The 57671-nt window shown below is 72.0% G+C and carries 53 protein-coding genes and 1 tRNA gene (2 of these 54 running past the window's edge); 41 read left to right on the forward strand and 13 right to left on the reverse strand.

Annotation, left to right across the window (positions count from 1 at the left end):
- From lspA to G514_RS28930, 7 genes are all read left to right on the forward strand, one after another.
- Positions 1–327: the 3' portion of a signal peptidase II gene (gene lspA / locus G514_RS0103465; protein ID WP_028650628.1), read on the forward strand. It extends 255 nt beyond the left edge of the window; only the last 327 of its 582 coding nucleotides appear in the window; its start codon lies off the left edge, out of view; its stop codon occupies positions 325–327.
- A complete protein-coding gene (locus G514_RS0103470) occupies positions 324–1271 on the forward strand; it encodes an RluA family pseudouridine synthase (protein ID WP_028650629.1) in 948 nt (315 codons plus the stop codon). The genes lspA and G514_RS0103470 overlap by 4 nt, the downstream gene beginning before the upstream one ends.
- A complete protein-coding gene (locus G514_RS28925) occupies positions 1261–1962 on the forward strand; it encodes a GNAT family N-acetyltransferase (protein ID WP_051246634.1) in 702 nt (233 codons plus the stop codon). Before G514_RS0103470 ends, G514_RS28925 begins: the two co-directional genes overlap by 11 nt.
- A gap of 249 nt (positions 1963–2211) precedes the next feature.
- Positions 2212–5757, forward strand: a complete 3546-nt coding sequence (gene dnaE, locus G514_RS0103480) for a DNA polymerase III subunit alpha (RefSeq protein ID WP_028650630.1) — start codon at positions 2212–2214, stop codon at positions 5755–5757.
- Complete coding sequence (locus tag G514_RS0103485; RefSeq protein WP_157544575.1) at positions 5742–6386, forward strand: hypothetical protein; 645 nt, start codon at positions 5742–5744, stop codon at positions 6384–6386. Before dnaE ends, G514_RS0103485 begins: the two co-directional genes overlap by 16 nt.
- Positions 6387–6674: 288 nt before the next feature.
- On the forward strand, positions 6675–8267 hold the full coding sequence (locus G514_RS0103490; protein ID WP_028650632.1) for a DUF3352 domain-containing protein: 1593 nt from the start codon (positions 6675–6677) through the stop codon (positions 8265–8267).
- 43 nt (positions 8268–8310) lie between these two features.
- Entirely contained in the window at positions 8311–10071 is a 1761-nt protein-coding gene (locus G514_RS28930; protein WP_051246636.1) for a sensor histidine kinase, read from the forward strand.
- A 79-nt stretch (positions 10072–10150) separates the two neighbouring features.
- Here G514_RS28930 and ybaK read toward each other — a convergent pair whose 3' ends face one another.
- Genes ybaK through G514_RS28935 form a run of 4 tightly spaced genes read right to left on the reverse strand, consistent with a single transcriptional unit; the run spans position 10151 to position 13375 of the window.
- Entirely contained in the window at positions 10151–10606 is a 456-nt protein-coding gene (ybaK, locus tag G514_RS0103500) for a Cys-tRNA(Pro) deacylase (RefSeq protein ID WP_245582090.1), read from the reverse strand.
- A gap of 8 nt (positions 10607–10614) precedes the next feature.
- Complete coding sequence (locus G514_RS0103505) at positions 10615–11280, reverse strand: LON peptidase substrate-binding domain-containing protein (RefSeq protein ID WP_028650634.1); 666 nt, start codon at positions 11278–11280, stop codon at positions 10615–10617.
- Entirely contained in the window at positions 11277–11933 is a 657-nt protein-coding gene (locus G514_RS24645) for a LuxR C-terminal-related transcriptional regulator (protein WP_342662554.1), read from the reverse strand. The genes G514_RS0103505 and G514_RS24645 overlap by 4 nt, the downstream gene beginning before the upstream one ends.
- Positions 11921–13375, reverse strand: a complete 1455-nt coding sequence (locus G514_RS28935; RefSeq protein ID WP_051246644.1) for a sensor histidine kinase — start codon at positions 13373–13375, stop codon at positions 11921–11923. The genes G514_RS24645 and G514_RS28935 overlap by 13 nt, the downstream gene beginning before the upstream one ends.
- A 662-nt stretch (positions 13376–14037) precedes the next feature.
- On the opposite strand from G514_RS28935, the gene G514_RS30100 reads away from it, so the two are divergent.
- The 9 genes from G514_RS30100 (at position 14038) to G514_RS0103565 (ending at position 21318) form a co-directional block, all read left to right on the forward strand.
- Complete coding sequence (locus tag G514_RS30100) at positions 14038–14715, forward strand: hypothetical protein (RefSeq protein WP_157544576.1); 678 nt, start codon at positions 14038–14040, stop codon at positions 14713–14715.
- 160 nt (positions 14716–14875) lie between these two features.
- Positions 14876–16168, forward strand: a complete 1293-nt coding sequence (gene hisD / locus G514_RS0103530) for a histidinol dehydrogenase (RefSeq protein WP_028650636.1) — start codon at positions 14876–14878, stop codon at positions 16166–16168.
- A 3-nt stretch (positions 16169–16171) separates the two neighbouring features.
- Positions 16172–17275 carry a histidinol-phosphate transaminase gene (locus G514_RS24655; RefSeq protein ID WP_036563458.1) on the forward strand — a complete coding sequence of 368 codons (1104 nt, stop codon included), beginning with the start codon at positions 16172–16174 and terminating at the stop codon, positions 17273–17275.
- Positions 17272–17886, forward strand: coding sequence for an imidazoleglycerol-phosphate dehydratase HisB (gene hisB / locus G514_RS0103540; RefSeq protein ID WP_028650637.1), 615 nt, complete (start codon positions 17272–17274; stop codon positions 17884–17886). The genes G514_RS24655 and hisB overlap by 4 nt, the downstream gene beginning before the upstream one ends.
- Complete coding sequence (gene hisH / locus G514_RS0103545) at positions 17879–18526, forward strand: imidazole glycerol phosphate synthase subunit HisH (protein WP_028650638.1); 648 nt, start codon at positions 17879–17881, stop codon at positions 18524–18526. The genes hisB and hisH overlap by 8 nt, the downstream gene beginning before the upstream one ends.
- A gap of 112 nt (positions 18527–18638) precedes the next feature.
- Positions 18639–18968: a hypothetical protein gene (locus tag G514_RS24660; RefSeq protein ID WP_036563460.1), complete on the forward strand. Its 330-nt coding sequence runs from the start codon at positions 18639–18641 to the stop codon at positions 18966–18968.
- 1 nt (position 18969) lies between these two features.
- Positions 18970–19719, forward strand: coding sequence for a bifunctional 1-(5-phosphoribosyl)-5-((5-phosphoribosylamino)methylideneamino)imidazole-4-carboxamide isomerase/phosphoribosylanthranilate isomerase PriA (gene priA / locus G514_RS0103555; protein WP_028650639.1), 750 nt, complete (start codon positions 18970–18972; stop codon positions 19717–19719).
- Positions 19716–20477 (forward strand): imidazole glycerol phosphate synthase subunit HisF, encoded by a 762-nt coding sequence (gene hisF, locus G514_RS0103560; protein ID WP_028650640.1) that lies wholly within the window; start codon positions 19716–19718, stop codon positions 20475–20477. The genes priA and hisF overlap by 4 nt, the downstream gene beginning before the upstream one ends.
- Positions 20478–20484: 7 nt before the next feature.
- Positions 20485–21318 carry a class I SAM-dependent methyltransferase gene (locus tag G514_RS0103565; protein ID WP_028650641.1) on the forward strand — a complete coding sequence of 278 codons (834 nt, stop codon included), beginning with the start codon at positions 20485–20487 and terminating at the stop codon, positions 21316–21318.
- Between the two features lie 18 nt (positions 21319–21336).
- Here the strand turns inward: G514_RS0103565 and G514_RS24665 are convergent, their stop codons facing one another.
- Positions 21337–21906 carry a LysE family translocator gene (locus G514_RS24665; protein ID WP_211222034.1) on the reverse strand — a complete coding sequence of 190 codons (570 nt, stop codon included), beginning with the start codon at positions 21904–21906 and terminating at the stop codon, positions 21337–21339.
- Between the two features lie 80 nt (positions 21907–21986).
- Positions 21987–22622, reverse strand: a complete 636-nt coding sequence (locus G514_RS0103575; RefSeq protein WP_028650642.1) for a TIGR03085 family metal-binding protein — start codon at positions 22620–22622, stop codon at positions 21987–21989.
- A gap of 134 nt (positions 22623–22756) precedes the next feature.
- Here G514_RS0103575 and G514_RS24670 point away from each other — a divergent pair, with 134 nt between their 5' ends.
- From G514_RS24670 to G514_RS0103610, 7 genes are all read left to right on the forward strand, one after another.
- Entirely contained in the window at positions 22757–24613 is a 1857-nt protein-coding gene (locus G514_RS24670; RefSeq protein ID WP_051246648.1) for an ABC transporter ATP-binding protein, read from the forward strand.
- Entirely contained in the window at positions 24610–26427 is a 1818-nt protein-coding gene (locus tag G514_RS0103585) for an ABC transporter ATP-binding protein (RefSeq protein ID WP_028650643.1), read from the forward strand. Before G514_RS24670 ends, G514_RS0103585 begins: the two co-directional genes overlap by 4 nt.
- 187 nt (positions 26428–26614) lie before the next feature.
- Positions 26615–27010: a response regulator gene (locus G514_RS24675; RefSeq protein WP_157544579.1), complete on the forward strand. Its 396-nt coding sequence runs from the start codon at positions 26615–26617 to the stop codon at positions 27008–27010.
- 88 nt (positions 27011–27098) lie between these two features.
- The gene (gene hisI / locus G514_RS0103595) at positions 27099–27470 is read left to right on the forward strand and encodes a phosphoribosyl-AMP cyclohydrolase (RefSeq protein WP_028650644.1); all 372 of its coding nucleotides are present in this window, start codon (positions 27099–27101) and stop codon (positions 27468–27470) included.
- Positions 27463–28026, forward strand: coding sequence for a Trp biosynthesis-associated membrane protein (locus G514_RS0103600; RefSeq protein WP_028650645.1), 564 nt, complete (start codon positions 27463–27465; stop codon positions 28024–28026). Before hisI ends, G514_RS0103600 begins: the two co-directional genes overlap by 8 nt.
- A gap of 131 nt (positions 28027–28157) precedes the next feature.
- Positions 28158–28352, forward strand: a complete 195-nt coding sequence (locus G514_RS0103605; RefSeq protein WP_028650646.1) for an HGxxPAAW family protein — start codon at positions 28158–28160, stop codon at positions 28350–28352.
- Between the two features lie 12 nt (positions 28353–28364).
- Positions 28365–28799 carry a DUF2752 domain-containing protein gene (locus G514_RS0103610; RefSeq protein WP_028650647.1) on the forward strand — a complete coding sequence of 145 codons (435 nt, stop codon included), beginning with the start codon at positions 28365–28367 and terminating at the stop codon, positions 28797–28799.
- 23 nt (positions 28800–28822) lie between these two features.
- Here the strand turns inward: G514_RS0103610 and G514_RS24680 are convergent, their stop codons facing one another.
- Positions 28823–29131 carry a DUF4190 domain-containing protein gene (locus tag G514_RS24680; RefSeq protein ID WP_036563462.1) on the reverse strand — a complete coding sequence of 103 codons (309 nt, stop codon included), beginning with the start codon at positions 29129–29131 and terminating at the stop codon, positions 28823–28825.
- 125 nt (positions 29132–29256) lie between these two features.
- Here G514_RS24680 and trpC point away from each other — a divergent pair, with 125 nt between their 5' ends.
- The 8 genes from trpC (at position 29257) to pyk (ending at position 41467) form a co-directional block, all read left to right on the forward strand.
- Positions 29257–30051 (forward strand): indole-3-glycerol phosphate synthase TrpC, encoded by a 795-nt coding sequence (gene trpC, locus G514_RS0103620; RefSeq protein WP_169576292.1) that lies wholly within the window; start codon positions 29257–29259, stop codon positions 30049–30051.
- Positions 30048–31268 carry a tryptophan synthase subunit beta gene (gene trpB, locus G514_RS0103625; RefSeq protein ID WP_028650649.1) on the forward strand — a complete coding sequence of 407 codons (1221 nt, stop codon included), beginning with the start codon at positions 30048–30050 and terminating at the stop codon, positions 31266–31268. Before trpC ends, trpB begins: the two co-directional genes overlap by 4 nt.
- On the forward strand, positions 31265–32083 hold the full coding sequence (gene trpA / locus G514_RS0103630) for a tryptophan synthase subunit alpha (RefSeq protein ID WP_028650650.1): 819 nt from the start codon (positions 31265–31267) through the stop codon (positions 32081–32083). The genes trpB and trpA overlap by 4 nt, the downstream gene beginning before the upstream one ends.
- Entirely contained in the window at positions 32076–32702 is a 627-nt protein-coding gene (locus G514_RS0103635; RefSeq protein ID WP_036563463.1) for an SCO family protein, read from the forward strand. Before trpA ends, G514_RS0103635 begins: the two co-directional genes overlap by 8 nt.
- On the forward strand, positions 32699–33676 hold the full coding sequence (lgt, locus tag G514_RS24685) for a prolipoprotein diacylglyceryl transferase (RefSeq protein ID WP_084151753.1): 978 nt from the start codon (positions 32699–32701) through the stop codon (positions 33674–33676). The genes G514_RS0103635 and lgt overlap by 4 nt, the downstream gene beginning before the upstream one ends.
- A 104-nt stretch (positions 33677–33780) precedes the next feature.
- Entirely contained in the window at positions 33781–38355 is a 4575-nt protein-coding gene (gene gltB / locus G514_RS0103645; protein ID WP_028650652.1) for a glutamate synthase large subunit, read from the forward strand.
- A 77-nt stretch (positions 38356–38432) separates the two neighbouring features.
- Positions 38433–39911 (forward strand): glutamate synthase subunit beta, encoded by a 1479-nt coding sequence (locus tag G514_RS0103650; RefSeq protein ID WP_028650653.1) that lies wholly within the window; start codon positions 38433–38435, stop codon positions 39909–39911.
- 86 nt (positions 39912–39997) lie between these two features.
- Positions 39998–41467, forward strand: coding sequence for a pyruvate kinase (pyk, locus tag G514_RS0103655; protein ID WP_028650654.1), 1470 nt, complete (start codon positions 39998–40000; stop codon positions 41465–41467).
- Here pyk and G514_RS0103660 read toward each other — a convergent pair.
- Both G514_RS0103660 and G514_RS0103665 read right to left on the reverse strand, forming a co-directional pair.
- On the reverse strand, positions 41464–42243 hold the full coding sequence (locus G514_RS0103660; protein ID WP_028650655.1) for a hypothetical protein: 780 nt from the start codon (positions 42241–42243) through the stop codon (positions 41464–41466). The two genes, pyk and G514_RS0103660, sit on opposite strands and share 4 nt — an antisense overlap.
- Before the next feature lie 33 nt (positions 42244–42276).
- Positions 42277–42359, reverse strand: a tRNA-Leu gene (locus G514_RS0103665).
- Between the two features lie 78 nt (positions 42360–42437).
- On the opposite strand from G514_RS0103665, the gene G514_RS0103670 reads away from it, so the two are divergent.
- The 6 genes from G514_RS0103670 (at position 42438) to G514_RS0103695 (ending at position 47695) form a co-directional block, all read left to right on the forward strand.
- Positions 42438–42626: a hypothetical protein gene (locus G514_RS0103670; protein ID WP_028650656.1), complete on the forward strand. Its 189-nt coding sequence runs from the start codon at positions 42438–42440 to the stop codon at positions 42624–42626.
- A gap of 10 nt (positions 42627–42636) precedes the next feature.
- The gene (locus G514_RS0103675) at positions 42637–43242 is read left to right on the forward strand and encodes an ANTAR domain-containing response regulator (protein ID WP_036563464.1); all 606 of its coding nucleotides are present in this window, start codon (positions 42637–42639) and stop codon (positions 43240–43242) included.
- Positions 43243–43385: 143 nt separating this feature from the next.
- Positions 43386–44735, forward strand: coding sequence for an ABC transporter permease subunit (locus G514_RS0103680; RefSeq protein ID WP_157544580.1), 1350 nt, complete (start codon positions 43386–43388; stop codon positions 44733–44735).
- A 14-nt stretch (positions 44736–44749) separates the two neighbouring features.
- Positions 44750–45946 (forward strand): branched-chain amino acid ABC transporter permease, encoded by a 1197-nt coding sequence (locus G514_RS0103685; RefSeq protein WP_028650659.1) that lies wholly within the window; start codon positions 44750–44752, stop codon positions 45944–45946.
- Positions 45939–46910, forward strand: a complete 972-nt coding sequence (locus tag G514_RS0103690) for an ABC transporter ATP-binding protein (protein WP_028650660.1) — start codon at positions 45939–45941, stop codon at positions 46908–46910. The genes G514_RS0103685 and G514_RS0103690 overlap by 8 nt, the downstream gene beginning before the upstream one ends.
- The gene (locus G514_RS0103695) at positions 46907–47695 is read left to right on the forward strand and encodes an ABC transporter ATP-binding protein (protein ID WP_028650661.1); all 789 of its coding nucleotides are present in this window, start codon (positions 46907–46909) and stop codon (positions 47693–47695) included. Before G514_RS0103690 ends, G514_RS0103695 begins: the two co-directional genes overlap by 4 nt.
- On the opposite strand, the gene G514_RS0103700 is transcribed toward G514_RS0103695, so the two are convergent.
- Positions 47685–48938: an MFS transporter gene (locus tag G514_RS0103700; protein WP_028650662.1), complete on the reverse strand. Its 1254-nt coding sequence runs from the start codon at positions 48936–48938 to the stop codon at positions 47685–47687. The two genes, G514_RS0103695 and G514_RS0103700, sit on opposite strands and share 11 nt — an antisense overlap.
- 59 nt (positions 48939–48997) lie before the next feature.
- Between G514_RS0103700 and G514_RS24690 the strand changes: the two genes are divergently transcribed.
- Complete coding sequence (locus G514_RS24690) at positions 48998–49516, forward strand: MarR family winged helix-turn-helix transcriptional regulator (RefSeq protein ID WP_245582091.1); 519 nt, start codon at positions 48998–49000, stop codon at positions 49514–49516.
- Between the two features lie 69 nt (positions 49517–49585).
- Here G514_RS24690 and G514_RS24695 read toward each other — a convergent pair whose 3' ends face one another.
- Both G514_RS24695 and G514_RS0103715 read right to left on the reverse strand, forming a co-directional pair.
- Positions 49586–50974, reverse strand: coding sequence for an ABC transporter substrate-binding protein (locus G514_RS24695; protein WP_211222024.1), 1389 nt, complete (start codon positions 50972–50974; stop codon positions 49586–49588).
- 199 nt (positions 50975–51173) lie between these two features.
- A complete protein-coding gene (locus tag G514_RS0103715; protein WP_028650663.1) occupies positions 51174–51947 on the reverse strand; it encodes a DUF554 domain-containing protein in 774 nt (257 codons plus the stop codon).
- A 79-nt stretch (positions 51948–52026) separates the two neighbouring features.
- Here G514_RS0103715 and G514_RS0103720 point away from each other — a divergent pair, with 79 nt between their 5' ends.
- The gene (locus G514_RS0103720; protein ID WP_036563469.1) at positions 52027–52623 is read left to right on the forward strand and encodes a GNAT family N-acetyltransferase; all 597 of its coding nucleotides are present in this window, start codon (positions 52027–52029) and stop codon (positions 52621–52623) included.
- A gap of 52 nt (positions 52624–52675) precedes the next feature.
- Complete coding sequence (polA, locus tag G514_RS24700) at positions 52676–55372, forward strand: DNA polymerase I (RefSeq protein ID WP_036563470.1); 2697 nt, start codon at positions 52676–52678, stop codon at positions 55370–55372.
- Positions 55373–55582: 210 nt separating this feature from the next.
- Here the strand turns inward: polA and G514_RS24705 are convergent, their stop codons facing one another.
- Complete coding sequence (locus tag G514_RS24705; protein WP_051246654.1) at positions 55583–56833, reverse strand: lipopolysaccharide biosynthesis protein; 1251 nt, start codon at positions 56831–56833, stop codon at positions 55583–55585.
- Positions 56834–56895: 62 nt separating this feature from the next.
- Here G514_RS24705 and G514_RS24710 point away from each other — a divergent pair, with 62 nt between their 5' ends.
- Positions 56896–57671: the 5' end (the start) of an MmpA family trehalose lipid delivery protein gene (locus tag G514_RS24710; RefSeq protein WP_157544581.1), read on the forward strand. 964 nt of this gene lie beyond the right edge of the window; the window shows 776 of its 1740 coding nt (coding positions 1–776); it begins with the start codon at positions 56896–56898; the stop codon falls past the right edge of the window.

The following is a 57671-nucleotide window of genomic DNA, read 5'->3' on the forward strand; positions in this document are numbered from 1 at the left end:
ACCAGCCTGTTCAGCTGCCTGGCGATCGCGGCGGTGCTGGTCGTGCTGTGGCTGAGCCGGCGGGTCGCCAGCCCCGGGTGGGCGGTCGCACTGGGCCTGCTGCTGGCCGGGATCACCGGCAACCTGACCGACCGCGTGTTCCGGTCGCCCGGGGTGCTGCGTGGCCACGTGGTCGACTTCCTCATGCTGCCGCACTGGCCGATCTTCAACGTCGCCGACATCTGCATCAACGTCGCCGCGGCGCTGATCCTGGTGCAGGCCTTCCGCGGGATCCGCCTCGACGGGTCGCGGGTCGAGCGCGAGGCCGAGGAGCCCGCCGACTCGTGAGCGTCGAGGGCTCCGCCGCCGACCACCGCACGCTCCCGGTCCCTGACGGGCTGGCCGGGGAGCGGGTCGACGCCGCGCTGGCGCAGATGTTCGGGCTGTCGCGCACCCGCGCCGCCGACCTGATCTCGCGCGGCCTCGTGCAGGTCGACGGCGCCGGCGCCGTCAAGAGCGACCGCGTCCTGGCGGGGGCCACTCTCGACGTGACGATCCCGGTCGAGGCGGACCCCCTCGCCGTCGTACCCGAAGAGGTCGAGGGCATCCAGATCATCCACGACGACCCCTCGATCGTCGTGATCGGCAAGCCGGTCGGCGTCGCCGTGCACCCCTCTCCCGGCTGGACCGGCCCGACGGTGGTCGGACACCTGGCGGCGGCGGGGTTCAAGATCGCGACCAGCGGCGCCTCGGAGCGGCAGGGCATCGTCCAGCGGCTCGACGTCGGCACCTCGGGCGTGATGGTGATCTGCAAGTCCGAGCACGCTTACTCGGTGCTCAAGAACGCCTTCCGTCGGCGCGACGTCGACAAGACCTACCACGCGCTCGTGCAGGGCCATCCCGACCCGCTCGAGGGCACCGTCGACGCCCCGATCGGGCGGCACCCGAGGGCCGACTACAAGTTCGCGGTGATGGCGGAGGGGCGGCCGAGCGTCACTCACTACTCCACGCTCGAGGCCCACCGGTTCGCCTCGCTGCTGGAGGTGCACCTCGAGACCGGCCGCACCCACCAGATCCGGGTGCACATGGCCGCGCTCAAGCACCCGTGCGTGGGCGACCTGACCTACGGCGCCGACCCCACGCTCGCCACGAGGTTCGGGCTCGAGCGCCAGTGGCTGCACGCCGTCAAGCTCGGGTTCGAGCACCCCGACAGCGGCGAGTACGTCGAGTACGAGTCGGGCTACCCCGACGACCTCGCGAAGGCGCTCGAGGCGGTCCGCGGTGCCGACTGACGACCTCGTGCTGCGGCCGGCGACGCCGGACGACCTCGGCGCGGTGGCCGAGCTGCTCATCGAGGTCCGCGAGGCGGCGTACCCCTCGATGCCGCGGGGGATCCACCCGCCCCACGAGGTCCGCGCCTACGTCGACGGCTGGGACCTGTCGACCTACGACGTCTGGCTGGCCGAGGCCGAGGGGAGCCCCGTCGGCTACGCGCGGCTGAGCGCCGACTGGCTCGAGGACCTCTACGTCGACCCGTCGGCCCAGGGCACGGGCGTCGGCGGCGCGCTCCTCGACGTGGTCAAGGCGCAGCGGCCGGACGGCTTCTGCCTGTGGGTCTTCGAGTCCAACGAGCCGGCCCGGGCGTTCTACCGGTCCCGGGGGCTGGTCGAGCTCGAGCACACCGACGGCTCCGTCAACGAGGAGAAGGCCCCCGACCTCCGGATGGCCTGGCCCGGCCGCGACCCGCTCGCGTTCTTCCGCTCGCTGATCGACGAGGTCGACCGCGAGCTCGGCGAGCTCCTCAACCGCCGGGCCGCCGTCACCGCCGCCGTGCAGCCCCACAAGGTCGACCCCGCGCGCGACCTCGACCGCGAGCGCGAGATCGCGCGCGCGATGGCCGCGCGCGCCCCGGGCCTGGGCGAGGAGCGCCTCTACCGCATCGTGCACCAGATCATCAGCGAGAGCCTCGACGCCGCCGACTGACGCGCCCGCCGGCCGGGCTGTCGGCGGTCGCCCCTACGGTCGTCGGCATGACCACCAGCCGAGCTGGCCCGCCGCCGTGAGACGCCACGCCGGCGGTCACGAGCAACTCGCCGCCGCGGGGTTCCCGTGGGGCCGACCCGACGCCGTAGGCTGAGGCTCTTCCCCCGGGATCGCGCCCGACAGCGTCGAGCGGCCCCCGACCAGCTCGCTTCGCCATGCCCAGACTTCCCGGAGGAGGCAGCCACCCCCATGCCCGGTCAGGACTCGTTCGTCCACCTGCACGTGCACACCGAGTACTCCATGCTCGACGGCGCGGCCCGGTTGACCGACCTGACCCAGCGGGCGGCCGAGCTCGGCATGCCGGCCGTGGCGATGACCGACCACGGCAACGTGTTCGGCGCCTACGAGTTCTACAAGAAGGCCAAGGACGCCGGGGTCAACCCCATCATCGGCATCGAGGCCTACGCGACGCCCAACATCAGCCGGTTCGAGCGCAAGGGCGTCAACTTCTACGGCGGCGGCCCCGACGACGTCAGCGCGCGGGGCGCCTACACCCACATGACGTTGCTGAGCGAGTCGACCGAGGGGATGCACAACCTCTTCCGCCTCAGCACCGGCGCGTGGCGCGACGGCTTCTTCAAGCAGCCACGCATCGACCGCGAGCTGTTGACCACCCACGGCCGCGGCCTGATCGGCACCACCGGGTGCCCGTCGGGCGAGGTGCAGGTCCACCTCCGCAACGGCAACTACGACGCCGCTCGGCAGGCGGCGGCCGACTTCCGCGACATCCTCGGCCCCGACAGCTACTTCATCGAGCTGATGGACCACGGGATCGACATCGAGAGGCGCGTCCGCGAGGGGCTGCTGCGCCTCTCCAAGGACCTCCAGCTCCCGCTGCTGGCGACCAACGACTCCCACTACGTCATGCGCGAGGACGCCCCGAGCCAGGAGCACCTGCTCTGCATCAACTCCGGCTCGACGATGGACATCCCCGCCGGCGACGGCCCCGGCCAGCGGTTCGCCTTCACCGGCGACGGCTACTACCTCAAGTCCGCCGCCGAGATGCGTGAGGTCTGGCGCGAGCTCCCCGAGGCCTGCGACAACACCCTGCTCGTCGCGGAGCGCTGCCACGTGGAGTTCAGCGAGAGCGTCGGCAAGTACATGCCTCGCTTCCCCTGCCCGGCCGGCGAGAATGAGGACTCCTGGCTGGTCAAGGAGGTCGAGACCGGGCTGCGCCACCGCTACCCCGGAGGCATCTCCGACGCCGTGCGCAGCCGCGCCGACTTCGAGCTCGGCGTCATCAACAGCATGGGCTTCGCCGGCTACTTCCTGGTCGTCGCCGACTTCATCAACTGGGCGAAGAGCCAGGGCATCCGCGTCGGCCCGGGCCGCGGCTCCGGGGCCGGCTCGATGGTCGCCTACGCGCTCCGCATCACCGACCTCGACCCCCTCGTGCACGGGCTGCTGTTCGAGCGCTTCCTCAACCCCGACCGCGTCTCGATGCCCGACTTCGACATCGACTTCGACGAGCGTCGGCGGGGGGAGGTCATCAAGTACGTCACCGAGAAGTACGGCGACGACCGCGTCGCGATGATCGTCACCTACGGCACCATCAAGGCCAAGCAGGCCGTCAAGGACTCCAGCCGCATCCTCGGCTACCCGTTCGCGATGGGTGACCGGATCACCAAGGCCATGCCCGCCGCCGTGATGGGCAAGGACGTCCCGCTCAAGGACGTCTTCGACCCCGAGCACAAGCGCTACGGCGAGGGCGGCGAGTTCCGCTCGCTCTACGAGTCCGACGCCGAGGTCAAGCGGGTCGTCGACACCGCGATGGGCATCGAGGGGCTCAAGCGGCAGTGGGGCGTGCACGCCGCCGGCGTCATCATGTCGAGCGAGCCCCTGGCCGACGTGATCCCGCTGCTCAAGCGGCCCGCCGACGGGGCGATGATCACGCAGTTCGACTACCCGACCTGCGAGAACCTCGGCCTCATCAAGATGGACTTCCTGGGGCTGCGCAATCTCACTGTCCTCGACGATGCCCTCGCCAACATCGAGGCCAACCGCGGCGAGACGGTGGTCCTCGAGGAGCTCGAGCTCACCGACGAGGCGACGTACGCCCTGCTCCAGCGCGGTGACACGCTCGGCGTGTTCCAGCTCGACGGCGGGCCGATGCGCGCGCTGCTGCGCTCCATGCGGCCTGACGTCTTCGCCGACATCTCGGCGGTCGGCGCGCTCTACCGTCCGGGCCCGATGGGCATGGACTCCCACAACAAGTACGCCCGCCGCAAGACCGGGCGCGAGCCGGTCGAGCCGATCCACCCGGAGCTGGCCGAGCCGCTGGCCGAGATCCTGGACGAGACCTACGGCCTCCTGGTCTACCAGGAGCAGGTGATGGCGATCGTCCAGAAGGTCGCCGGCTACACGCTCGGTCAGGCCGACCTGCTCCGCAAGGCGATGGGCAAGAAGAAGAAGGAGATCCTCGACGCCGAGAAGGTCCCCTTCTCCGACGGCATGAGGGTCAACGGCTACTCCGACCGGGCGATCGAGACCCTGTGGGAGACGCTGCTGCCGTTCGCCGACTACGCCTTCAACAAGGCCCACTCGGCGTCCTACGGGCTGGTGTCCTACTGGACGGCCTACCTCAAGGCCAACTACCCCGCGGAATACATGGCGGCCCTGCTCACCAGCGTCCGCGACGACAAGGACAAGTCCGCGATCTACCTCAACGAGTGCCGCCGGATGAAGATCCAGGTGCTCCCCCCGGACGTCAACGAGTCGGCGGCCAACTTCACCCCGGTCGGCAACGACATCCGCTTCGGCCTCACCGCGATCCGCAACGTCGGCGGCAACGTCGTCGACGGCATCGTGGCCGCGCGCGCCGAGAAGGGCCGCTACGCCGACTTCAACGACTTCCTCGAGAAGGTCCCCGCGCTGGTCTGCAACAAGCGCGTGGTCGAGTCGCTGATCAAGGCCGGTGCCTTCGACGACCTCAAGCACCGGCGCCGGGCGCTGGTCGCCATCCACGAGCAGGCCGTCGACCAGTACGTCGACGTCAAGCGCAACGAGGCGATCGGCCAGGACTCGCTCTTCGGCGGCGTCGACGACAGCGAGAGCGGGTTCGGGGTCTCGGTCAAGATCCCCGACGACATCGACGAGTGGGACAAGACCACGCTGCTCAGCCACGAGCGCGACATGCTCGGGCTCTACGTCTCCGATCACCCGCTGCTCGGGCTCGAGCACGTGCTCTCCCGCGGCACCGACTGCACCATCGGCGCGCTGATGCTCGACGAGGAGCGCCCGCACGGGTCGATGGTCACGGTCAGCGGCCTGGTGACCTCGGTGCAGCGCAAGATCACCAAGCGCGGCGACTCGTGGGCGACGATCACGCTCGAGGACCTCGACGGCGCGATCGAGGTGCTGCTGTTCCCCAGCACCTACCAGCTGGCCAGCACGCTGCTCGTCGAGGACTCCGTGCTCCGCATCAAGGGCGCGCTGTCCCGTGACAAGGACCAGCCCGAGCTGCGCGCGCAGGAGGTCGTGCTCCCCGACCTGTCCGACGGGCCCAGCGGTCCGGTGGTCATCAGCCTGCCCTCGACCCGGTGCACGCCGCCGACGGTGGCCCAGCTGCGCGACGTGCTCGGCACCCACCCCGGCGTGACCGAGGTCCGGCTGCGACTCTTGTCTCGTGAGAAGACCACGGTCATGCGTCTCGACGACCGGCTCAGGGTCACGCCTAGCCCGGCGCTGTTCGCCGACCTCAAGCAGCTCCTGGGCCCGGGATGTCTGACGGGCTGACCGCGCCCGCTCCCGAGATCCTCGACGCGCGACCCGACCGAGCACGGCGCTCACCCTGGGTGGTCGTGCCCGCCCAGGCGCTCGCGACGCTCGCCGTCTTCGCTGTGGTCGGCGCCGGCGCGGGCTGGGCCTGGTTCCGGCTGTGGGACGTCCCGAGCGGGGTCGTGGCCGGGGGCCGGTGGTACACCGACGAGGCCGGGCTCCGCGACGACTTCCAGGGCGTCGCCCTCTACGTCGTGATCGCCACCGTGTCGGGCCTGGTCCTCGGGGTCCTGGCCGCCTGGGCCTTCGACCGCGCCGAGCTGGTCACCCTCGCCGCGGTGATCGCGGGGTCGGTGGTCGCGGCCTACCTCATGCTCCGCGTCGGCACCCACCTCAGCCCCGGCGACCCCCACGAGCTCGCCAGGACGGCGCAGGACGGCGACAAGCTGTCCGGCGCGCTGCGGGTCCGGTCGTGGGCGCCGAGGGGCTCGTTCACGTTCGGTGCCCTGGTCGGACTGGGCCTCGTCTACGCCGTCTCGATCGGCCGGCCGCCCACGGAGGTCCGCGGCCTGCCGTCGCTGCCGCCGCGCTCCACCTCACCCTCAGCCGCGACCGCGAGCCCGACCTCGACCGTGCCTCCCGCCTGAGGCGAAATCCGGTTGCCACCCGGAACCCGCGGGTAGGCTCCGCCCGTCTCACCAGCGCACCCGCCTCCTGGCGCCGACGTCCCGGGCCCGCCCGGCTACCCCTCGGAGAGTCCCTTGTCCAGCACGCTCCCTCCTCCGCCCCCTCCGCCGACCGGCCCGCCGGCCGGTGGCCCGCCCAGTGGCCCGCCCACTGGTCCCCCGAGCGGCCCGCCCAGCGGTCCGCCGGAGTACCTCGAGAGCGGCGGCGGCGGACCACTCCCGCCGGAGCCCCGGCAGGGTGGCCGCGGCGTGCGCCGTGGCCTGCTGGTCGGCGGTGGCGTGATCGGCCTGGTCGCGGCGGGCGTGGGGGCCTGGGCGGCGTACAACTTCCTGACGACCGGCCCGCAGCCGGCCGAGGCGCTGCCCGCCGGCACCCTCGGCTACGTCAGCGTCGACCTCGACCCGAGCGGCGGGCAGAAGATCGAGGCGCTGCGGACCCTCAACAAGTTCCCCGCGTTCGAGGACTACGTCGGCATCAGCTCCGACGACGACCTGCGCAAGGAGATCTTCAAGCGCATCCAGGACGAGGCGCAGTGCGACGACATCGACTACGCGGACGACATCGAGCCCTGGCTCGGTGACCGGGCCGCGGTGGCGGCGGTCGACCTGGGCGGTGACACGCCCGACGCGGTGTTCGTGGTGCAGGTCAAGGACGCCGACAAGGCCGAGGCCGGCCTCGACAAGATCAAGGACTGCAGCGGCGTTGGCGAGGAGCAGAGCGGCGGCTGGGCCATCGAGGGCGACTGGGCCGTCGTGGCCGAGTCGGACGACGTGGCCGACGACGTCGTCGCCGCGACCAAGAAGGGCTCGCTCGCCGACGACGACGACTTCCAGAAGTGGACCGACGAGGCCGGCGACCCCGGCGTGCTCACGGTCTACGCCGGCCCGCGGGCCGGCGACTACCTCGCCGACCACGCCGACGACCTGTTCGGGTTCCCCCTCGGGCTGATGACGCCCGGCGCGACCTACGAGTGCAACGCAGACGACCCCGACCCCGACCTCGGGGGCGACCTCGCGGACGAGTCCTGCGCGATCGACTCGTCGCTCCCCGACGACTTCAAGCAGAAGCTGAGGGACTTCGACGGCATGGCCGCGACGCTCCGGTTCGACGACGGCGCCATCGAGCTCGAGGCCGCCGGCGACACCGCCCTGGGCGGGACGTTCTTCCTCTCCGGCGGGGCGACCGCCGACATCGTGAAGACGCTGCCCAGCGACACCGGCGCCGCGCTGGGTCTCGGCTTCGCCGACGGCTGGTTCGGCGACCTGGTCGACTACGTGGCTCCTTACATGGGTGAGGACGCCGACGAGGTGATGAGCGAGCTGTCCGAGATGACCGGGCTCGACCTGCCCGACGACGCCGAGACGCTGGCCGGTGACTCGGCGGCGCTGGCGCTGGGCTCCGACTTCGACCCGGACGACTTCTTCGGCTCCGATGACGGCTCCGACATCCCGGTCGCGATCAAGATCCAGGGTGATCCCGACGAGATCGAGAAGGTGCTCGACAAGCTCCGTGACATGGCGGGCCCCCAGGCCACCATCCTCGAGACGGACGCCGATGGCGACGTCATCGTGATCGGCCCCAACCCCGACTACCGCTCCGAGGTCCTCGAGGACGGCAAGCTCGGCGACAACGACGTGTTCAAGGACGTCATCCGCGAGGCCGACGACGCGCAGACGATCCTCTTCGTCGACGTCGACGAGCTCGAGGACGCCATCGCCGACGCCGTCGGGGACGGTGACCGGGAGTTCCTCGACAACCTCGAGCCGGTCTCGGGCTTCGGTGCCTCCGCGTGGGTCGACGGCGACGTGAGCCACTCGGTGATCCGGCTGGCCACCAACTAGCGAAATCCGGACGCGCGGCCTGCTCGCCGCATAGGTTCGGCGGGTGGAGGGCGGCGACGCGGCGTGGGGACGACCCGACCAGACGACCTGGTCGGAGTCGTCCGCCCGCGCCGTCCTCCAGCTGATGGTCGAGTCGGTGGCGGAGCTCGTGGGGTTCGAGGTGGCCGCGCTGTCGGTCGTGCTGGGTGACGAGCTGGTGACGCTGGCCTACACCGGGCCGGAGGAGCACCGCGAGTACATGGAGCAGCCGGACCCGGTGTCGGTGATCGAGCCGTTGCTCGCCAAGGCCGTGCCCTGGGGGCCACGGCTGCGGTTCCTCGAGGCGACACCCGTCGAGGAGCTCGACGGTCACTGGGTCCACTTCGACCAGGTGCCCACCGACCACCCCGACGCCTGGCGCGCCGACGAGGAGCTGTTCGCGGTGCTCAGGAACGACGACGGGGTCGTCGTCGGGATCCTGTCCGTCGACCGGGCCACCTCGGGACGGCGCCCGGACGCCCGCGAGCTCGGCCTGCTGGAGAAGTACGCCGCGCAGGCCGAGCGCGCGGTGCTGACCCTGTTCGAGCGCCAGGCCCTGCTCGAGCAGGTCGCCCACGCGGAGTCCGCGCGCCAGCTGATCCGCTCGGCCTCCCGCCCCACCCACGGCTCGCTCGAGGACGTCCTGCGGCTCACGCACGACCAGCTGGTCGAGAGCTTCGACGCGCGCGGCTCGTGGCTGCACGTGTTCCGGTCCGACGGACCGGGGGTCGACATCGTGCGCACCCACAAGGGCGAACGCATCGAGCTCGAGCCCGATGTCGTCGAGCGCGTCGCCGAGATGGCCTCCGAGCTCTGGGTGGAGCAGCGCGCGCTCGCCCTGACGCGCGACGAGCTCCCCGACCGGCTGGGGCCCGCGATCCGCGAGCACCTCGCGAACCCGGACGTCTCCTGGATGCTCGGCGTCGCCCTGGGCGTCGGCGAGGAGTGCGTGGGGTTCATGGCGCTGTGGCGGCACTCGGACCAGCCGGAGTGGTCACCGGTCGAGATCGCCTCCGCCCTGCAGATCGGCCACGACCTCGGGGCGGCGCTGATGACGGCGCGCGCACTCGAGTCGGAGCGCCGGCTGGTGACGAGGCTCCAGCAGGTCGACGACTACCGGAGCCACCTGGTCGCCATGCTCTCCCACGAGCTGCGGACCCCGCTGACCGTGATCTCGGGCAACCTCGAGCTGCTCGGCGAGACCGACCTGGACGCCGAGGCGCAGCGCTACCACGAGGCGATGGGACGCGGCACCGAGCGGATGCAGGCCGTGGTCGACGACCTGCTCCTGCTGGCCCGGGTGAGCAACCCCGACCACCCCCTCGTGCGGGTGCCCGTCGACCTCCGCCCGGTCGTGGGCGAGGTGATCTCCCTGGTCGAGTCGACAGCGCGGTCGAAGGGCGTCGCGCTCACCGTGGACCTCGACCCGCCCCCGCTCGTGGTGCCCGGCGACGCGGTCGAGCTCGACCGGCTCATCGGCAACCTGGTCAGCAACGCCGTGAAGTACACCGGGCCGGGCGGCGCGGTCGCGGTCGATGTCCAGCGCGTCGGCGAGGCGGTGGTGCTGGCGGTGGCCGACACCGGCATCGGCATCTCTGAGGACGACCAGGAGGGCCTGTTCCGCGCGTTCTTCCGCACCAGCAACCCCGAGGCGCTGCGTGAGCCCGGCACCGGCCTGGGACTGGCAGCGGTGTCCACCATCGTGGAGCGGCACCAGGGTCGCGTCGAGGTGAGGTCGCGGCTCGGCGAGGGCAGCACCTTCACCGTGACGCTGCCGTCGTCGTAGCCAAGAGCTGGGGCATGTCTCTCGATCCATGGCGGCACCTGGACGACGCCGGCATCCACCAGCAATGGAGAGACACGCCCTACGCGCGCGCCACGTCGGCGACGACCGCCCCCGTCACCGCGATGAGGTCGGCCGGGGCGAGCTCGACGTCGAGGCCGCGCCGGCCGCCGGAGACGTAGACGGAGTCCCACAGCTCGACGGTCTCGTCGACGACGGTCGGGTGCCGGCGCTTCTGGCCGAACGGCGAGATGCCGCCCGCGACGTACCCCGTCGCCCGCTCGGCGGCGCGCACGTCGGCCATCGCGGCCTTCGAGGCGCCGACGGCCCGGGCCAGTGACTTCAGGTCGAGGCGACCGCTCACCGGCACGACGGCGACCACGAGCGCCCCGTCGGCGCTGGCCATCAGCGTCTTGTAGACCCGGTCGGGGTCGAGCCCGAGCTCGGTCGCGGCCTCCAGGCCGAACGACTCGCTGCGGGGGTCGTGGGCGTACTCGTGGACGGTGAAGACCACGCCCGCCGCCCGCAGCGCGACCACCGCTGGCGTCAGTTCGGGCTCCAGCGCGTCCGGGCCACGTCGGTGGCGGGGAGCGACGGCAGCACGTTCATCGCCCGCAGCTCGCTGCGCAGCAGGTCGGTGACCATCCGCAGCCGGTGCTCGGCGTCCTCCGCCTCGAGCAGCGCCTGCCGGTCGTGGAGGGGGAGCGGCGCGCAGGCGGCCAGCGTCCAGGAGAGGTACGACGGATCCTTCGGCAGGTCGCCGGTGTAGGGATCGGCGCGGATCTCGGCGAGCGCGGCCCGGTAGGCGGTGAAGATGTCCCTCGCGTGCTGCACCAGGTCGGCCGGCACCGGCCCTCCGGTCTCGGGCCGGTCGACGACCTGGCCGACGGGGAAGGTGCCGGTGGTGTCGAGACGCTCGAGCTGGATGCGGTCCAGGCCGACCGCGACGATCGAGAAGGTGCCGTCGGGGTGCGGCTCGACCTCGGTGAGCTGCACCCGGCAGCCGATCCGGAACAGCGACTGCGAGCCGTGGTCGCCGACCTCGTAGCCCTCACGGATCCCGACCGACCCGAACAGCCGCTGGGTGGGGTCCTCGACCCGCAGCAGGTGGTGCACGAGCGCGCGGTAGCGGTCCTCGAAGACGGTGAGCGGCACGCTCACGCCGGGGAAGATCACCGCGTTGAGCGGGAACATCGGCAGCGACGTGCTCACCTCTCCGAGACTAGCCTCGCAGCCACGCGAGCACCGCCAGCACACGACGGTGCTCGTCGGGTCTGATGCAGGTCGAGCTTGGTCAGGATCCGGGCGATGTGGGTCTCGACGGTCTTCAGGTCGATGACCAGCCGCTCCGCGATCGCCCGGTTGGAGAGGCCCTGGGCCATGAGCTCCAGCACGTCGCGCTCGCGCTCGGAGAGCCGGCCAAACTGCTCGGCGAGCTCGATGCGGCCCAGCAGGTGGCTGACCACCTCGGGGTCGAGCACCGTGCCCCCGGCGGCGACGGAGGCGAGTGCGTCGAGCAGCACCCGCACGTCGGTCACCCGGTCCTTGAGGAGGTAGCCGAAGCCCCGCGCGTGCGTCCGGGCGAGGTCGGTGACGTAACGGCTCTCCAGCGACTGCGACAGGAGCAGGACGCCCACGCCCGGCTGTCGGCGGCGGAGCTCGAGCGCTGCCTTCGCGCCCTCGTGGGTATAGGTCGGCGGCATCCGGATGTCGATGATCGCGACGTCCGGCTCGTGCTCGGCGGCCGTCGTGAGCAGCTCGTCGGCGTCGACCGCCCGGGCGACCACGTCGACCCCGGCCTCGACGAGGAGGCCGGCCAGCCCGTCGCGGAGGAGCCCGGAGTCGTCGGCGATCACGACCCGCACGGGAGCACCGCCTCGACCGTCGTGCCGCCGGCGTCGCTGGTGACGGTGAGCCGCCCGCGGGCGGCCTCGACGCGGTCCCGCAGCCCGCGCAGGCCCGGCCCGTCCGGGTTCGCACCGCCGCGGCCGTCGTCGTGGACCCGCAGGCGCAGGTCGCCGTTCTGCCGATGGACGTCCACCTCGATCCCGTGCGCGGCGGCGTGCTTCTGCGCGTTGACCACGGCCTCACCGATCACCGACCACGCGGTGAACTCCGTGCCCGCGTCGAGCCGCCCGTTGTCGACCCGCACCCGGATCGGCACGGGGGAGTGGCGGACGATGTCGTCGAGGGCCGCGCCGAGACCACCGTCGGCGAGTGCCGCCGGGTGCAGGCCGTTGGCGAGGTCGCGCAGCTCGCGGACCGCGGCCCGGGCGGCGGCGGCGCCCTCCGCCAGCGCCTCGCGCATCCGCTCCGGGTCGCCGTTCAGCTGCGCGGACTGCAGCTGGAAGGCGAGGGCGAGCAGCGACTGCTGGGCGCCGTCGTGCAGGTCGCGCTCGATGCGGGTGCGCTCGGTCCGTTGCGCGGTCGCCAGCCGCCGCCGCGACGCCGCGATCTCGGCGACCTGACGCGCGAGCTCGGCACGCAACCGCGTGTTGTCCAGCTCGGAGGCCGCCAGGGCGGCGGCGCGACGCACCGCCGCGGCGTCCGTGCGGTCGGCGTCGAAGGCGATGCGGGCGACCACCCTGCCGTCCCTCTCGATGCCGACGTGCCCACCCGTCCCTGTCGCCGACCCGTCGGATCGCAGCCAGCTGCCGTCCGGCCCGGGGTAGGCGACGCTCAACGCCGGGTCGCGCAGCGCCTCGCGCAGGACCTCCTCGACGTCGATCCCGGCGCCCTCGGTGGCGAGCGCCTCGGTGATCACGCGGCGGGCGTCGTAGGCGCGGCGGTTGAACCGCCGGTCGACCTGGGCCTGCAGCGCCCGGTGCAGGGGGAAGGCGAGGCCGGCCGCGACGACCGCCCCGAGCGTGGCGGACAGCGCGGGAGAGACCGGCTCGCTCGGCACCGCCCGGGCCCCCAGCCAGACCACGACGGTGTAGGTCCCGACCAGGGCGGCGGAGAGCAGCACCCACGTGACGGTCGCGGCGACGAGCCGCTCGACGTCGTAGAGCCGGTAGCGGAGCACCGAGAGGCCGGCCGCGATCGGGACCAGCGTGATGAAGCCACCGGTGGCGACGACCGTCACGATCCCTGCGCCGTCCTGGGCCGCGACGAAGGCCACGACGACGTAGAGCGGTAGCGGTGCGACCGCGACCACGAGCCACAGCAGCTGCCGGCGCTCGTCGCCGACCGCCCGGTGGAACCGCAGCAGGAGCGAGACGCCACTGGCGACGAGGCCCACCCCGATGGCGTAGACGCAGACGGTGCAGAGCCTGTCCGCCCAGGGCTGGATGGCGTCCAGCTGCATCGGGTTGCGGAGGTCGCGGTTGGGCGGGTCGGCTGCTTGGCGGACGGGATGGCGAGGAGGTAGGCGGCCAGGCCTGCCGTCGACTGGGCCCAGGCGACCGCGCGCCAGCGCCGTGACAGCGGCCGACCTGTGGGGGTGAGCAGGAGGATCAGCGCGACGAGCGTGAACCAGATGATCCACGAGGCGTCGGTGAGCACGATGATCGCCCGGGTCCCCGGCAGGTCGCCGTACGACCCCGGGCCGTGCTGCGCGTAGGCGTCGGTGGGCGCCTCCAGGAGCAGCACGAGGCCGAGGGCGAGGAAGAGCCAGCCCACCGGGTTGTCCCGCCGGGCGAGGGCGACCACCGCGCCGACCAGGAGGTTCACCGTGAGCGCGACGACCACGACGGCCGCGAACCCCACGTCGGTGACCGAGTGCGGTGCGTGCCCGCCGGCACTGGCGGCGAACCAGAGCTCCACCACGACCGCGGCCGCGACGAGCACGCCGGCGCCCCCGACCAGGAGGAGGCTCGTCCGCCGCGACATGTGCCCATGCTGGCAGCGATCTCGGGGTGGCGCGTCAGGGTCAGCCCCGACCGGCGGACCCGGGACCGCTCCGACGCGTCCGGGCGTCGCCGGCCCGGAGGCTGGTCCCACCAGCAGCCCACCCGATCGGAGAAGCCGATGACCGTCTCACCCACCGTCCAGGAGCCCATCGACCAGCGCACCGCCACGGCGGCGTGGGTCGCCGCGGGCGCCGCGGTCCTCTTCGGGATCGCGATGTTCCTGACCGTCGCCAGCGTGAACGTCCCCCACGACGCCAGCGACACCGAGCTCCTCGACTGGTGGCAGCAGTCGGGCAACCGCAGGTCCGGCATGTTCTCCGGGCTCCTCGCGATGAGTGCGGCCGCTCTCTTCGCCGTGGTCGCCAACCACGTCCACCGGCTCGCCGCGACCCGGACCTCGCCGTCGTGGCGCGCCTTCGCGCGCTCGATGGGGGCAGCGTTCACCGCCGCGATGGTCGTCACCGCCGCCACCCGGTCGGCGGTCGGACACCTCGTGGACGTCATGGGGGAGCCCCTGCCCTCGGTCGACGTGCTGCGCTTCGCGACCGCGCTCAACTACCAGGTGCTCGGGCTGTCCGCGATGGGCGCGCTGGGCCTCGCCGTGCTGACGACGTCGGTCCTGGCCCTCCGGACGAGCGCCTTCGCCCGGTGGGCCGGCTGGGTCGGCGTCGGGTGCGGCACGCTGATGACCGGCGCCGTCGCGGCCGGCTACGGCGGCTTCACCGTCCCGCTGGCGATCCTCTGGTCGTTCTGCCTCGCGGCGGCGACCCGGCCGCGGCGGCGCGTCGCCCGGTGAACGACGCGGCAGTGCCGGCCCGGCGCGCGTCCACGTGCGGTGACGCGAGCCCGAGGGTGTGCCCCGGCTTCGTAGACTCGACCGCATGATCCACCCCACGGAACCGCGAGACGAGGGCGCCGCGCTCGCCGACGCGCTTCCGCAGGGATCCCCGAACGGCATGCGCCGGATCGACCTGCGCGGTGAGCGACCCGGGGACTACCGCGACGTGGTGCCGCGCGCCGACTTCGACGTCGAGGCCGCGGTCCCGGCGGTGCACGCGATCTGCGAGGCGGTCCGCACCCGTGGGCTCGAGGCGATCCTGGAGATGTCGGCGCAGTACGACGGCGTCGTCCAGGCCGACATCCGGGTGGCGCCGGAGCCGCTGCACGAGGCGCTGGCGAACCTCGACCCCGACATCAGGGCCGGGCTGGAGGAGTCGATCCGCCGGCTGCGGGCCACCTGCGAGGCCGAGCTCGAGCGCGACGCGACCACCGAGCTCGGCGCCGGCGCCACGGTCACCCACCGCAAGGTGCCGGTGGACCGGGTCGGGCTGTACGTCCCGGGCGGCCTCGCGCCGCTCGTCTCGAGCGTGCTGATGAACGTCGTGCCGGCCCAGGTCGCCGGCGTCCGCTCCATCGCGCTGTCCTCGACGCCGCAGAAGGACCACGGGGGCCTCCCGCACCCGACGATCCTCGCCGCGTGCGCGCTGCTCGGGGTCGACGAGGTCTACGCCGTCGGGGGAGCGCAGGCGATCGCGATGTTCGCCTACGGCGTCGGCCCGTGCGCGCGGGTCGACCTGGTCACCGGCCCGGGCTCGATCTGGACGGTGACCGCCAAGCGGCTGCTCAAGGGCCGGGTCGGCATCGACTCGGAGGCCGGGCCGACCGAGATCCTCGTCCTCGCCGACGAGACCGCCGACCCGGCGTACGTCGCCGCCGACCTGCTCAGCCAGGCCGAGCACGACCCGCTGGCCGCGGCGGTGCTGGTCACCGACTCGGAGGCGCTGGCCGACCGGGTCGCCGTCGAGCTCGAGGCGCAGGTGCTCGCCACCAAGCACACCGAGCGGATCCGGACGTCGCTGTCCGGACCGCAGTCGGGCGTGGTGCTCGTCGACGACCTCGACCAGGGCGTCGACGTCGCCAACGCCTATGCCGCCGAGCACCTCGAGCTCCACACCGCCGACGCGACCTCGGTGGCGGCGCGGATCCGCAACGCCGGCGCGATCTTCGTCGGTCCGCACGCCCCGGTCTCGCTGGGCGACTACTGCGCGGGCTCCAACCACGTGCTGCCCACCGGCGGCTGCGCCTGCCACTCGTCGGGGCTGTCGGTGCGCGCGTTCACCAAGTCGGTGCACGTCGTGGACTACTCGCGCGAGGCGCTGGCCGAGGTCGCCGACCACGTCGTGACCCTGGCCGAGGCCGAGGACCTGCCCGGTCACGGCAACGCCGTGCGCGTCCGCTTCGGGGGCTGAGCGATGTCGGACTTCCCGCCCCTCCGCGACGAGCTGAAGGGGCTCGAGCCGTACGGCGCGCCGCAGCTCTCCCTCGACGAGGCGCCCGTCCAGCTCAACGTCAACGAGAACCCCTACGGCCCCTCGCCCGAGTGCGTCGCCGACATCGCCGCGTCGGTCGCGGCGGCCGCCGGCACGCTCAACCGCTACCCGGACCGCGAGTTCGGCGAGCTGCGCGCGGCCCTGGCGGCCTACCTCGGCAAGGACACGCCGCACGGGATCGTCCCCGACCAGGTGTGGGCGGCCAACGGCTCCAACGAGGTGATGCTGCAGCTGCTCCAGGCGTACGCCGGCCCTGGGCGCACCGCGCTCAGCTTCGCGCCGACGTACTCGATGTATCCGGAGTACGCCCGCGACACCAACACCGAGTGGGTGGTCGGCCACCGCGAGGAGGACTTCTCGCTCGACCTCGACCACGCCGGCACCCTCATCGAGCGGCACCGGCCGGCCGTGGTGCTGCTCCCGAGCCCCAACAACCCGACCGGCACGGCGCTCCCGCACGACGCGATCGCCGCGCTCTGCGAGGTCATGGGCGACGGGCTGCTGGTGGTCGACGAGGCGTACGGCGAGTTCCGGCGCGCCGGCGTGCCGAGCGCGGTCGAGCTGCTGCCCGCGCACCGCAACCTGGTGGTCACCCGCACGATGAGCAAGGCGTTCGCGCTGGCCGGCGCCCGCCTCGGCTACCTCGCCGCCGACCCCGCGCTGGTCGACGGGATCCGCGTCGTCCGGCTGCCCTACCACCTCTCGGCGGTGACCCAGGCGGTCGCGCTGGCCGCGCTGCGGCACGAGAAGGAGCTCCTCGGCCGGGTCGACGACCTGCGGGCCGAGCGCGACGCGACGGTCGGGTGGCTGCGCGAGCAGGGCCACCGGGTGGCGGACAGCGACGCCAATTTCGTGTTGTTCGGCGTCTTCCGCGATCGTCGTGCCGTCTGGCAGGCGCTGCTCGACCGGGGTGTGCTCGTCCGTGAGGTCGGGCCCGACGGGTGGCTCCGGGTGTCGATCGGCACCCCCGAGGAGATGAAGTCGTTCAGAATGGCCCTGACGCAGGCCACGGAGGAGAAGTCATGAGTCGCACCGCGCGCATCGAGCGGCAGACCAGCGAGTCCAAGGTGCTGGTCGAGGTCGACCTCGACGGCTCCGGCCGTCACGACGTCTCCACCGGCGTCGGCTTCTACGACCACATGCTCATCTCGTTCGCCCGCCACTCGCTGGTCGACCTCGTCGTCCAGACCGAGGGCGACACGCACATCGACGCCCACCACACCGTCGAGGACACCGCGATCGTGCTCGGCCAGGCCCTGCGCGAGGCGCTGGGCGACAAGGCCGGCATCCGCCGGTTCGGCGACGCCACCGTGCCGCTCGACGAGGCGCTCGTGCAGGCCGTCGTCGACGTCTCCGGGCGCCCCTACTGCGTGCACACCGGCGAGCCCGAGGGCATGCAGTACGTCGTCCTCGGCACCGGCAACCTTCCTGGCTACCTCGGCTCGCTCACCCGGCACGTCTTCGAGACGCTGGCCTTCCACGCGCAGATCGCGCTGCACGTGCGGGTGCTTGCCGGCCGCGAGCCGCACCACATCGTGGAGACCCAGTTCAAGGCCTTCGCCCGGGCGTTCCGCGACGCGGTCGCGCTCGACCCGCGTGAGACCGGCGTCCCGTCGACGAAGGGCACGCTTGTCTAGGAAGGTCGTCGTCCTCGACTACGGCTCGGGCAACCTGCGCTCCGCCGTACGCGCGGTGGAGCGGGCCGGAGCCGAGGTCACCCTCACCGGTGACCGGCACGCCGCCGAGGAGGCCGACGGGCTCGTGGTGCCGGGCGTCGGCGCGTACGCCGCGTGCATGGCCGGGCTGCGCGCGGTCGACGGCCCGCGGGCGATCGGGCGGCGGCTGTCGGGCGGCCGGCCGGTGCTCGGGATCTGCGTGGGCATGCAGGTGCTGTTCGAGCGCGGCATCGAGCACGGCGTCGAGACCGAGGGCTGCGACGAGTGGCCGGGCGTCGTCGAGCGGCTGCAGGCGCCGGTGGTGCCGCACATGGGCTGGAACACCGTCGAGGTCGCGGAGGGGTCGCGCATGTTCGCGGGCGTCGAGGGGGAGCGCTTCTACTTCGTGCACTCCTACGGCGTCCGCACCTGGACGCTCGAGACCCACGGCCGCACCACCGCCCCGCTGGTCACCTGGACCGAGACCGGCCCGACCCCGGGCGCGGGCGACCGCTTCGTCGCGGCCGTCGAGAACGGCCCCCTCTGGGCCACCCAGTTCCACCCCGAGAAGTCCGGTGACGCCGGAGCCCAGCTGCTCCGCAACTGGGTGGAGACCCTGTGAGCGCGTGCTCGACGGTCGGGATAGTCCCTGACGTCCGTGTACGTCGGGCCGGCGTGTCATCGACACGAACGTCAGGGACTATCTCTGCGTGCCTCTGGACAGCGGTTCCCCGATGAGCAAGGAGCGGCAGCAGCGGCGGGCGGCCAGGGAGGCGGAGGTGGCAGCGGCCCAGGCCGCACGGGTGGCCGCGGCGCAGAGACAGGCGCGGCGCGACGCGCGGCGGGAGCGGCTGACGGGCTGGGTCCCGAGGCCGCCAGCACGGCGCACCGGCCTGCTGGCGGAGAAGCGCCGGCGTCAGGCGGGCGGGACCTTCGCGGTGCTCGTGGCGTTCAACCTGCTGGTCTACGCCTTCACCCAGGACTTCTACATCACCGGCTTCACCCTGGTCGCCAGCCTGCTCGGGGCGCCGATCATCCACATGATGCTGTTCCGGAGGAGCTGACGTGAGCGACTACCTCGAGCTGCTGCCCGCCGTCGACATCGCCGACGGCCAGGCGGTGCAGCTCGTGCAGGGCGTGGCCGGCTCCGAGAAGCGGTTCGGCGACCCGGTCGAGGCCGCCCTGCGCTGGCAGGAGGCCGGCGCGGAGTGGATCCACCTCGTCGACCTCGACGCGGCGTTCGGCCGCGGCCACAACCGCGAGCTCCAGGCCCGCATCGTCGGGGCGCTCGATATCCAGGTCGAGATGAGCGGCGGCATCCGCGACGACGAGTCGCTCGAGGCCGCCATGGCCACCGGCTGCCGCCGGGTCAACATCGGCACCGCCGCGCTGGAGCAGCCCGAGTGGTGCGCCCGCGCGATCGCGACGTACGGCGACCGCGTGGCCGTCGGGCTCGACGTCCGCGGCCGCACCCTGGCCGCGCGCGGGTGGACCCGCGAGGGCGGAGACCTCTACGAGGTGCTCGCGCGGCTCGACGGCGAGGGCTGCGCGCGCTACGTCGTCACCGACGTCAACAAGGACGGCATGCTCCAAGGCCCCAACCTGCAGCTGCTCCGCGACGTCTGTGCCGCCACCGACCGGCCGGTCGTCGCGTCCGGCGGCGTGACCACCCTCGACGACATCCGTGCGCTGATGGAGCTGGTGCGCCCTGCCGGGTCACCGGGAGGTGTCGAGGGCGCGATCGCCGGCACCGCGCTCTACGAGGGCCGCTTCTCCCTGGAGGAGGCGCTCGCGCTCACCAGGGGCACGCCGTGACGCTCGCCGTGCGGGTCATCCCGTGCCTCGACGTCGACGGCGGGCGCGTGGTCAAGGGCATCAACTTCCAGCAGCTCCGCGACGCCGGCGACCCGGTCGAGCTCGCGCGCACCTACGACGCCGAGGGCGCCGACGAGCTGACGTTCCTCGACATCTCCGCCTCGCACGAGGGCCGCGCCACCACGATGGACGTCGTCTCGCGCTGCGCCGAGGAGGTGTTCATCCCGCTGACCGTCGGGGGCGGCGTCGCGAGCGTCGAGGACGTCGACCGACTGCTCCGCGCCGGTGCCGACAAGGTCGCGGTCAACACCGCCGCGATCCGGCGCCCCGAGCTCGTCGCGGAGATCGCCGACCGGTTCGGCAGCCAGGTCCTGGTGCTGTCCGTCGACGCGCGTCGTGCGATCGGCACCGACTCCGGCTTCGAGGTCACCACCCATGGCGGTCGCGAGTCGGCCGGCCTCGACGCCATCGGGTGGGCGGCCCGGGCGGCCGAGCTCGGCGCCGGCGAGATCCTCCTCAACGCGATGGACGCCGACGGGACCCAGGACGGCTTCGACCTCGACCTCATCCGCGCCGTACGCCGCGAGGTCACCGTCCCGGTCATCGCCTCCGGCGGCGCCGGTCGCCTCGACCACTTCGCCCCGGCGGTCGACGCCGGCGCCGACGCCGTCCTGGCGGCGACGGTGTTCCACTTCGGCACGCTGCGGATCGCCGAGGTCAAGAAGTCGCTCGCGGACACCGGCCACGCGGTCCGATGATGTCGCGGTGACCGACGCCGACTACCGCACGCTCAACAAGGCCAGCTGGGACGAGCGGGCGCCCGCCCACGCCGCCTCGCCCGGGTACGGGCTCGACCGGTTCCGGTCCGACCCGGCCCACCTCTCCGACGTGGTGAGCTTCGACCTGCCCCTGCTCGGCGACGTGGCCGGCCTGCGGGGCGTGCACCTCCAGTGCCACATCGGCACCGACACGATCTCGCTGGCCCGGCTCGGCGCGCGGATGACCGGGCTCGACTTCAGCCCGGCGGCCGTCGCCCAGGCGACCGCGCTGAGCCAGGAGCTCGGCGCCGGCGTCGACTTCGTCGAGGCCGACGTCTACGACGCCGCCGACGTGCTGCCCGCAGGGGAGTTCGACCTCGTGTTCACCGGCATCGGCGCGCTCTGCTGGCTCCCGAGCGTCGGCCGGTGGGCCGAGGTGGTCCAGCGGCTGCTGAAGCCGGGCGGACGGCTGTTCATCCGCGAGGGCCACCCCATGCTCTGGGCGCTGGCCGACCCGCTGCCCGAGGGCCGGCTCGAGCTGGCGTACCCCTACTTCGAGCGCGACGAGCCGCTCGTGTGGGACGAGGGCGGCACGTACGTCGAGACCGACGTGGAGTTCGAGCACAACCTCACCCACGAGTGGAACCACGGTCTCGGCGAGATCGTGACGGCGCTCCTCGACCAGGGCCTCGTCCTCGACGCGCTGGTCGAGCACGACAGCGTGCCGTGGGACGCGTTCCCGGGCTTCACCGAGGAGCTGCCCGGCGGCGAGCACCGCCTCCGCGACCGCCCGTGGCGGCTCCCGCACACCTACACGATCAAGGCCACCAAGCCGGCCTGACCGCGCCGACGCGGCCTGCTAGCGCGAGGACAGCCCGACGCGCAGCCCCAGCCCGACGAGGACCGTGCCGCTGACCGCCTCGAGCCGGCGTCGCACCTCCGAACGCCGGAACCACGCTCCCGCCCGCGCCACGAACGCCGCGAGCGTGAGGTAGAAGACGAGCTCGATGCCGACCTGCAGCAGTGCGAGCACCGCCGTCGTGCGGAACAGCGGCTCGGAGCTCGGCACGAACTGCGGGTAGAAGGCGATCATGAACACCGCCGCCTTCGGGTTGGCGAGCTGGACCACGAGCCCCTCGGCGAACGCCTTGACCGCGCCCGGGCCGCGGTCCTCGAGTGGCGCCTCCGCGTGCGGCCCGCCCCGGCGCTCGCGCCACGCCGCCAGCCAGGCCCGCACGCCCAGGTAGATCAGCACGCACGCGCCGGCCACCTTGAGCGTCCAGTACGCCGCCTCGGAGGCGGCGACGAGCGCGGCGAACCCCGCCGCCGCGGCGAGCGCCCACAGGTAGAGCCCGAGCTCGAGGCCGAGGACCAGCGGCACCGCAGTGCGCATTCCGTGCAGCGCCGTCCGGCGCAGGATCAGCGCCAGGGCCGGCCCGGCGAGGCGGAGATCAGCAGCACGGCGAGCACGAACGCCGGCAGGGAGACGCTCAGGTGCACGTTAGGAGACTAGATCCCGCGGTCGGCCTCCCGCAGCCGAGCTGTCGCTGCCGGCGGCCCGTCGAAGGTCACGTCGTGCAGCTCGGAGCGGCCGAAGAAGAACAGCACCAGCTCCGACGGCCGGCCGGTGACGACGACCGGGTCCGGTCCCTTGCGGACCGTCGCCTCCACGCCCGGCCGGTCGGAGCGGCGTACGACGACCGGCTCGCCGAGCTTGCGGGTCGCGAGCCGGGCCGCCCCGGGCAGGAGCTTCCAGAGCTCGTCCTCGTCGGCAGCGGGCAGCTCCCGCGGCTGCCACTCGGGCTGGGCGCGGCGCAGGTCCTCGTGGTGGACGAAGTACTCCAGCAGGTTGGTGAGCCGCTCGACGCCCGGCAGGCGGTACGGCGTCAGCCCCGGGTCGCGGAGCTTGCGCACCATGTCGGCGAACGGCGCCCGCGCGGCCCTGGCCATCGCCCGCTCGGTGAGCCCGGCCAGGGGGGAGATGACGATGCCGGCGGCCCCGGCCGGGGAGTTCTCCCTCACCAGCAGGTGCGCGACCAGGTCGCGCGAGTTCCAGCCACCGCACAGCGTCGGGACGTCGGGTCCGAGGGCCAGGGCGGTGTCGCAGAACGCGTGCCGCTCGCGGCGGACCAGGGGGAGACTCACGGCCCGACGGTATCCATCCACGGCAGCCATCCCCGCCGCGGCAATGAGTTCGTCCGCCGTCGGTGGTCGGGAATAGCCTGCAGGCGCACCCGGGTTGCTCCCGGGAGGGTGACGGACGAGGAGAGCGTGGTCGGGTGAGCGAGTCGGGTGCGACGACGCGGGCAGCCACCACCCTCGAGGGCTTCCGGGTCATCTGGGTCGCGATCAAGCGCGAGCCGTGGGTGTTCACGCTCTCGACCGTCGGCAGCCTGCTGTTCGGCGCGCTGACCGTCGCAGACGCCTGGGTGCTCGGCTGGTCGACCCAGCACGTCGTGCTCCCGGCGTTCGACGACGGCGAGGTCGGCGCCGGCATGCTGGTCGCGGTCCTGGCCCTCTTCCTGGGCGTCGCGCTGCTGCGCGCCGTCGGCATCGTCGCGCGCCGCCTGGGCGCCGGCATCATGCAGTACCGCATGCAGGCGCACAGCCGGCGCGCGGTCACCCGCCAGTACCTCTCCCTGCCCATGGAGTGGCACCAGCGCCATCCGACGGGCGAGCTGCTCTCCAACGCCAACTCCGACGTCGAGGCCGCGTGGGGCCCGATCGCGCCGCTGCCGATGGCCGTCGGCACGGTCGCGATGATGGTGATCGCGGTCGTCCAGATGTTCGTCGCCGACCTCGTGCTGGCCGTCGTGGGGCTGCTCGTCTTCCCGGCCGTGATCGTCGCCAACCTCGCCTACCAGCGCCTGGCGTCCCCTCTCATGACCCGCGCCCAGGAGCTGCGCGCGGAGGTCAGCGAGATCGCCCACGAGTCGTTCGACGGCGCGATGGTCGTCAAGACGCTGGGCCGCGAGGGCGAGGAGACCGACCGGTTCGCGGCGAAGGCCCGCGAGCTGCGCGACGTCAACATCCGCGCCGGCCGCATCCGCGCGGCGTTCGACCCGACGCTCGCCGCGCTGCCCAACGTGGGCGTCCTGGTCGTGCTGGCGGTCGGCGTCAGCCGCGTCCTGAGCGGCGCGACCGTCGCGGGCGACGTGGTGACCGTCGCCTACCTGCTGACGATCGTGTCGTTCCCGATCCGCTCGATCGGGTGGCTGCTCGGCGAGTTCCCGCGCAGCGTGGTCGGCTTCCGGCGGGTCAGCCGGGTGATCGAGGCGACCGGCGAGATCCCCTACGGCGCGACACCCGCCCCGGCCGGGTCCCGCGGCGTCCGCCTCGAGGTCGACCACCTCGCCTACTCCTACGTGCCGGGCCAGCGACTGCTGGACGACGTCGAGTTCACTGTCGAGCCCGGCCGCACGGTCGCGATCGTCGGCGCGACGGCCTCGGGCAAGAGCACGCTCACCGCCCTGCTGGCCCGGCTCGTCGACCCCGACCGCGGCCGGATCCTCGTCGACGGCGTCGACCTGCGCGACCTCGACCGCGGGCAGCTCGCCGAGGTCGGGGCGCTGGTGCCGCAGACGGCGTTCCTCTTCGACGACGACGTCCGCGGCAACGTCACCCTGGGCGCCGCGGTGTCCGACGAGCAGGTGTGGGCGGCGCTGCGCGCGGCCCAGGCCGACGGGTTCGTCGCCGCGCTGCCCCACGGTCTCGACACCAAGCTGGGCGAGCGCGGCACGTCGCTCTCCGGCGGCCAGCGCCAGCGCATCTCGCTGGCTCGCGCCCTGGTGCGCCGTCCGCGGCTCCTGGTGCTCGACGACGCCACGTCGGCGGTCGACCCCGAGGTGGAGGCGCGCATCCTCGCCGCCCTGCGCGAGGGCCAGGAGGGGGTCGACGCCGGCGCGACGCTGGTCGTCGTCGCCTACCGCAAGGCCACCATCGCGCTCGCCGACGAGGTGGTGCACCTCCAGGACGGGCGCGTCGTCGACCGCGGGACCCATGCCGAGCTGCTCGCGCGCTCGGCGTCCTACGCACGGCTCGTCAACGCCTACGAGCACGGCGAGCACCCTCCCACCGATCCGGGCGAGCGCGACCCGGAGGGCGACGACCTGATGGCGGGGGAGGTGAGCCGATGACCACGCTGGCCGACCCCGGCACCGTCATGGACTCCGGCGACGACATCGCGGCGCTCGACACCATCCGGCGCGGCATCGCGGTGAGCCCCGAGCTCACCGAGGGGATCCGCGGCACCCTCGCGCTCGCGGTCGTCGCCTCGCTCGGCCAGGTGATCGTGCCGATCGTGGTCCAGCAGACCCTCGACCGGGGGCTCAACGGCCCGGGCGGCCCCGACGTCTCGTTCACCGTGCTCATGGGGGTGGGCGCCGCCGTCGCGATCGCGGTGACGAGCCTCGCGTCGTACTTCATGACCAGCAGGCTGTTCACCACCTCCGAGCGCGGACTGGCGACGCTGCGCATCAAGGCGTTCCGCCACGTCCACGACCTGCCCCTGCTCACCCAGAACACCGAGCGTCGTGGCGCCCTGGTCTCCCGCGTCACCAGCGATGTCGACCAGGTCAGCCAGTTCCTCGTCTTCGGCGGCCTGTTCTTCATCATCAGCGCCGGGCAGGTGCTGATCGCGACGATCGTGATGGTCGTCTACAGCTGGCAGCTCGCGATCGTCGTGTGGGTCGCCTTCGCGCCCCTGTTCCTCTCGCTGCGCTACTTCCAGCGCAAGCTGTCGGCCGCCTACGGCGTGGTGCGCCGGCAGATGGGCGCGATGCTCGCCGCCGTCTCCGAGCCGGTGGTCGGCGCGGCGGTGGTCCGCTCCTACGCCGTCGAGGACCGCACCCAGGCCCGCATCGACGACGCGATCGAGCAGTTCAAGTCCGCCTCGACGACGGCCCAGAAGTACACCGTGGTGTCGTTCTCCCTCGGCGGGATCTCGGCCGGGCTCGCCAACGCCGGCGTGATCATCATCGGCGTCTGGCTCGGCACCCACCACGGCTCGTGGGCCAGCGACATCTCCGCCGGCACGGTGCTGGCCTTCGCGTTCCTCGTCACCCTGTTCGTCGGGCCGGTGCAGATGGGCACCCAGATCCTCACCGACGCCCAGAACGCCATTGCCGGCTGGCGACGCGTGATCGGCATCCTCGAGACGCCCGCCGACCTGGTCGACCCCGGCGCCGACGGCGAGGTGCTGCCGCGCGGCCCGATCGACGTCCGCTTCGACCACGTGTCGTTCTCCTACCCGGGCGGACCGCCCGTGCTGCACGACATCGACCTCGGCATCGACTCCGGCCGCCGGGTCGCGGTCGTCGGCGAGACCGGCTCGGGCAAGTCGACGGTGGCCAAGCTGCTCACCCGGCTGATGGACCCCACCCACGGCGCGGTGCTGCTCGACGGCGTCGACGTACGCCGGATCGCGCAGGCCTCGCTGCGTCGCAGCGTCGTGCTGGTGCCCCAGGAGGGCTTCCTCTTCGACGACACCATCGCGGCCAACGTGCGCTACGGCAGGCTTGACGCCACCGACGACGAGATCCGTGCGAGTGCCGCCGAGCTCGGCCTCGGCGACTGGCTGGCCACGCTGCCGGCCGGCCTCGAGACCCGCGTCGGCCAGCGCGGCGAGTCGCTGTCGGCTGGCGAGCGCCAGCTGGTGGCGCTCCTGCGCGCCCACCTCGCCGACCCCGACCTGCTGGTGCTCGACGAGGCGACCAGCGCGGTCGACCCCCAGCTCGAAATGCGCATCGGCCGCGCCCTCGAACGGCTGATGACCGGCCGCACGTCGGTCACGATCGCCCACCGGATGTCGACCGCCGAGTCGGCCGACGAGGTCGTGGTCGTGGACCGCGGCCGGGTCGTGCAGCGCGGACCCCACGCCGAGCTGGTGGCCCAGACCGACAGCGTCTACGCCGGCCTGCACGCGTCGTGGGTGGCGCAGCAAGGCACGTAGGCCAGGCCTAGGGGAGCGCCACGGGGCCGCTGCCCGCAGCCACAGCGCCCCCAGGAGTCGCAGCCGTGCACGTCTCGCGAGCGGTCCAGACCGGGGCCGCCTGACCTGCACAGCTTGACCACAGTTTCGACCGAGACCGGTCCGCGGCCTCCGATCCGTGCCACCGTGGCAGCTCAGGGTCGGTGTGGTGGAGGTGAGCATGGTCGTGGTCACCCGTCAACGCCCCGTGCGTGCCGTCGTCATCGACGACACCCGGGACATCCGTGACTTGCTCTCGATCGTCCTGACCCGCAGCGGCATGGAGGTCGTGGGCCAGGCCGGCGACGGACAGGCCGGCATCGACGTGGTCCGCGAGGAGCGCCCCGACGTGGTCCTCCTCGACCTGGCGATGCCGGTGATGGACGGCATCGAGGCCCTGCCGGTCATCCGCGAGCTCGTCCCCGAGGCCCGGATCATCGTGCTCTCGGCGTTCTCGGGCCCGGTGCGCGAGCAGGTGCTCGCGTCTGGGGCAGACGGCTACCTCGAGAAGGGCACGCCGCTCAAGGCCATCGTCGAGTACCTCGAGGCGCAGGTCGGGGACTGAACCTGGTTCGCAACGCGACGCTCCTGAGGCTGCGGCTCGACGCACCCTGACGGCCGGCTGCCCCTCAGCGATCGGCGACAATGGTGGGGTGACCACCCCGGCCTCGCTCGACCCCGCCGTCGCGGCTCGCCTCAAGCGCTCCGCCGACGGCCTGGTCGCGGCCATCGTCCAGCAGCACGGCACCGGCGAGGTGTTGATGCTCGGCTGGATGGACGACGAGGCGCTCGCGCGCACGCTGACCACCGGCCGGGCGACGTACTGGAGCAGGAGCCGGCAGGCCTACTGGGTCAAGGGGGAGACCTCCGGCCACCGCCAGTGGGTGCGCGAGGTCCGGCTCGACTGCGACGGCGACGCGCTGCTCGTCACCGTCGACCAGGAGGGTCCGGCGTGCCACACCGGCACGCGGACGTGCTTCGACGCAGACGTGCTGCTCCCCGAGCAGGCCGCGCGAGGTGGCTGACCCGGCGGCGCGCCGCACGATGGGCCCGGTGGTCGTGCTGGGCCTGGTCGGCGCGGGGCTCGCGGCGATGGCAGGCAACGAGGCGTGGGCCACCGGACGGCGGTGCACCGCCGCGCCGGGGATCGCCACCGACTCGCCGGCGACCACCGCGGTGGCGCTGGCCCTGCTCGCCGCCTGGGGGGTGCTCCTCGTCACCCGCGGCCGGGTGCGGCGGGCGGCCTCGCTGCTGGCCGTCGCGCTGGCGATCGGACTGGTCGCGACCGTCGTGCTCGGCCTCGACGCCGCGAAGGACAACCTGCGCGGCGGCCAGGGCGGCGGCCTCCTCGGGTGCGAGGCGGCCCAGTCGACCGGCTGGTTCTGGGCCGCGGTGGTGGCGCTGCCCCTCGCGGTCCTGCCCGCGCTCGCGGCGGTCCGCTTCGTGACGAGCTGGCCAGAGATGGGCCGCCGGTACGACGCGCCGGCCGACGCCGCGCCGGCGTCGCCGCCGCCCGCCGAGGAGCGGGAGAACCTCGACCTCTGGAAGGCGATGGACGAGGGCCATGACCCCACCGCCTGACCGCGCCCCCTTGCTGATCGATCAGTCACCTGGGTGGGTTGCTGATCGATCAGTCACCCGGGTGGGTTGCTGATCGATCAGCAACCCGGGGCGCGTGGGGCGACCGGCGCCGACGCCCTAGACTTCGGGCCATGTCAGCGCACCACGGGAACACCCCGGCCGCCTGGACCGCCGTCGTCATCGCCCTGGCCGGCTTCGCTGTCGGGGGCATCGGGCTCATGTTCGACCCGGTCAGCTACCCCGTGTTCTGGGTCGGCGTCGGGCTCACGGTGGCCGCCGGCGTGGTGTTCGTCGTGATGGACCGGATGGGCCTGGGCGACCGCTAGCCGCCACCCGCCATGACCGCCGTCTTCGTGCAACCCGCGCCGCCCGCCACCCGCGGGCGCCGGATGGTCGCGCCGCTGACCACGATCGGCGCGCTCTCGCTCGCGACGCTGGCGCTGCGCCTGCGCGACCCCCACGAGAGCGGTAGCTGGGGCTACTGCCCGAGCGGGGCGATGGGGATCTACTGCCCGGGCTGCGGAGGCCTGCGGGCGGTCAACGACCTGACCCACGGCGACCTCGGGGCCGCCCTGTCGAGCAACATCGTGGTCACGGTCCTGATCCCGGTCGCCGTCGCGTTCCTCGCGCTCTGGGCGGTCGACCGCTGGCGGGGCCACCAGCGGCAGCTGTCGTGGTCGCGCTACAAGCCGGTCGTCTACGCCCTCGTCACGGTGCTGGTGATTTTCACCGTGATGCGCAACACCGGCCCAGGGGCCTGGCTGGCGCCCTGAGCCGGTGTGCGATCAGACGATGTCTAGTTGATGTCGTAGTAGAAGTTGCCGGTCGCGCTCAGGATGATCGAGATGACCATCCAGATCAGCGCGACGATGCCGAGCACGAACCCGGCGGTCGCCATGCCGCTGCCGCCCTCGCGGGTCGTGGCGATCTCCTTCTTGGCCTGCTGACCGAGGATGATCGCTGCGATGCCGATGAGGCCGCAGCACAGGAGACCGAGGATCCCGGTCACCAGCGACCAGATCGCCTTCTTGTTCGTGCCGGGCACGGCTCCCGGCATCGGCGCGCCGTACTGCGGCGGCGGGGGTGGCGGGCTGTCGTAGCTCATGCGTGGCTCCCTCGGAGTCGTGGTGAGTCGTCTCGGGGACCCTACCGTCGCGCGACCGGCGCAAACCCCAGTGCGAGACTTGGGCCCGGAGAGCGCCGACCCGAGCAGACCAGGAGGTGGACCGCGTGTCCGTGAGCAGCGACGTGCTCAGCGACATCGTCGCGGGCGTGCGCCTCGACCTGGACCGGCGCCGGGCGGAGGTCGCCGAAGCGGACCTGCGGGCGGCCCTGGCCGACGTGGCGCCACCGCTCGACCCGATGCCCGCGCTGCGCAGTCCCGGCTCGAGCGTGATCGCCGAGGTCAAGCGCCGCAGCCCCAGCAAGGGCGACCTCGCGCAGATCCCCGATCCGGCCGCGCTGGCCCGGCGGTACGCCGCCGGCGGGGCCGCCGCGATCAGCGTGCTGACCGAGGAGCGCCGGTTCGGAGGCAGCCTCGACGACCTGCGCGCCGTGCGGGCCGCCGTCGACGTCCCCCTGCTGCGCAAGGACTTCGTGGTCGACCCCTACCAGGTGCTCGAGGCCCGTGCGGCCGGCGCCGACCTGGTCCTCCTCATCGTCGCCGCCCTCGACGACGACACGCTCCGTGGCCTGCACGACCAGGCGAGAGAGCTCGGGATGGCGGTGCTGGTCGAGGTCCACGACGAGCCCGAGGCCGGTCGGGCCGTCGAGCTCGGGGCCGAGCTGGTGGGCGTCAACGCCCGCAACCTCAAGACCCTCGACGTGGACCCCGACACCTTCGGCCGGCTGGCGCCGCTGCTGCCGGAGGACCGCGTGCTCGTCGCCGAGTCGGGCGTCTCCAGCCCCGTCGACGTCGCGAGGTACGTCGCCGAGGGTGCCCGCGCGGTCCTCGTCGGCGAGACCCTGGTCAAGGACGGCGACCCCGAGAACGCCGTCCGCGCCATGACGGGCATCAAGGCATGACCACCGACGTCTCGACCTTCGACGCCGACGACCGCGGCTGGTTCGGCGACTTCGGGGGCAGGTTCATGCCCGAGGCGCTGGTGGCCGCGCTCGACGAGCTGACCGCCGCGTGGCAGGAGGCGATGGCCGACCCGGCGTTCGTCGCCGAGTTCGACGCCATCCTGCGTGAGTACGCCGGCGTCCCGAGCCTGCTCTACGACGCGACCCGGCTGACCGAGAAGGTCGGCGGCGCGCGGATCCTGCTCAAGCGGGAGGACCTCAACCACACTGGCGCCCACAAGATTCGCAACGTGCTCGGCCAGGCCCTCCTGACCAGGCGGATGGGCAAGAAGCGCGTGATCGCCGAGACCGGCGCCGGCCAGCACGGCGTGGCCAGTGCCACCGCGGCGGCGTACTTCGGCCTCGACTGCACCGTCTACATGGGGTCGGTCGACACCAAGCGGCAGGCGCTCAACGTGGCCCGCATGGAGCTGCTCGGCGCGAGGGTGGTGCCGGTCGACTCCGGCAGCGCGACACTCAAGGACGCCATCAACGAGGCGCTGCGCGACTGGGTCAGCACCGTTGACCACACGGCCTACCTCTTCGGGACCGCTGCCGGCCCGCACCCGTTCCCGACGATGGTCCGCGACTTCACCCGCGGCATCGGCGACGAGGCCCGCGCCCAGTGCCTCGAGCTGACCGGGCGGCTGCCCGACGCCATCGCGGCGTGCGTCGGGGGCGGCTCCAACGCGATCGGGCTGTTCACGGCGTTCCTCGGCGACCCCGACGTCCGCATCTACGGCTTCGAGCCCGGAGGCGACGGGGTCGAGACCGGGCGGCACGCCGCGACGATCACCGCCGGCGACAGCGGGGTCCTGCACGGCGCACGCACGTTCGTGCTCCAGGACGAGGACGGGCAGACCATCGAGTCGCACTCGATCTCGGCGGGGCTCGACTACCCGGGCGTCGGCCCGCAGCACGCCCACCTCGCGAAGAGCGGCCGCGCCGACTACCTGCCGATCACCGACGCGCAGGCCATGGACGCCCTCGCCCTGCTCGCGCGCAGCGAGGGGATCATCGCCGCCATCGAGTCGGCGCACGCGCTGGCTGGCGCCTTCGACGTGGCGCGCGAGCTCGGCCCCGACGGGCTGGTGCTGGTCAACCTCTCGGGTCGCGGCGACAAGGACATGGAGACGGCCCGCGAGTGGTTCGGGCTCGGGAAGGCCGCGCGCGAGTGACGGTCTCGGTCGCCTTCGACAAGGCTCGCGCGGAGGGCCGCGCCGCGCTGGTCGGCTACCTGCCGGCCGGCTTCCCCGACGTCCGGCGCGGGATCGAGGCCCTCACGGCCATGGTCGACGCCGGCTGCGACGTCATCGAGGTCGGGCTGCCCTACAGCGACCCGGTGATGGACGGCCCGACCGTCCAGGCCGCCGCGCAGCAGGCGATCGACCGCGGGTTCCGCACCACCGACGTGCTGCGCACCGTCGAGGCCGTCGCCGCGACGGGGACGCCGACCGTGGTGATGACCTACTGGAACCCCGTCGAGCGGTACGGCGTCGACCGGTTCGCCCGCGACCTGGCGGCGGCCGGGGGAGCGGGGCTGATCACGCCCGACCTCACGCCGGACGCCGACCCGCACTGGCCCGCGGCGGCCGACGCCCACGGGCTCGACAAGATCTACCTCGTCGCCCCGTCGTCGACCGACGCGCGGATCGCCATGACGACCGCGGCCTGCCGCGGCTTCGTCTACGCCACCGCGGTCATGGGCGTCACGGGCGCCCGCGCCACCACCAGCGAGCTCGCGGGCCCGCTCGTCGCCCGCACCAAGGCCGCCACGGACCTGCCGGTCGGCGTCGGCCTCGGTGTCAGCAACGGCGACCAGGCCGCCGAGCTCGCCGCCAAGGACGGCATCGGCGCCGACGGCGTGATCGTCGGCTCGGCGTTCGTGCGGACCCTGCTCGACCACCCCGACGACCCCGCGGCCGGGCTGCGGGCGCTGACGGCCCTGACCGAGGACCTCGCGGACGGCGTGCGCCGGGGCTCACGTGGCTGACGAGGCGCGGGCCCCTCGACGCCCGCTGGCGGTCCTCGCCCTCGCGCTCGCTCTCGTGGTGGCCCTCGCCGGCTGCGGCGGCAGCGACGTCGAGGCGGGCGACCTCACCGGCAAGGTCCTCGACCCGCCGTTCACCGTCGCGGGGGACGCGCTGGTCGACACCGATGGCCAGCCCTACTCGCTGACCGACGACACCGAGAAGCGGCTCACGCTGGTCTTCTTCGGCTACACGCACTGTCCCGACATCTGCAGCACCGTGATGACCACCATCGCGTCCGCGCTGACCCGGCTCGACGACCGCGACCGCGACCAGGTCGACGTGGTGTTCGTGACCACCGACCCCGAGCGCGACACCCCCGACGTGCTGCGGCGCTGGCTCGACCACATCGACAAGGACTTCGTCGGCGTCACCGGCCCGATCGACGAGATCGCCGCGGTCGGGCGGTCGATCGCGGTCGGCATGGGCGACCCGCTGCCGAGCGGTGGCTACGACGTCGACGCGCACACCACCCAGGTGACCGGCATCGACAGCGCCGACGAGGCCCCGATCTACTGGAGCCAGACCACGTCGTCGAAGCAGTTCGCCGACGACATCCACATCCTGCTGGGAGACTCGTGACCGTCCTCTCCATCCCGAGCCCGTCGAGCGGGGTCTGGCACCTCGGGCCGCTGCCGGTCCGGGGCTACGCGCTGGCGATCATCCTCGGGATCATCGCGTCGATCTGGATCGGCGAGCGACGGTGGGCCGCACGCGGCGGACGGCCCGGAGAGGTCCAGGACCTCGCCGTCTGGGCTGTCCCGTTCGGGCTGGTCGGTGGCCGGCTGTACCACGTGGCCACCGACCACGACCGCTACTTCGGCGCCGGCGGCAGCGCGTGGAAGATCCTCTACGTCTGGGAGGGCGGCCTCGGGGTCTGGGGCTCGATCTTCCTCGGCGCGGTCGGGGCGATGATCGCCGCCAAGCGGCGCGGCATGCGGATCGCGCCCATGGTCGACGCGCTGGCGCCCGGGCTGCTGGTCGCGCAGGCGATCGGACGCTGGGGCAACTGGTTCAACCAGGAGCTGTTCGGCAAGCCCACCGACCTGCCCTGGGCGCTCGAGATCGACGCCGAGCACCGGCCGGCCGGCTACGAGGATCAGGCGACCTTCCACCCGACGTTCCTCTACGAGTTCGGCTGGAACCTGCTGGTCTTCGGCGTGCTGATCGCGCTCGACCGGCGGTTCCGGTTCGGGCACGGGCGGATGCTCGCGCTCTACGTGATGGGCTACACGCTCGGCCGGGGCTGGATCGAGATGCTGCGCATCGACGATGTCGAGCTCAGCGACGTGCACGGGCTGCGGTTCAACGTGTGGACCTCGATCGTGCTCTTCGTGGTCGCCGCCGTGTACTTCGTGGTGAGCCAGCGCCGGCACCCCGGTCAGGAGGCCTCGCCGTACGTCGACGGGCACGTCGAGGGCCGCGAGCCCGCCCTCACGCCGGCGGGTGACGGCTCCGCGGCGGGCACGGAGCCGGAGGGCGACGCGGAGACCGGCCGCGGGGACCGCGATGCCCACGACCCGGGAACGGGATCGGGTCCCGGCACTCCTGCTTGATAGGCTGAACCGCGTAGCTCAGGGCCAACGTCGTCCCCTGCACCCACCTCGATGCACCACCGGACCCCTCCCGAGGGGTCCCGACGACGACGGAGGATGAGCCGGTGCCCTACCAGCACTCGTTCCCGCCGCCCCAGGGGCTGTACGACCCGCGGCACGAGCACGACGCCTGTGGCGTCGCGTTCGTCGCGACCCTGACCGGTGAGGCCAGCCACGACATCGTGGTGAAGTCGCTCACCGCCCTGCGCAACCTGGAGCACCGAGGTGCCGCGGGCGCCGAGCCCAACTCGGGCGACGGCGCGGGCATCCTGATGCAGATCCCCGACGCGTTCCTCCGTGCGGTCGCGAGCGAGGCCGGCTTCGAGCTGCCGCCGCCGCGCGCCTACGCGATGGGCACGGCGTTCCTGCCCGGCGACGACGAGGCGGTCGCCAAGACCCGCGCCCAGATCGAGGACATCGCGGCCGAGGAGGGCCTGTCGGTCCTCGGCTGGCGCGAGGTGCCGACCCAGCCGGAGTGCCTCGGCAAGACCGCCCTGGGCGTGATGCCCCAGTTCGCCCAGCTCTTCGTGACCGCGGCCGGCCAGCGGCTGACCGGCATGGCGCTCGAGCGGATGGCCTACTGCCTGCGCCGGCGGGCCGAGAAGGAGACCGACGTCTACTTCCCGTCGCTCTCGTCGCGCACGCTCGCCTACAAGGGCATGCTCACCACCGAGCAGCTCGACGAGTTCTTCCCCGACCTGCGCGACGAGCGCATCGGGTCGGCGCTGTGCGTCGTGCACTCGCGCTTCTCGACCAACACCTTCCCGAGCTGGCCGCTCTCGCACCCGTTCCGCTTCATCGCCCACAACGGCGAGATCAACACGGTGATGGGCAACCGCAACTGGATGCGCGCCCGCGAGGCCATGCTCGCCTCCGACCTGATCCCGGGTGACCTCGAGCGGCTCTACCCGATCTGCACGCCCGGCGCGTCCGACTCCGCGTCGTTCGACGAGGTCCTCGAGCTGCTCCACATGGGTGGCCGGTCGCTCCCGCACGCCGTGCTGATGATGGTCCCCGAGGCCTGGGAGAACGCTGGGCCGGACAAGAACGGCGAGATGGACGCCGCGAGGCGCTCGTTCTACGAGTTCCACGCCTCGCTCATGGAGCCGTGGGACGGCCCGGCGTGCGTCGTCTTCACCGACGGTGACCAGATCGGCGCCGTGCTCGACCGCAACGGGCTGCGCCCCTCGCGCTACTGGGTCACCGACGACGGGCTGGTCGTGCTCGCGTCCGAGGTGGGCGTGCTCGACCTCGACCCCGCCTCGATCGTGCGCAAGGGCCGGCTCCAGCCGGGCCGGATGTTCCTCGTCGACACCGAGGAGCACCGCATCATCGAGGACGACGAGATCAAGTCGACCCTCGCCGCCGAGCACCCCTACGAGGAGTGGCTGCACGCCGGGATCGTGCGGCTCGACGACGTGCCCGAGCGCGAGCACGTCGTGCACACCCACGCCTCGGTCACCCGCCGCCAGCAGATCTTCGGCTACACCGAGGAGGAGCTGCGCGTTCTGCTCACCCCGATGGCCAACACCGGCGGCGAGGCGCTCGGGTCGATGGGCACCGACACCCCGATCGCAGCGCTCAGCGAGAAGCCCCGGCTGCTGTTCGACTACTTCGCCCAGCTGTTCGCGCAGGTGACGAACCCGCCCCTCGACGCGATCCGCGAGGAGCTCGTGACCTCGCTGTCCGGCTCGATCGGCCCGGAGTCCAACCTGCTCGACCCGACGCCGGCGTCCTGCCGCCAGATCGTGCTGCCGTTCCCTGTCTTCTCCAACGACGACCTGGCCAAGATCCGCCACATCAACCGCGACGGCGACATGCCGGGCTTCGCGTGCCACATCGCGCGCGGCCTCTACGACGTCGAGGGCGGCGGGGCCGCGATGGCCGCCCGCATCGAGGAGATCTGCGCCGAGGTGAGCGCGGCGATCGCGGGCGGCGCCCGCATCATCGTGCTCTCCGACCGGCACGCGACCCAGGAGCTGGCGCCGATCCCGTCGCTGCTGCTCACCGGGGCGATCCACCACCACCTGGTCCGCGAGAAGACCCGCACCCACGTCGGGCTCCTGGTCGAGGCCGGCGACGTCCGCGAGGTGCACCACGTCGCGCTGCTCATCGGTTACGGCGCCGCCGCGGTCAACCCCTACCTCGCGATGGAGTCGGTCGAGGACCTCGCCCGCGAGGGCTACTACGTCAAGACCGAGCCCGAGGTCGCCGTCCGCAACCTCATCAAGGCGCTGGGCAAGGGCGTGCTCAAGGTGATGTCCAAGATGGGCGTCTCCACGGTCGCGTCCTACACCGGCGCCCAGATCTTCGAGGCTGTCGGCCTCTCGCAGGCGGTCGTCGACAAGTACTTCGCCGGCACCACGTCCAAGCTCGGCGGCGTCGACCTCGACGTGATCGCCGAGGAGGTCGCCCGGCGGCACGCCACGGCGTACCCCCGCGGCGGCATCGCGCCCTCGCACCGCGAGCTGGCCATCGGCGGCGAGTACCAGTGGCGCCGCGAGGGCGAGCCGCACCTGTTCGACCCCGAGACCGTCTTCCGGCTCCAGCACGCCACGCGGACCGGCCGCTACGACATCTTCAAGCAGTACACCAGCCGGGTCGACGAGCAGTCGCAGCGGCTGATGACGCTGCGCGGCCTCTTCGCGTTCAAGGGCGCCCACGTCTCGGGTCGCGACCCGGTGCCGCTGGAGGAGGTCGAGCCGGTCTCCGAGATCGTCAAGCGCTTCTCCACCGGCGCGATGTCCTACGGCTCGATCTCGCAGGAGGCGCACGAGACCCTCGCGATCGCGATGAACCGGCTCGGCGCCAAGTCCAACACCGGCGAGGGCGGCGAGGACGCCGAGCGGCTCTACGACCCCGAGCGCCGCTCGTCGATCAAGCAGGTCGCGTCCGGCCGGTTCGGAGTGACGGCGGAGTACCTCACCAACTCCGACGACATCCAGATCAAGATGGCCCAGGGCGCGAAGCCGGGCGAGGGCGGCCAGCTGCCGGGCCAGAAGGTCTACCCGTGGGTGGCCAAGACGCGTCACTCGACGCCCGGCGTGGGCCTGATCAGCCCGCCGCCGCACCACGACATCTACTCCATCGAGGACCTCGCCCAGCTCATCCACGACCTCAAGAACGCCAACCCCCAGGCGCGCGTGCACGTCAAGCTCGTCGCCGAGGTCGGCGTCGGCACGGTCGCGGCCGGCGTCTCCAAGGCGCACGCGGACGTCGTGCTCATCTCCGGTCACGACGGCGGCACCGGCGCCGCGCCGATGACGTCCCTCAAGCACGCCGGGGGCCCGTGGGAGCTCGGTCTTGCCGAGACCCAGCAGACGCTGCTGCTCAACGGCCTGCGCGACCGGATCGTCGTCCAGACCGACGGGCAGCTCAAGACCGGCCGCGACGTGGTGATCGCCGCGCTGCTCGGCGCGGAGGAGTACGGCTTCGCGACCGCGCCGCTGGTGGTCTCGGGCTGCATCCTGATGCGGGTCTGCCACCTCGACACCTGCCCGGTCGGCGTCGCGACCCAGAACCCCGTGCTGCGCGAGCGCTACACCGGGAAGGCCGAGCACGTCGTGAACTTCTTCGAGTTCGTCGCCGAGGAGGTGCGCGAGCACCTGGCCGCGCTGGGCTTCCGCAGCCTCGACGAGGCGATCGGCCAGGTCGACGCGCTCGACGTGTCCGAGGCGGTCAACCACTGGAAGGCCTCCGGTCTCGACCTGACCCCGATCCTGCACGCGCCCGACCGCACGGCGTTCCCCGACCAGGACCTGCGGCAGACCAAGCAGCAGAACCACGGCCTGGAGAAGTCGCTCGACGTCACCGAGCTCGTGCCGCTCTGCCGCCCGGCCCTCGACTCCGGCGAGCCGGTGCGCGGGCAGCTCGCGATCCGCAACGTCAACCGCACCGTCGGCACGATCCTCGGCCACGAGGTGACCAAGAAGTACGGCGGCGAGGGGCTCCCGGACGGCACCATCGACCTGACGTTCACCGGCTCGGCGGGGCAGTCGTTCGGTGCCTTCGTGCCGCGCGGCATCACCTTGCGGCTGGAGGGCGACGCCAACGACTACCTCGGCAAGGGCCTCTCCGGCGGCCGGATCGTGCTGCGGCCCGACCGCGCGGCGACGTTCAACGCCGACGAGCAGATCATCGCCGGCAACGTGATCGCCTACGGCGCGACCTCGGGCCGGATCCACATCCGCGGCGGCGTGGGGGAGCGGTTCTGCGTGCGCAACTCCGGCGCGTGGGCCGTGACCGAGGGCGTGGGCGACCACGCCTGCGAGTACATGACCGGCGGGCGGGTCGCCGTCCTCGGCAAGACGGGTCGCAACTTCGGGGCGGGCATGTCCGGCGGGGTCGCCTGGGTGCTCGACCTCGACGAGCGGCGGGTCAACACCGAGCTCGTCGAGCTCGGGCCTGTCGGCGGCGAGGGCGCCATCGAGCTCGAGCAGCTCGTGCGCGACCACGCCGAGGAGACCGGGTCGGAGGTCGCCGCCGCGCTGCTGGCCGACTGGCCGGCCGCGCTCGCCCGGTTCACCGAGGTGATGCCGACCGACTACCGCACGGTGCTCGAGGCCAGGGCGAAGGCCGAGGCCGAGGGGTTGTCGGAGTCCGAGATCGCCGCAGCAATGATGGAGAGTCTCCATGGCTGACGCGACGAGAGTTCCGCCGTCCGGCTGCGGTGACGCCGTGCGCGGCACCGCAATGATGGAGAGTGCAGGTCTTCTTCATGGCTGACCCGAAGGGCTTCCTCAAGCACGGTCGCGAGGTCGCCGAGCGGCGTCCGGTCGAGGAGCGCGTGCACGACTGGGACGAGGTCTACCCGGGCGGGATGGGCCGGGCCCTGCTGCCGATCATCACGACCCAGGCCGGCCGCTGCATGGACTGCGGCATCCCGTTCTGCCACCAGGGCTGCCCGCTCGGCAACATCATCCCCGAGTGGAACGACCTGGTCTGGCGCGACGACTGGGAGGGCGCGATCGAGCGCCTGCACGCGACCAACAACTTCCCCGAGTTCACCGGCCGGCTGTGCCCCGCGCCTTGCGAGACCGCGTGCGTGCTCGGCATCCCTGGTGACACCTATGGGGGACCGGTGACGATCAAGAACGTCGAGGTCACGATCATCGACAAGGCGTGGGAGAGCGGGTTCGTGCGGCCGCAGCCGCCCGAGTGGCTCTCCGGCCGCACCGTCGCTGTGGTCGGCTCCGGCCCGGCCGGCCTGGCCGCGGCTCAGCAGCTGACCCGCGCCGGGCACACCGTCGCGGTCTACGAGCGGGCCGACAAGATCGGCGGGCTGCTGCGCTACGGCATCCCCGAGTTCAAGATGGAGAAGAAGCACCTCGACCGGCGCCTCGACCAGATGCGCCGCGAGGGCACGGTCTTCCGCGCCGGCGTCTCGGTCGGCGACGAGCTGACCGCCGAGTCGCTGCGCGACCGCTACGACGCCGTCGTGCTCGCCATGGGCGCGACCGCCCCGCGCGACCTCCCGATCACCGGGCGTGAGCTGGGCGGGATCCACCAGGCGATGGACTTCCTGCCGCAGTCCAACCGCGCCTCGCTCGGCGAGCCCGTCGAGGGCCAGGTCCTGGCGACGGGCAAGGACGTCGTCATCATCGGCGGCGGCGACACCGGTGCCGACTGCCTCGGCACCGCGACGCGCCAGGGCGCCCGGTCGATCACCCAGCTCGAGATCCTGCCCGAGCCGCCGTCGGACCGCCCCGAGGGCCAGCCCTGGCCGACGTACCCGATGACCTTCCGGGTCTCGTCCGCGCACGAGGAGGCCGGCGACCGGGTCTACTCCGTGTCGACCCAGGAGTTCCTCGGTGACGAGTCGGACAACGTGCGCGCGCTGCGTCTGGTCGAGGTGGCGTTCGCGGACGGCCGGTTCGAGGAGGTCGAGGGCACCGAGCGCGAGATCCCCGCACAGCTGGTGCTGTTCGCGATGGGCTTCCTCGGCCCCGAGAAGCCCGGTCTCGTCGAGCAGCTCGGCGTCGACCTCGACGAGCGCGGCAACATCGCCCGCGACGCGTCCTACATGACCTCGGTGCCGGGCGTGTTCGTCGCCGGCGACGCCGGCCGTGGCCAGTCGCTGATCGTCTGGGCGATCGCCGAGGGCCGGGCCGCGGCCTCCGCCGTCGACCAGTACCTCACCGGCTCCACCACCCTGCCTTACCCGGTCCGGCCCACCGACCGCCCCCTCGTCGTCTAGTGGTGGTCGACCCGGCTCGAACTTCGCGCCGGGTCGACCGCGTTGCCGTTGTTTGATCGTTCCAATCCTCGCTAGGGTGTCTCCACGTGAGAAGAGCGAAGATCGTGTGCACGCTGGGGCCGGCGACCTCCACCCCCGAGCGGATCCGCGAGCTCGTCGACGCGGGGATGGACGTGGCGCGGCTGAACATGAGCCACGGGACCCAGGCCGACAAGGCGGCCGTCTACCGCCGCGTGCGGGAGGCCGCCGACGGGAGCGGACGGGGAGTGGGCATCCTCGCCGACCTGCAGGGTCCGAAGATCCGCCTCGAGTCGTTCTCCGGCGGGCCGGTCGCGCTGGCCGCCGGTGCGACGTGGACGATCACCACCCGCGAGGTCGACGGCAACGACCAGATCAGCGGTACGACGTACAAGGGTCTCGCCGGCGACGTCCAGCCGGGCGACCCGATCCTCATCGACGACGGCAAGGTCCGGCTGCGGGTGACCGAGGTCAAGGACGGCACCGACGTCGTGTGCGAGGTCGTGGTCGGCGGCACCGTGAGCGACCACAAGGGGATCAACCTCCCCGGTGTCGCCGTGTCGGTGCCGGCGCTGTCGGAGAAGGACATCGAGGACCTGAGGTTCGCGCTGCACCTCACCGTCGACTTCATCGCGCTCAGCTTCGTGCGCAGCGCCGCCGACGCGGAGGACGTGCGGCGGATCATGCGCGAGGAGAACGTGCTCCTGCCCGTGATCGCCAAGATCGAGAAGCCCCAGGCGATCGAGAACCTCGACGAGGTGATCGCGGCGTTCGACGGCTTCATGGTCGCCCGCGGTGACCTCGGGGTGGAGTGCCCGCCCGAGGAGGTGCCGTTCCTCCAGAAGACGATCATCGACAAGGCGCGCCTCAACGCGAAGCCAGTGATCGTCGCGACCCAGATGCTCGAGTCGATGACCACGAGCCCCTCGCCGACCCGCGCCGAGGTCTCCGACGTCGCCAACGCGATCCTCGACGGTGCCGACGCGGTCATGCTCTCCGGCGAGACCGGCGTGGGGGAGTACCCCGTCGTCGCCGTCGAGACCATGGCGCGGATCGTGGAGGCCACCGAGCAGCACGCCCTGGAGCAGCAGGAGGTCGGCACGCTCCGGGTGCTCGACTGGGACCCGCACACGATCGGCGGCGTGATCGCCAAGGCCGCCGGCGAGGTCGCGGAGCGCGTCGATGCGAAGTACGTCGTCGCGTTCACCCAGTCCGGCGACTCGGCCCGGCGCATGTCGCGCCTGCGCGGCCCGGTGCCGATCCTGGCCTTCACGCCCGAGGCGCAGACCCGCTCGCGGCTCTCGTTGTCGTGGGGCGTGGAGACCTTCAAGACGCTGACCGTCGAGCACACCGACGAGATGGTGGCCCAGGTCGACGAGCAGCTGCTCAACATCGGCCGGGTCGACAAGGGCGACCTGGTCGTCATCATCGCCGGCTCGCCGCCGGGCATCCCCGGCTCGACCAACGCCCTGCGTGTGCACCGCATGGGTGACGCCGTCGACGGCGTCGCTCCGGCGTACCGCCGGTCTGCGAGCTAGGACTTCAGCCCGATCAGCTCGTCGAGCCTGGCGACTCCGGCGCGGGTGGACACGCTGACGACGTAGCGGTTGGACTGACGCCACGGGATGTCCAGCAGGTCGAGCGCCCAGCAGCACAGCTCACGGATGTCGGCGGAGTGGTTGGTGAACTGCCAGCGGGGATAGTCGTAGCGCTTCCACCTGCCATCGATCTTCTTGCGGGTCCAGTTGTTGGCTCGGCATCCGTCGGAGTGGAACAGACCGCGGAGGAACGCCGCTGGGTGTGTCTCGACGAGGCTGCGCTGCCAGTCCTCGAGCACGATGGGTCGCTGGTGTTTGCGGCCAGGACCGTGCTGAGGGAACAGACACGGCCAGTGCTTCCACGACGTCGTGACGATGACGGCTCCGGGAACGCTGCGCCCGTGCGGACGTCCGCCCGGCTTGACCCGGGCCATCAGGACTGCGATCCGGTCGAGGTCGTGGACATAGCGCTTGTCGTTGACCACGTGCAGCCCGAAGACATCTCGCCTCTGTCGGCTGATGTGACCGTCGCCGAGGTACCAGCCGAGGAGCTCGGCGTAGGCCGCGCCGTCGAGCTCCGCGTCCTCGCAGCGAGGACACGGGGCGATGGTGTGCTGCTGTCCGCGCGGCTGCCCGCGGCGCTGGTAGAGCCGACGCCATCGGCGGATCGTCTTGACCGCCACTCCGTGGAGTGCGGCGTTGTCCGCGTCGCGCATCCCGTTGTCCGAGGCGCGCAAGGCGCTCTCGACGGTGCGCAGTGGGCGGATGTGCGTCACCCCACGATGGTCGCGGCATCCGCCGACAACGTGTGCCGGGTGTGGGAGTCGAACCCACACGCCCGTGAGGGCAACGCATTTTGAGTGCGCAGTGTCTGCCATTCCACCAACCCGGCCGGGTTCGAGAACGCTACCGGAAGCCGGAGATTCCTCGCCGTTCGGCAAAAGTCGAGTCGTCCACTAGAGTTTGCGCCGTGAACCCGATGAGCAGCGTGTGGCGCTGGGCGATGGCGAGCAACGAGCGGGCGGTCGCGAACGCCCGGGCCGCCGCCACCGAGTGCTCGCGGCTGCGGGTCGAGCGCGTCGAGGTGCAGCTCTACGTCGAGCGGTTCGGGCAGTCCAGCGTCGAGGCGACGACGGAGGCGGCGGCCACCGCCCGTTAGCCTGTCGCCCGTGTCGGAGAGCCCCGCGGGAGCAGCCAGGACGGTCGTCGTGGCCGAGGACGAGGTCCTCATCCGCATGGACCTCGCGGAGATGCTCACCGAGGAGGGGTACGACGTCGTCGGCCAGGCCGGTGACGGGGCGACCGCCGTCGAGCTGGCCGAGCAGCTGCGTCCCGACCTGGTGATCCTCGACGTCAAGATGCCCGTGCTCGACGGCATCGCCGCCGCGGAGCAGATCGCGAGCCAGCGGATCGCGCCGGTGGTGATCCTGACGGCGTTCAGCCAGCGCGAGCTCGTCGAGCGCGCGCGCGACGCCGGCGCGATGGCCTACCTGGTCAAGCCGTTCACCCAGGCCGACCTGGTGCCGGCCATCGAGATGGCGGTCAGCAGGTTCGGCGAGCTCGCGCTGCTCGAGGCCGAGGTCGCCGACCTCACCGAGCGCCTCGAGACCCGCAAGGCCGTCGAGCGCGCCAAGAGCCTGTTGATGCAGCAGCTCGACCTGTCCGAGCCCGATGCGTTCCGCTGGATCCAGAAGACGGCGATGGACCTGCGGCTGTCGATGCGCCAGGTCGCCGACGGCGTGGTCGAGCACGGACCGGGCATCGCCGACCGGTGACGCACCACCCCGCGCCTGACGGCGCGGCCAAGGTCTGGTTTCCTACGGCGAGCCGCAGCCGTGGGGGTGGCGCAAACCGGAGTTCCCACCCATAGACTGCCGGGCAGCATCCGGCCGGGTGCCGGGGGAGGAGGACCCACTTGATGTCCCGAACGAGCGTCCTAGAGCGAGGCGTGGTCGCCCGCGCGGCGGCGTTCCTCGTGCTCTCCCTGCTCGTGGCGCCCCTGCTCCTGCTGCTCTCCAGCCGGTCCGTCGAGGCCGCCACGCTCTGCCTGCCGAAGAAGGACGAGACCGCGTGCATCGCGGGCACGATGGGCAGCCGCGCCGAGCCGATCGAGGGCGTCGACGTGACGCTGACCAAGCCCGACGGCAGCACGGAGACCCAGACCACCGAGAAGGACGGCAAGTTCGCCTTCACGATCACCGAGCCCGGCAACTACCTCGTGGGCGTCGACGAGGAGACCCTGCCCAAGGGCTCCGAGCTCCGGCCCCCGGCGAACGCCGCGCTGCGCGGCCCCGAGGGCACGATCAAGGTCGACAACGTCCAGCTCGGCCAGAACTACGGCCCGGTCCTCACCGTGCGCCCCAAGGGCTTCGACGACAGCACCAGCAAGTGGGACGAGTTCATCCAGTCCAGCGTCAACGGCATCCGGCTCGGCCTGCTGCTGGCGCTGGCCAGCGTCGGGCTCAGCCTGATCTACGGCACCACCGGCATCTCCAACTTCGCCCACGCCGAGCAGGTGACCCTGGGCGGCATGGTGGGCTACGGCCTCGTCAACGTCGCGGGGCTGCCGCTCGTCGTCGGCGGGATCCTGGTGGTCATCATCTGCGGCTTCACCGGGTGGTTCCAGGACCGCATCCTGTGGCAACCCCTGCGAAGGCGGGGGCTGGGCCTGACCCAGCTGATGATCGTCACCATCGGCCTCTCGCTGGCCATGCAGTACGCCTTCCAGTACACCGTCGGCGCCCGCACCGTGCGCGTGGTGGTCGAGACGCCCGAGACGCGCGACTTCGGCTCGATCCGGATCACCGACCAGTCGCTGTGGGCCATGGGCATCGCGGCCGTCGTCCTCGCGCTGGTCGGCCTCGCACTGCTCCGCACCCGCATCGGTCGCGCCACCCGCGCGGTCGCCGACAACCCCGCGCTGGCCCAGGCGTCCGGCATCGACACCGACAAGGTGATCCGCCTCGTCTGGACCGTCGCGATGGGCCTCTCCGGCCTCTCCGGCATCCTCTACGCGCTCATCGTCAACGGCGTGAAGTGGGACACCGGCCTCCAGATCCTGCTGCTGCTCTTCGCGGCGGTGACCCTGGGCGGTCTCGGCACGGCCTTCGGCGCGCTCGTCGGGTCGCTGATCATCGGGCTCGTGGTGGAGCTCTCGCCCATGGTCATCCCGGGTGACTTCAAGTACGCCGCCGCACTCCTCATCCTCATCCTGCTCCTGCTGGTGCGACCTCAGGGCCTGCTCGGCCGGCCCCAGCGGGTCGGGTAGAAGGGACCACCTCCATGGACGACATCCAGGGCATCCTCAACGCGATGATGCGCACCGCGGTGGACCCGCAGACCGCAGCCGTCGCGATCGCCGTCATCGGCCTCAACATCCACTTCGGCTACACCGGCCTGATCAACATCGGCCAGTCGGCGTTCATGCTCCTCGGCGCCTACGGCTTCGCCATCTCGATCACCCAGGGCTGGCCGCTGCCGGTGGCGATCCTGGTGGGGCTGGCGGTCGCGTTCGTGTTCGCCCTCGTGCTCGGCGTCCCGACGCTGAAGCTGAGGGGCGACTACCTCGCGATCGTCACGATCTCCGCGGCGGAGATCATCCGCTACGTCGGCAGGTCGGGCGGCTACGAGAGCCTGTCCAACCTCACCAACGCCGCGCAGGGCATCGCCGGCAGCCAGTACCGCACGCCGTTCACCGACCTCTCGCCGTTCCCCACCGGCACCACGCAGCTGCTGCCGTTCAACTACCTCGACGTGGCCGGCGGCTCGACCGTGGTCCGGCTGCTCGGCTGGCTGGTCGTCGTCGCCGCCATCTGGACGGCCGTCCGCATCGGCCGTCGCAAGGTGGGCCTCGAGGGCTCGACCCGCACGCTGGCCATGGTGGGGCTCACCGCGCTGGTGGTCGTCCTGCTGTTCTTCCTCGCGCCGGTCTCGCAGCGCAACACCGGCGTCAACGGGTGGTGGTTCACGGTCGTCGCGTGGATCCTCGTGGGGATCAGCCTGATCATCGTGCTCGGCCTGACCCGCAGCCCCTGGGGCCGTGCGCTCAAGGGGGTGCGCGAGGACGAGGACGCCATGCGCAGCCTCGGCAAGAACGTGTTCGCGATCAAGATGCAGGCGCTGATCATCGGCGGCCTGTTCGGCGCGATCGGCGGCATGATGTACGTCCTCCCGGCCGCCGTGCAGCCCGACGCCCTGGGCCGCTCGATCACGTTCTTCGCCTACACCGCCCTCCTGCTCGGCGGCGCGGCCACGATATGGGGGCCGGTGCTCGGCTCGCTGATCTTCTTCGTCGGCCGGGTCTTCCTCATCGGGGTCGCCAACACCTACCTGTCCTCCGACGACTACCTCAACATCATGAACGGCCAGCAGACCAGCCAGTTCGCCTTCATCATCGTCGGCGTCGCCCTGATGCTGCTGGTGATCTTCAGACCACAGGGCATCCTGGGAGACAAGAGAGAGCTCCGGTTCAATGTCTGAGACCACCACCGCCAAGGGACTGGCCGACCCGGCCGCGCGCCGCCAGCTGATGTCGGGCGTCGAGCCCGAGCCCGGCTCGTCGAAGCCCGACCCGATCCTCAAGGTCGACAACATCGTGCGTCAGTTCGGCGGCATCACGGCCGTCGACGTCGACCACCTGGAGGTGCAGCGCGGCATCATCACCGCGCTGATCGGCCCGAACGGCGCCGGCAAGACGACGTTCTTCAACCTCATCACCGGCTTCGACCGGCCGACGTCCGCCGGCCGCGGTGCCCACTGGAGCTTCGACGGGGCCACCCTCGACCGCACGTCGGCGTCCAAGGTCGCGAAGTCCGGCATGGTCCGCACCTTCCAGCTCACCAAGGCGCTGAGCCGGATGACGGTGATGGACAACATGATGCTCGGCGCCCAGAACCAGGCCGGCGAGAACCTCGCCAAGTGCCTGATCAAGCCGTTCTGGTCCGCGCAGGAGAAGCAGGTCGAGGAGAAGGCGCTCGCCCTGCTCGACCGGTTCAGCCTGCTGGAGAAGCGCAAGGACTACGCCGGCTCGCTCTCGGGCGGGCAGCGCAAGCTGCTGGAGATGGCCCGGGCCCTGATGAGCGACCCGAAGATGATCATGCTCGACGAGCCGATGGCCGGAGTGAACCCCGCGCTCACCCAGTCGCTGCTCGGCCACATCCAGTCCCTGCGCGACGAGGGCACGACCGTGCTGTTCGTCGAGCACGACATGCACGTCGTGCGGCACATCTCCGACTGGGTCGTCGTGATGGCCGAGGGCAAGCTCGTCGCGGAGGGTCCGGCCGACTCGGTGATGTCCAACACGGCGGTCATCGACGCCTACCTCGGCGCCCACCACGACACCGACCTGGGCGACGACGCCCTGCTCTCCGACGCGACCCTCGAGCAGCTCGAGGCAGAGGTCGCGGCCGAGGAGGCCGAGCGCGAGGAGGAGCAGCGGTCATGACCGACACCCAGCAGGCCACCCAGACGGCCGTCATCGAGGCCAAGGACGTCGTCGCCGGCTACCTGCCCGGCGTCAACATCCTCAACGGGTGCAGCCTGGTCGCCTACCCGGGCGAGATGATCGGCATCATCGGCCCCAACGGCGCCGGCAAGTCCACGCTGCTCAAGGCGATGTTCGGGCTCGTGAAGATCCGCTCCGGCAGCGTCCACCTCGGCACCCAGGACATCACCAACCTGCGTGCCAACACGCTCGTGGAGATGGGTGTCGGCTTCGTCCCCCAGAACAACAACGTGTTCCCCTCGCTGACCATCGAGGAGAACCTCCAGATGGGGCTGTTCCTGCGGCCCAAGAAGGTCCGCGAGCGGCTGGGCGTCATGTGGGACCTGTTCCCGGCGCTGCACGAGCGCCGGACCCGCTCCGCCGGTGCGCTCTCCGGCGGCGAGCGGCAGTCGCTGGCCATGGCCCGCGCGCTGATGATGGAGCCGTCGGTGCTCCTGCTCGACGAGCCCTCCGCCGGCCTGTCGCCGGTCCGCCAGGACGAGACGTTCATCCGCACCCGCCGGATCAACAAGACCGGCGTCTGCGTGGTGATGGTGGAGCAGAACGCCCGGCGCTGCCTGCAGATCTGCGACCGCGGCTACGTGCTCGACCAGGGCAAGGACGCCTACACCGGCACCGGGCGCGAGCTCGCCAAGGACCCCAAGGTCATCGAGCTCTACCTCGGCACGCTCGCCGAGGACGTCGAGGGCGCGAAGGGCGAGGACCCCAAGCTCGTCAAGGAGTAGCCGCAGCCGGCACGGACGGCTCCGGTGCGGCTTCGCGGCGCTGGAGCCGGCGTACGTCGCCGGACGTCAGCGACATGAGCACGCTCCCGACGATGACCGCGCCCACGACGGTCAGCCACGCCCGGCTGCCCACCAGGGCCGCCAGGGGGCCGGTGAGCACCAGCCCGACGGGCCGTGCGATGAACGACCCGATCATGTCGAAGGAGTAGACCCGCGCCAGCTTGTCGGGGTCAACCTGCTCCTGGATCGAGAGGTCCCAGCCGACGCTGAAGATCTCGAGCCCGAAGCCGTGCAGCCACGCACCCACGAGCACGACGACCAGCGAGTCCGACCACGCCATCGCCAGGGGGAAGGCGGCGGTGAGGGCCAGGAAGCAGGTGCCGACGAAGAGCGCGTGCCGCGGCCTCCAGCGCAGCGTGACCAGGCCGCCGACCACGAAGCCGACCATCATCGCCGAGAGCGCCCAGCCCCAGGCGGGCCGGCCGATGCTGTCGCTCACCACGATCGGGCCCAGCACGCTCTGCGCGCCGCCGTAGAAGAGGTGGTAGAGCAGCGCCTGGAGGATGAGCAGCCACAGCCACGTGTGGCGCATGACCTCGCGGAAGCCGTCCGCGACCTCGCCCCAGAGGCCCGCCTGGGCTGCCGGGGCGGGCACCGCCGGCACCCGCACCTGGGTGAACAGCAGGGCCGCGACGGCGAAGGTCAGCGCGTCGAACGCCAGCGCCCAGCCGCTCCCGACCCAGACCACCAGCAGCCCGGCCACGCCGTTGCCGAGGATGAGGGCGACGTTCTGGCTGATCCGGCGCCACGAGATGGCCCGCTGGAGCAGGCCGGCCGGCACGGTCTGCTGGGTTATGGCAGACGAGCTCGGTCCGCCGAGGGCGCTCAGGCAGCCGTTGACCATGCCGAGGACCGCCAGGAGCGGGATGCTCGACCAGTCGCCGATCAGTGACAGCGCCACGAGCCCCTGCGCCACGGCCGCCGCAGCGGCCGAGCCCTGCAGCATGACGGTGCGGGGGAGCCGGTCGCCGAGCACGCCGCCGAACAGCACCGCGCCGACGTCGGCCAGCGCGTAGAGGCCGACCACGAGCCCGAGCTCGGAGGCGCCGCCGCCCAGGTCGAGCACCGCGAACGCCAGCGCCACCGGGGCGATGCCGCCGCCGAGGAGGTTGATCGTCGTGCCGGCGACCAGCCAGCGGAACGGCGCGTGGCGCAGCGGGTGGTCGTCCCGCGTCGTGCTCATCGCAGAAGGTTATTCGGCAGCGAAATATTCGTCAACGAAAGATTCGGTACGCTGTCGGCGTGGCCAAGGACGAGGCGGACCTCCACGTGGAGCGCTGGCGCGACCACTGGGTGCTCGACAAGGGGTTCGACGACGACGTCGAGGCGATGACGGTGCGCATCGGCAACATCTTCAAGTGGTTCAAGCTCACCACCAAGGAGGCCGTCGCCCGGGTCGGACTGCAGGACTTCGAGTACGAGACCCTGCACGCCCTGATGATCCGTGACACCCCCGGCCGCGCCTCGCCCGGCGAGCTGGCCCAGGAGATGGGGGTCTCGAACGCCGGCGTCACCGGGCGGCTCGACAGCATGGAGAAGAAGGGCTGGCTCAAGCGGATGCCCGGCGCCGAGGACCGCCGCCGCGTCGAGGTGGAGGCCACCAGGGAGGGCCTGCGCCTGTGGCGCGAGGCCATGGACCTGCGCGGCTCCGCCGAGGACGACGTGGTCACGGTGCTCAGCAAGGAGGAGCTGGCGACGTTGAACCGGCTGCTGAAGAAGATGACGCTCTATGTGGAGGCTCGTCAGGCCTCGGGCGACTGACCGTCTTACGACAGAAGGCCCCGGACCTTGCGGTCCGGGGCCTTCGGTCAGAACTCTGAGGCGTTCAGATCAGGGCTTGGAGCCCTCGACCGTGCCGCTCAGGATGTTCTTGTTGTTGGCGTCGTACTGGTAGATGCCGATGAACGCCGACGACGGGTCGTTCTCGTCGTCGATCGGACCGATGCCCGACGGGCCGGCGTAGCGGATCTCCTTGCCCTCCTCGAGCAGGGCGACGCAGTCGGCGTAGGTGTTGCACTCCTCGCCGTCGGTGGCGCCCGAGACGGCGGCGAAGTTCTTGTCCACCGTCTCCGAGTCGTTCGAGCCGCCCTTCACCGCGGCGAGCGCGGAGAGGATGGTGGCGTCGTAGGCCTCGGCACCGTAGGAGAAGTCCTTGACCTCTTCACCGTTGGCCTGCTGGTACCAGCCCTTGAGCTGGTCCTTGAAGCCCTGGTCGGGGTCCTGGCCGGGGAGGGTGCCCTGGGCGCCCTCGAGCGTGCCCGGCTCGAAGTCCTCGCTGTAGTCCGACAGGTTGCCGTCGACGAAGTAGGTCTTGGACATGTCCCAGCCGGACGCGGCCAGCTCGGGCACGATCGACTTGGTCTCGTCGAAGGCGATGATGACGATCGCGTCGGGCTTGGCCGCGGTGACGGCCTGGACCTCGGCGGAGAACGTCGTCTGGTTCGGCTGGAACTCCTCGCCGGCGCCCTTGCAGCCGTAGACGCACTTGCCGCCGGCGGCGGTGATGGTGTCCTCGGTGGCGTTGCGCAGGCCGGTGCCGTAGGTGTCGGCGAAGACCAGGAAGCCGACGTTGGTGTAGCCGTCCTGGCTGATCAGCGTGCCGAGCGCGTTGCCCTGGACCGTGTCCGGCGGGGCGGTGCGGAAGTAGTACGGCGAGTAGCCGGACAGGTCGATCGCCGTGTTGGCGGGCGAGACCTGGGTGATCTTGGCCTCGGTCAGGGTGTCCACGAAGTTGAGCGACACGCTGGACGACTCGGCGCCGATCACGACCGACGGCGCGCCGGCGACCATGGTGCCGGCCGAGGCAGTCGAGATCGACATGTCGTTGGCGTCGCCCGAGTCGAGGATGTCGTGGCAGGCCTTGGCGCCGTTGACGCCACCCGCCGCGTTGATGTCGGAGACGGCCAGACCCACACCGGCGACCGCCGGAGGCCCGAGGAAGGCGAGGCTGCCGGTCAGGGGCAGGATGCCGCCGACCTTGAACGAGTCGGCGCTGGTGGCACCCTGCGCACACTTGTCGTCGGTGAACGCGGCCGCGGTCTCGGACGGCGAGCTCTCGTCGGTCGGTGCCGCGCTGGTGGTGTCGCCGTCGCCGGCGTCGGACCCGGAGGAGTCTCCGTCGTCGCCGCAGGCGACCAGGGACAGCCCCAGGGCAGCGCCCAGAGCGACCGTGGCCGACAGCCGCCTGAACCGCCGGGAGGCGGTGGTGGATCGATTCACGTCGTGAACCTTTCTGTTCGTGAGTGCACTTCACCGCGGCCCGGCACCCCGCACGCCGGGCTCAACACGGCCACCGTAATCTCAGCAAGGCGGGCCGCGCCTCCGCGAACCCTCTCGTTAGCGAACCGTTACGTCAATGCGCCACACGGGCCAGAACATGATGCGTTCGGGCTAGGTGAGGACTATTCCCAGCCGCGGCTCAGCCGTGTATCGCGGCGGCGACCTGCACCAGCAGCGGCGCGACCAGGAGCGCGGGCAGGAGGTCGGCGACCGGGATCTCGCGGATCCGGAGCAGCCGCAGCGCGACCCCGACGAGCATCAGGCCGCCGGCCGCCGTGATGGCGGCGAGGTGGGCCTCGGGGAGCACGTCGCCGAGCCCGACCCCGACCAGGGTGAGGCCGCCCTGGATCACGACGATCGTGATGGCGCTCGCCGCGACGCCCCAGCCGAACGACGCCGCGAACGCGACGGCGGCGAACCCGTCGAGCACCGACTTGAGCAGGATCTGGTCGGGGCCGTTGCCGAGGCCGTCGTTGAGCGACCCGAGGATCGTGAGCGGGCCGGTGCAGAACACCAGCGAGCTGACGACGAAGCCCTCGATGAACCTCGCCCGCTCCGTCGAAGTGCCTGAGCCTCCCTGCGAGCCGGTCCGCGAGCCCGACAGCCGCACCTGCAGCCACCCGCCGAAGGCCTCGACGCGCTGCTCGATCCGCAGCAGCGAGCCGACGATGCCGCCGATGAGCAGGGCGCCCAGCACGACGAGGAGCGGCGCGCTGTCGCCGACCTCGTCGGCGAGGTCGGGGGAGAGCACCTCCATCGCGGAGGTCGCGGCGATCAGCAGCGTGACCAGACCCAGGGCGTCGGTCACGAGGTCCCTGGTCCGTACCGGTAGCCGGTTTCCGAGAAGCACCCCGGCGGTGGCGCCGACCAGGACGGTCGTGACGTTGACGAGCGAGGCGAGACCCGGTAGCAAGGGAGGCTCCTGTGGTGTGGGAGGGCGGGCACAGTGTCGCGCATCGGGTGACCCACACCTCGTGACGACAAGGATCCCGATGAGCCGGCAACCGGTGTCGATGCGTCAGGCGACCATCGCCGACGTACCGTTCCTCGTCGAGCTGTGGAGCGACTCCCTGCGGCGAGCGGACCGTCAGGACCAGGTCCACGACCTCGAGATCATCGTCAAGGAGGCCGCGGAGTCGCCCGAGCGGCGGCTCCTCGTCGCGGAGTACGACGGCGAGCCGGCCGGAGCGGTGCTCCTGCGGGTGATCCCGATGACCCCGCTCAACCTCGAGCCGACCGTGCAGGCGCTGGCGCCGCACGTGACCCCCAGCTTCCGGGGCAAGGGCATCGGCAGCGTCCTGATGGAGGCCGCGGTGCTGTGGGCCGAGGACCTCGGCATCCACCACATCACCACCGCCGCCCCCTCTTCCTCGCGCCATGCCAACCGGTTCATGGCGCGCCTCTCGCTCGGCCCCCAGGCCGTGCTCCGCGCGTCGTCGACGTCGTTGGTGCGCGCCAAGCTGGCCGCGACGCAGCCGAGCAGCGCGCGCATCACCGAGCGGTCGCCCGGCCGTCGCCACCTCGGACAGGTCCTGGCGGCGCGCCGCCAGCTGAGCCGGCGTTCCGCGAAGGACCCCAGCGCCTCCTGACCGACCGGGTCCGCCGGTCGGGGGTGTCGGTGCGCGCCTCTAGAGTGGCGATGTGACCGACGGTCCTCCCCGGCTGCTGCTGCTCGACGGCCATTCGCTGGCCTACCGCGCCTTCTTCGCGCTCCCGCTCGAGAACTTCTCGACCACCACCGGGCAGCCGACCAACGCGGTCTTCGGGTTCACCTCGATGCTGATCAACGTGCTGCGCGACGAGCGGCCCACCCACGTCGCCGTGGCCTTCGACGTGTCGCGGCAGACCTTCCGCCTGGAGCAGTACGCCGAGTACAAGGCGGGCCGCAGCAAGACCCCCGGCGAGTTCTCAAGCCAGCTGCCCCTCATCGAGGAGGTGCTGACCGCGATGCGGATCCCGTTCCTCAAGAAGGAGGGCTACGAGGCCGACGACATCATCGGCACGCTGGCGACCCGGGCCAAGGACGACGGGTTCGAGATCCTCATCTGCTCGGGCGACCGCGACTCCTTCCAGCTCGTCGACGCCGACACCACGGTCATCTACCCCATGCGCGGGGTCTCCGAGATGAAGCGGATGACGCCCGCGGCCGTCGAGGAGCGCTACGGCGTGCCGCCCGCGCGCTACCCCGAGCTCGCCGCGCTGGTCGGCGAGACCTCCGACAACCTGCCGGGCGTGCCCGGTGTCGGCCAGGGCTACGCCGCCAAGTGGCTGACCCAGTACGACGGCCTCGACAACCTCATCACCCACGCCGACGAGATCACCGGCAAGAAGGGCGAGGCCCTGCGCGAGCACCTCGCCGACGTGATCCGCAACCGCCGCCTCAACGCGCTGGTCTGCGACCTCGACCTCGAGCTGGCCCCGGCAGACCTCCTGTGGCCCTCGTGGGACCGCGCGGCCGTGCACGAGCTGTTCGACGGGCTGGAGTTCCAGGTCCTGCGCACCCGCCTGCTCGAGTCGCTGCCCACCGAGGAGGAGCAGGCGATCGACGACTCGGGGTTCGACGTCTCGATGCGGGTCCTCGGCACCGGCGAGCTCGCCGGGTGGCTCGCCGAGCACGCGTCCAGCGGCGAGCGGGTCGGCATCCACCCGGTCGGCCACTGGCGCGCCGGCACGGGCGACCTCCTCGCGCTGGCGTTCGCGACGGAGGAGGGGGCGGCGTACGCCGCGACCGACGCGCTCGACGTCGCCGACGAGGAGGCGCTGGCCGACTGGCTCAAGGACGCCTCCCGGCCCAAGGTGCTCCACGACGCCAAGGGGCCGATGCTCGCCTTCGCCGCGCGCGGCATGCCGCTCGCCGGGCTCGAGCGCGACACCGCCCTCTCGGCCTACCTCGCGCGCCCCGACCAGCGTTCCTACGACCTGGCCGACCTCACCGTCCGCTACCTCAAGCGCGAGCTGCGCCAGGGTCCGGCCGACGACGGCCAGCTCAGCCTCGAGGGTCTCGACGGCGACGGGGCGGGCGGCTCCGGCCCGGGCGAGACCGAGATGCTGCACGCCCGGGCGGTGCTCGACCTCGCGGCCGCGCTCGACGACGAGCTCGAGGAGCGCGGCGGCACCCGCCTGCTCACCGAGGTCGAGCTGCCGCTGGTCGACCTGCTCGCCCAGATGGAGCGCACCGGCATCGCCGTCGACGGCGAGCACCTCGGTGCCCTCGAGGACCACTTCGCCGCCGAGGTCAAGCTGGCCGCCGAGGAGGCGTTCGCGGTCATCGGCAAGGAGATCAACCTCGGCTCGCCCAAGCAGCTCCAGGTGGTGCTCTTCGACGAGTTGCAGATGCCGAAGACCAAGCGCACCAAGACCGGCTACACCACCGATGCCGACGCGCTGCAGGCGCTCTACGTCAAGACCGAGCACCCCTTCTTGCTCCACCTGCTGCGCCACCGCGACGTGTCCCGCCTGCGCCAGACCATCGAGGGTCTGCTCAAGACGGTCTCGCCCGACGGCCGGATCCGCACGACGTTCAACCAGCTGATCGCGGCGACGGGCCGGCTCTCGAGCACCGACCCCAACCTCCAGAACATCCCCATCCGCACCGAGGAGGGCCGCCGGATCCGCGAGGGGTTCGTCGTCGGCACGGGCTACGAGAGCCTGCTCACCGCCGACTACAGCCAGATCGAGATGCGGATCATGGCGCACCTCTCGCAGGACGACCTGCTGATCGAGGCGTTCAGGTCCGGCCGCGACTTCCACTCCATCACCGCCTCGAGGGTCTTCGACGTCCCGGCCGACGAGGTGACCGTCGAGATGCGGGCCAAGATCAAGGCGATGAACTACGGCCTCGCCTACGGCCTCTCGGCGTTCGGCCTCGGCGCCCAGCTCGGCATCGACCCGAGCGAGGCGCGCGGCCTGATGGAGGAGTACTTCGAGACCTTCGGCGGCATCCGCGACTACCTCCAGGGCGTCGTCAACCAGGCCCGCACCAGCGAGTACACCGAGACGATCATGGGTCGGCGCCGCTACCTGCCCGACCTCACGTCCGACAACCGGCAGCGCCGCGAGATGGCCGAGCGGATGGCCCTCAACGCCCCGATCCAGGGCTCGGCCGCCGACCTCATCAAGATCGCGATGCTCAACGTCGACCGCGCCATCAAGGCGGCCGGTCTCGGCTCGCGGATGCTGCTGCAGGTCCACGACGAGCTCGTCTTCGAGGTCGCGCCGGGGGAGAAGGACGACCTCGACGCCCTGGTCCGCGAGCAGATGGGCTCGGCCGCCGACCTGCTGGTGCCGCTCGACGTCTCGGTCGGCACCGGTCGGTCCTGGCACGACGCCGCGCACTGACTTTCTACCCCCGCGAGTTTCGGCCCCCAGTCCGTGGCGCCAGCTTCGCGGCGCCTGGCTCGCTGGCGCTCGCTGCGGCGCGGGCGCCACGGCCCGGAGGCCGATCGCGGGGCGCCTCGCTCCGCTCGGAAAGACCGGGTCGCTGCGCTCCCACGCTCCAATTGCGCTGTGTCGGGGTTGACCCGGCGCGAAGTTCACGACGGGTCGACGTCAGGCGGGGCGCGTCTCCGCGGGGACGGCGACGTCGGGCCGGGTGCCGGTGAGGGCGATGCCGAGCAGGGCGGCGAACAGCGCGGCGTCGACGGCACCGACGACGAGCACGAGCGACGTGGCGGAGTCGACGGTGAGCGCGAGCGCGACGAGCACGGCGAGCGAGGTCCAGATCAGGATCACCGCGCGGCCCTGGCGGCGGGCGAGCGCCGAGTAGACGAGCAGCTGGATCATCGCGAGCAGAATGCCGACGATCGCGAACTTCCACAGGTCGTCGGTGATCGCCGAGAAGTCGCTGCCGCCGACGAAGACCTGGGCCCAGCTCGGCAGCACGAGGGTGGCCGCGACGCCGATGAGGCCGAGGAAGGCGGACAGGCCGAGGGCCGCGAGCAGCGTGGTCCGGCTGGTCTGCTCCTTCGACATCGAGGGGAAGGCGACGACCACCACGAACTGCGGGAGGAACAGGATCGCCTTCGCCATGATCAGGCCGGCCGCGTAGAGACCGGCCTGCGAGTCGGCCATCATCGCGCGGGCGACGAGGATGTCGACGTTGGAGAGCGCGAAGAACGCCAGCAGCGCCTGGCTGCTGTGGCCGACCTCGCGCAGCAGCTCGAGGCCGGGGTGCCCCTCGCTGTGCGGGGTGTCCGTGCGCGGCCTCGACAGCGCCAGGGCGCCGATGACCACCGGGACCCAGCAGCCGAGGGCCACGCCGGCCATCGCGGCGAGCTCGGTGGGCCAGAAGATGAGCAGCCCGACCCCGAAGAAGACCCGGCCGAGGCCCTGGGCGAGGTAGACCAGCGCCAGCAGCCCCCAACGCCGTTCGCCCTGGAGCACGCCGGCCTGGGCACCCATGTAGGTCAGGGGGAACGCCGCGACGCCGACCATGAGCGCGGTGGGCAGGCTCTCGAGGTGCAGCACCGCGTTGAGCACGGGCGCCAGCGCGAGGCAGACCGCGCCGAGCACCAGCGCGCTGCGGAGCCCGACGCCGAGCACGACGCGCTCGATCGCGACGACCTGCTCGGGGTGCGCGGAGATCCGGCGAGCGCCGGTGGCCTGCAGCCCCAGTGACAGGACGCTGATCACGAGCAGCGCGCCCATCAGGGCCGAGAACGCGCCGTACGCCTCCTTGCCGACGGTGTGCGCCGCGAGCACGGTGTAGCCGTACGTCGAGAGGTTCATGACGCCCATGGCGACCGCGATGACGGCGCCGCTACGCAGCCTGCGGCTGGTCTCGGTCGCCATCTTGCTCACGGGCCAGAAGCCTACGGGCGGGCTCGGGGCGCGCTGAATTCGTCAGTGGTTGGATCGTCGCCATGCCTGCCCCGCGTCGCCTCCGTGTGGCACGCCAGGCGCCGGTCGTGGTCTGGGCGCTCGTCGTCGCGCTCGTCGTGCTCGGGCCGGCGCTCGGCCCGGGCTTCCTCCTGGTGCGCGACATGGTCTGGGTCCCCGACCTCGCGCTGCGGGCCGACGCGCTCGGTCTGGGGTCCGGCCTGCCCCGGGCGGTGCCGTCCGACGCGGTCGTGGCGGTGCTCGACGAGGTCGTGCCCGGCATGCTCCTGCAGAAGCTCGTGCTCGTGCTGGCGCTCGCGGCCGGCGGGGTGGGCGCCGCACGCCTGCTGGACGCCGACCGGACGGCGAGCCTGGTGCTCCGGCTGGTCGCCGTCACGGCGTACGGCTGGAACGCCCTGGTCGCCGAGCGGCTGCTGATGGGTGCCTGGCCGGTGCTGGTGGGGTACGCCGTGCTGCCCTGGCTGCTCGACGCGGCCCGGCGGTGGCGGGCCGAGGGCCGGCTGCCACCGGCCCTGCTGGTGCTGGTGCCGCTCGGGTGCCTGAGCGCCAGCGCCGGGCTCGCCACGGCGCTTGCGGTGCTCGCCGGCGCGGCGGGCCGGGGTCGCACCCTCAAGGCGGCCCTGCTCGTGGCCGCGGCCAACGCGCCGTGGCTGGTCGCCGGGCTCCTGCACGCGTCGGCGGCGACGTCCGACCCCGCGGCCGCCGAGGTGTTCGCGCTCCGGGGGGAGGGATCGGTGCCGGCCCCGCTCGCGGCGCTGACGCTGGGCGGCATCTGGAACACCGCGGTGCAGCCCGACAC

The sequence above is a fragment of the Nocardioides halotolerans DSM 19273 genome, from assembly GCF_000422805.1.
GTDB lineage: Bacteria > Actinomycetota > Actinomycetes > Propionibacteriales > Nocardioidaceae > Nocardioides > Nocardioides halotolerans.

Excerpts from the sequence above, each read along its gene's own strand:
- G514_RS0103695 (WP_028650661.1), top strand. The coding sequence starts at position 46,907 with ATGACCGACACCCAGCAGGCCACCCAGACGGCCGTCATCGAGGCCAAG.
- G514_RS0103650 (WP_028650653.1), top strand. The coding sequence starts at position 38,433 with ATGGCTGACCCGAAGGGCTTCCTCAAGCACGGTCGCGAGGTCGCCGAG.
- hisB (WP_028650637.1), top strand. The coding sequence starts at position 17,272 with ATGAGTCGCACCGCGCGCATCGAGCGGCAGACCAGCGAGTCCAAGGTG.
- G514_RS0103610 (WP_028650647.1), top strand. The coding sequence starts at position 28,365 with ATGACCGCCGTCTTCGTGCAACCCGCGCCGCCCGCCACCCGCGGGCGC.
- G514_RS24660 (WP_036563460.1), top strand. The coding sequence starts at position 18,639 with ATGAGCAAGGAGCGGCAGCAGCGGCGGGCGGCCAGGGAGGCGGAGGTG.
- G514_RS28935 (WP_051246644.1), bottom strand. The coding sequence starts at position 13,375 with ATGCAGCTGGACGCCATCCAGCCCTGGGCGGACAGGCTCTGCACCGTC.
- G514_RS0103680 (WP_157544580.1), top strand. The coding sequence starts at position 43,386 with ATGTCCCGAACGAGCGTCCTAGAGCGAGGCGTGGTCGCCCGCGCGGCG.
- G514_RS0103685 (WP_028650659.1), top strand. The coding sequence starts at position 44,750 with ATGGACGACATCCAGGGCATCCTCAACGCGATGATGCGCACCGCGGTG.
- G514_RS0103585 (WP_028650643.1), top strand. The coding sequence starts at position 24,610 with ATGACCACGCTGGCCGACCCCGGCACCGTCATGGACTCCGGCGACGAC.
- G514_RS24680 (WP_036563462.1), bottom strand. The coding sequence starts at position 29,131 with ATGAGCTACGACAGCCCGCCACCCCCGCCGCCGCAGTACGGCGCGCCG.
- G514_RS0103720 (WP_036563469.1), top strand. The coding sequence starts at position 52,027 with ATGAGCCGGCAACCGGTGTCGATGCGTCAGGCGACCATCGCCGACGTA.
- trpB (WP_028650649.1), top strand. The coding sequence starts at position 30,048 with ATGACCACCGACGTCTCGACCTTCGACGCCGACGACCGCGGCTGGTTC.
- G514_RS0103605 (WP_028650646.1), top strand. The coding sequence starts at position 28,158 with ATGTCAGCGCACCACGGGAACACCCCGGCCGCCTGGACCGCCGTCGTC.
- G514_RS0103700 (WP_028650662.1), bottom strand. The coding sequence starts at position 48,938 with ATGAGCACGACGCGGGACGACCACCCGCTGCGCCACGCGCCGTTCCGC.
- hisD (WP_028650636.1), top strand. The coding sequence starts at position 14,876 with ATGCGCCGGATCGACCTGCGCGGTGAGCGACCCGGGGACTACCGCGAC.
- G514_RS24655 (WP_036563458.1), top strand. The coding sequence starts at position 16,172 with ATGTCGGACTTCCCGCCCCTCCGCGACGAGCTGAAGGGGCTCGAGCCG.
- dnaE (WP_028650630.1), top strand. The coding sequence starts at position 2,212 with ATGCCCGGTCAGGACTCGTTCGTCCACCTGCACGTGCACACCGAGTAC.
- G514_RS0103485 (WP_157544575.1), top strand. The coding sequence starts at position 5,742 with ATGTCTGACGGGCTGACCGCGCCCGCTCCCGAGATCCTCGACGCGCGA.
- G514_RS0103690 (WP_028650660.1), top strand. The coding sequence starts at position 45,939 with ATGTCTGAGACCACCACCGCCAAGGGACTGGCCGACCCGGCCGCGCGC.
- G514_RS30100 (WP_157544576.1), top strand. The coding sequence starts at position 14,038 with ATGACCGTCTCACCCACCGTCCAGGAGCCCATCGACCAGCGCACCGCC.